Annotated in this window: 37 protein-coding genes and 1 pseudogene (1 of these 38 running past the window's edge); 17 read left to right on the top strand and 21 right to left on the bottom strand. The window is 72.5% G+C overall.

What is annotated here, in order from left to right; all coding sequences use genetic code 11:
• On the top strand, positions 1-485 hold the 3' portion of the coding sequence (locus tag AC067M_RS19685) for an isochorismatase family protein (protein ID WP_478698271.1). Its footprint begins 166 nt before the window's first position; 485 of the gene's 651 nt are visible here — the last part of the coding sequence; its start codon lies off the left edge, out of view; the stop codon is at positions 483-485.
• Between the two features lie 69 nt (positions 486-554).
• Here AC067M_RS19685 and AC067M_RS19690 read toward each other — a convergent pair whose 3' ends face one another.
• A complete protein-coding gene (locus tag AC067M_RS19690) occupies positions 555-1,376 on the bottom strand; it encodes a helix-turn-helix domain-containing protein (RefSeq protein WP_478698272.1) in 822 nt (273 codons plus the stop codon).
• A 612-nt stretch (positions 1,377-1,988) separates the two neighbouring features.
• Complete coding sequence (locus AC067M_RS19695; RefSeq protein ID WP_478698273.1) at positions 1,989-2,807, bottom strand: rhomboid family intramembrane serine protease; 819 nt, start codon at positions 2,805-2,807, stop codon at positions 1,989-1,991.
• A gap of 125 nt (positions 2,808-2,932) precedes the next feature.
• Between AC067M_RS19695 and AC067M_RS19700 the strand changes: the two genes are divergently transcribed.
• Complete coding sequence (locus tag AC067M_RS19700; protein WP_478698274.1) at positions 2,933-3,232, top strand: hypothetical protein; 300 nt, start codon at positions 2,933-2,935, stop codon at positions 3,230-3,232.
• Between the two features lie 105 nt (positions 3,233-3,337).
• Here AC067M_RS19700 and AC067M_RS19705 read toward each other — a convergent pair whose 3' ends face one another.
• Positions 3,338-4,750, bottom strand: coding sequence for an FAD-dependent oxidoreductase (locus AC067M_RS19705; RefSeq protein WP_478698275.1), 1,413 nt, complete (start codon positions 4,748-4,750; stop codon positions 3,338-3,340).
• A gap of 27 nt (positions 4,751-4,777) precedes the next feature.
• Complete coding sequence (locus AC067M_RS19710; RefSeq protein WP_478698276.1) at positions 4,778-5,797, bottom strand: DUF4349 domain-containing protein; 1,020 nt, start codon at positions 5,795-5,797, stop codon at positions 4,778-4,780.
• Positions 5,798-5,965: 168 nt separating this feature from the next.
• Between AC067M_RS19710 and hemG the strand changes: the two genes are divergently transcribed.
• Positions 5,966-7,420 (top strand): protoporphyrinogen oxidase, encoded by a 1,455-nt coding sequence (hemG, locus tag AC067M_RS19715; RefSeq protein WP_478698277.1) that lies wholly within the window; start codon positions 5,966-5,968, stop codon positions 7,418-7,420.
• A 5-nt stretch (positions 7,421-7,425) separates the two neighbouring features.
• A complete protein-coding gene (gene hemQ, locus AC067M_RS19720) occupies positions 7,426-8,157 on the top strand; it encodes a hydrogen peroxide-dependent heme synthase (RefSeq protein WP_478698278.1) in 732 nt (243 codons plus the stop codon).
• A 79-nt stretch (positions 8,158-8,236) separates the two neighbouring features.
• Here the strand turns inward: hemQ and AC067M_RS19725 are convergent, their stop codons facing one another.
• The 5 genes from AC067M_RS19725 to AC067M_RS19745 form a co-directional block, all read right to left on the bottom strand.
• Positions 8,237-9,847 carry an alpha/beta hydrolase gene (locus AC067M_RS19725; protein WP_478698279.1) on the bottom strand — a complete coding sequence of 537 codons (1,611 nt, stop codon included), beginning with the start codon at positions 9,845-9,847 and terminating at the stop codon, positions 8,237-8,239.
• Between the two features lie 123 nt (positions 9,848-9,970).
• Entirely contained in the window at positions 9,971-10,750 is a 780-nt protein-coding gene (locus tag AC067M_RS19730; protein WP_478698280.1) for a TIGR04222 domain-containing membrane protein, read from the bottom strand.
• A 91-nt stretch (positions 10,751-10,841) separates the two neighbouring features.
• Positions 10,842-11,633, bottom strand: a complete 792-nt coding sequence (locus tag AC067M_RS19735; RefSeq protein WP_478698281.1) for a DUF4142 domain-containing protein — start codon at positions 11,631-11,633, stop codon at positions 10,842-10,844.
• A 242-nt stretch (positions 11,634-11,875) separates the two neighbouring features.
• A complete protein-coding gene (locus tag AC067M_RS19740) occupies positions 11,876-13,540 on the bottom strand; it encodes an MbnB/TglH/ChrH family RiPP precursor modification enzyme (RefSeq protein ID WP_478698282.1) in 1,665 nt (554 codons plus the stop codon).
• A 157-nt stretch (positions 13,541-13,697) separates the two neighbouring features.
• Positions 13,698-14,492 carry an SAM-dependent methyltransferase gene (locus AC067M_RS19745; RefSeq protein WP_478698283.1) on the bottom strand — a complete coding sequence of 265 codons (795 nt, stop codon included), beginning with the start codon at positions 14,490-14,492 and terminating at the stop codon, positions 13,698-13,700.
• 263 nt (positions 14,493-14,755) lie between these two features.
• On the opposite strand from AC067M_RS19745, the gene AC067M_RS19750 reads away from it, so the two are divergent.
• Positions 14,756-15,718: a YihY/virulence factor BrkB family protein gene (locus AC067M_RS19750; RefSeq protein ID WP_478698413.1), complete on the top strand. Its 963-nt coding sequence runs from the start codon at positions 14,756-14,758 to the stop codon at positions 15,716-15,718.
• A gap of 18 nt (positions 15,719-15,736) precedes the next feature.
• Here the strand turns inward: AC067M_RS19750 and AC067M_RS19755 are convergent, their stop codons facing one another.
• Positions 15,737-16,432 (bottom strand): peptidyl-tRNA hydrolase, encoded by a 696-nt coding sequence (locus AC067M_RS19755; RefSeq protein ID WP_478698284.1) that lies wholly within the window; start codon positions 16,430-16,432, stop codon positions 15,737-15,739.
• A 114-nt stretch (positions 16,433-16,546) separates the two neighbouring features.
• Here AC067M_RS19755 and AC067M_RS19760 point away from each other — a divergent pair, with 114 nt between their 5' ends.
• A complete protein-coding gene (locus AC067M_RS19760; protein WP_478698285.1) occupies positions 16,547-17,425 on the top strand; it encodes an ABC transporter ATP-binding protein in 879 nt (292 codons plus the stop codon).
• The gene (locus tag AC067M_RS19765) at positions 17,422-18,093 is read left to right on the top strand and encodes an ABC transporter (protein ID WP_478698286.1); all 672 of its coding nucleotides are present in this window, start codon (positions 17,422-17,424) and stop codon (positions 18,091-18,093) included. Before AC067M_RS19760 ends, AC067M_RS19765 begins: the two co-directional genes overlap by 4 nt.
• On the opposite strand, the gene AC067M_RS19770 is transcribed toward AC067M_RS19765, so the two are convergent.
• From AC067M_RS19770 to zapE, 10 genes are all read right to left on the bottom strand, one after another.
• A complete protein-coding gene (locus AC067M_RS19770; protein ID WP_478698287.1) occupies positions 18,085-18,273 on the bottom strand; it encodes a hypothetical protein in 189 nt (62 codons plus the stop codon). The two genes, AC067M_RS19765 and AC067M_RS19770, sit on opposite strands and share 9 nt — an antisense overlap.
• A gap of 18 nt (positions 18,274-18,291) precedes the next feature.
• Positions 18,292-19,137: a polysaccharide deacetylase family protein gene (locus AC067M_RS19775; RefSeq protein ID WP_478698288.1), complete on the bottom strand. Its 846-nt coding sequence runs from the start codon at positions 19,135-19,137 to the stop codon at positions 18,292-18,294.
• Positions 19,138-19,235: 98 nt separating this feature from the next.
• The gene (locus tag AC067M_RS19780) at positions 19,236-20,756 is read right to left on the bottom strand and encodes an FAD-dependent oxidoreductase (RefSeq protein WP_478698289.1); all 1,521 of its coding nucleotides are present in this window, start codon (positions 20,754-20,756) and stop codon (positions 19,236-19,238) included.
• A 17-nt stretch (positions 20,757-20,773) separates the two neighbouring features.
• Positions 20,774-21,631 carry a PPK2 family polyphosphate kinase gene (locus AC067M_RS19785; protein ID WP_478698290.1) on the bottom strand — a complete coding sequence of 286 codons (858 nt, stop codon included), beginning with the start codon at positions 21,629-21,631 and terminating at the stop codon, positions 20,774-20,776.
• Positions 21,632-21,670: 39 nt separating this feature from the next.
• Positions 21,671-23,047: an alkaline phosphatase PhoX gene (locus AC067M_RS19790; protein ID WP_478698291.1), complete on the bottom strand. Its 1,377-nt coding sequence runs from the start codon at positions 23,045-23,047 to the stop codon at positions 21,671-21,673.
• 89 nt (positions 23,048-23,136) lie between these two features.
• Positions 23,137-24,006: a slipin family protein gene (locus AC067M_RS19795; protein WP_478698292.1), complete on the bottom strand. Its 870-nt coding sequence runs from the start codon at positions 24,004-24,006 to the stop codon at positions 23,137-23,139.
• Between the two features lie 106 nt (positions 24,007-24,112).
• Positions 24,113-25,603, bottom strand: coding sequence for a SulP family inorganic anion transporter (locus AC067M_RS19800; RefSeq protein ID WP_478698293.1), 1,491 nt, complete (start codon positions 25,601-25,603; stop codon positions 24,113-24,115).
• 8 nt (positions 25,604-25,611) lie between these two features.
• Positions 25,612-26,193 carry a carbonic anhydrase gene (locus AC067M_RS19805; protein ID WP_478698294.1) on the bottom strand — a complete coding sequence of 194 codons (582 nt, stop codon included), beginning with the start codon at positions 26,191-26,193 and terminating at the stop codon, positions 25,612-25,614.
• A gap of 76 nt (positions 26,194-26,269) precedes the next feature.
• Entirely contained in the window at positions 26,270-26,671 is a 402-nt protein-coding gene (locus tag AC067M_RS19810) for a hypothetical protein (RefSeq protein WP_478698295.1), read from the bottom strand.
• Positions 26,672-26,878: 207 nt separating this feature from the next.
• The gene (zapE, locus tag AC067M_RS19815; protein WP_478698296.1) at positions 26,879-27,994 is read right to left on the bottom strand and encodes a cell division protein ZapE; all 1,116 of its coding nucleotides are present in this window, start codon (positions 27,992-27,994) and stop codon (positions 26,879-26,881) included.
• Positions 27,995-28,213: 219 nt separating this feature from the next.
• Between zapE and AC067M_RS19820 the strand changes: the two genes are divergently transcribed.
• The 9 genes from AC067M_RS19820 (at position 28,214) to AC067M_RS19860 (ending at position 42,109) form a co-directional block, all read left to right on the top strand.
• The gene (locus tag AC067M_RS19820; RefSeq protein ID WP_478698414.1) at positions 28,214-29,104 is read left to right on the top strand and encodes a pyrimidine reductase family protein; all 891 of its coding nucleotides are present in this window, start codon (positions 28,214-28,216) and stop codon (positions 29,102-29,104) included.
• A gap of 98 nt (positions 29,105-29,202) precedes the next feature.
• Positions 29,203-29,676 (top strand): indole-3-glycerol phosphate synthase, encoded by a 474-nt coding sequence (locus AC067M_RS19825; protein ID WP_478698297.1) that lies wholly within the window; start codon positions 29,203-29,205, stop codon positions 29,674-29,676.
• A gap of 134 nt (positions 29,677-29,810) precedes the next feature.
• Positions 29,811-31,202, top strand: coding sequence for a UDP-N-acetylmuramate--L-alanine ligase (murC, locus tag AC067M_RS19830; protein WP_478698298.1), 1,392 nt, complete (start codon positions 29,811-29,813; stop codon positions 31,200-31,202).
• A 22-nt stretch (positions 31,203-31,224) separates the two neighbouring features.
• On the top strand, positions 31,225-31,632 hold the full coding sequence (gene msrB / locus AC067M_RS19835) for a peptide-methionine (R)-S-oxide reductase MsrB (RefSeq protein ID WP_478698299.1): 408 nt from the start codon (positions 31,225-31,227) through the stop codon (positions 31,630-31,632).
• Positions 31,633-31,717: 85 nt separating this feature from the next.
• A complete protein-coding gene (locus tag AC067M_RS19840; protein WP_478698300.1) occupies positions 31,718-32,947 on the top strand; it encodes a hypothetical protein in 1,230 nt (409 codons plus the stop codon).
• Complete coding sequence (locus tag AC067M_RS19845) at positions 32,944-34,992, top strand: VMAP-C domain-containing protein (protein WP_478698301.1); 2,049 nt, start codon at positions 32,944-32,946, stop codon at positions 34,990-34,992. Before AC067M_RS19840 ends, AC067M_RS19845 begins: the two co-directional genes overlap by 4 nt.
• A 20-nt stretch (positions 34,993-35,012) precedes the next feature.
• Positions 35,013-36,116 carry an AAA family ATPase gene (locus AC067M_RS19850; protein WP_478698302.1) on the top strand — a complete coding sequence of 368 codons (1,104 nt, stop codon included), beginning with the start codon at positions 35,013-35,015 and terminating at the stop codon, positions 36,114-36,116.
• 40 nt (positions 36,117-36,156) lie between these two features.
• Entirely contained in the window at positions 36,157-40,443 is a 4,287-nt protein-coding gene (locus AC067M_RS19855) for an SAV_2336 N-terminal domain-related protein (protein ID WP_478698303.1), read from the top strand.
• A gap of 73 nt (positions 40,444-40,516) precedes the next feature.
• Positions 40,517-42,109 carry a glycoside hydrolase family 3 N-terminal domain-containing protein gene (locus AC067M_RS19860; RefSeq protein ID WP_478698304.1) on the top strand — a complete coding sequence of 531 codons (1,593 nt, stop codon included), beginning with the start codon at positions 40,517-40,519 and terminating at the stop codon, positions 42,107-42,109.
• Positions 42,110-42,112: 3 nt separating this feature from the next.
• Here AC067M_RS19860 and AC067M_RS19865 read toward each other — a convergent pair.
• Positions 42,113-43,413, bottom strand: a pseudogene (locus tag AC067M_RS19865) (glycoside hydrolase 5 family protein).
• Between the two features lie 8 nt (positions 43,414-43,421).
• Here AC067M_RS19865 and AC067M_RS19870 point away from each other — a divergent pair.
• Positions 43,422-44,570 (top strand): N-acetylglucosamine kinase, encoded by a 1,149-nt coding sequence (locus AC067M_RS19870; RefSeq protein WP_478698305.1) that lies wholly within the window; start codon positions 43,422-43,424, stop codon positions 44,568-44,570.
• Positions 44,571-45,049 lie beyond the last annotated feature (479 nt).

Below are 45,049 nucleotides of genomic sequence, written 5' to 3' on the forward strand. Positions count from 1 at the left end.
TGGTGCGCAACATCGACGCGTTGCGCCGGGCGGCGGCCGGACAAGGCGTACCGGTGGCCTACACGGCGCAGCCGGGCGGCATGACACCGGTCGAGCGGGGGCTCCTACGGGACTTCTGGGGCCCGGGGATGGACACGGAGCCCGAGCGGCGGCGCATCGTCGCTCCGCTCGCGCCGGGGCCGGACGACATCGTGCTGACGAAGTGGCGCTACAGCGCGTTCGCCCGCACCGAGTTGCACGAGCTGATGACCGCGCGCGGCCGTGACCAGCTGGTGGTCTGCGGGATCTACGCGCACATCGGCTGCCTGATGACCGCCTGCGACGCCTTCACCCGGGACGTGCAGCCGTTCATGGTGGCCGACGCGGTCGCCGACTTCAGTCTGGAGGACCACCTGATGGCGCTGGACTGGGCGGCCGGGAAGTGCGCGGTGACCCTCTCCACCGGCGCGGCGGTCGCGGCCCTCCTCGGGCGGCGGCCGGACTGAACCGGGTCCGACACGAGCCGGCCGGCGGGCGTCGCCGGTCGGCTCGTGTCGCGCGGTGGGTGCTGCCCGTCAGATCCGCCCGGCCGTCCCGCTGCGCCCCGCACCCTCCGGGGCGGTGCGCTGCTCACTGGCCAGCGTGGCGAGCTCGACCCGGGAGGCGATGCCCAGCTTCCGGAAGATCCGCCGCAGGTAGTAGTTGACGGTGTGCGGTGACAGGAAGACCCGAGTGGCTATCTGCCGGTTCGTCAGACCGTCGCTCACCAGCAGGGCGATGCTGCGCTCGACACCGCTGAGGCCGCTCCAGCCCGACCGGTCCTGATCCGGTTCGGCCCGGTCCGGCAGGGCGGACGCCTCCGCGGACGTACGGGCCACCTCTTCGAGCACGGCGGAACGGACCGACTCGGGAACCGTCTGTTCGACCACACCGCGCACGAGGGAGCTCTGGAAGGCCAGTTCCTCCTCTCCGGTGACCAGCAGGCAGGCGGCGACAGCCTCTTCGAGCACCGGCAGGATGGCGACCGTGCTCTCCCGCAGGGCGGCCGCCAGCCGCGACGGACACAGCCCCGAGCCGTCGTCCACCAGAGCCGCGACCTGGAGCAACTGCCGGCAGGGCGCGGAGAGCCGGCTGAGCCGGTTGCGTACCAGCGCCTCCACCCGCCGGGGCACACCCCGCTCCGAGTCCGACAGACAGGCCAGCCCCCCGGTGGCCCGCAGTCGGCCCTCCTCGCGCAGACCGGTGATCAACTCCCGGATCAGCAGAGGGTTGCCCCTGGCGCGGGAGACCAACGCGGTCAGCTCCGCGCCGGGCGGCGCGCCGACGAGGTCGGTGACCATGTCGCGTACCGCGTCCTGCCCGATCCGGTCGAGCTCTATCGTGGTGTGCGCGTCCAATCCGGCGGAATTCGCGCACAGCCAGTCCGCTGTTTTCCCATCCGCCCCCGGGCGTCCCGCGAACACCCAGACAATGCGTTGAATCCGGCTGCCCCGCGCTGAATTCATAATGAATTCCAGGCGTTCCCGCGCGGCGTGATGGGCGTCGTCGACCGCCATCAGCCGCCAGGAAGCGGAGGCGCTTTTCGACGTGCCGTCCGTGAGAAGATCGCGTAAACCGGCCGCCTTGAGCGGGCATCCTGTGCCGTCCGACAGGCTCCTGCCGTCGATCGAAGACCCCAGGTGGAACCCCATGCGCTGGGCCATGGTCACGGTTTCTCGCAACAAGTGGGTCTTGCCGACGCCTTCCGCTCCGATGATGACGACGGCGCAACGCCCTCCGTGCGGGGAGGCATGTATCGTTGATGCAATCATTGACGCGATGCGCGCCAATTCACGCTCGCGCCCATGTAGACGCGACCGGCTTGGCAGTTGTGGATTCATTTTTACCCCCGTTGTGTCCAACTGTCAGATATGGTACGCGGGCGCGGGCTCTCCGTGTCAATCCTCAAGAGGGGCGAGCAAGCCCTTTCGCGGGGGGTAAACCGCGACTGGCACATGGATTTATGCAATTCACCAGCCCGGTCGGGCCCGCCTGCCGAACAGCAGGCCGCCCGGTTCCGGCGGCGGGGGAGTGCCCGGGCGCAGCGGCCAGGCGAGCAGCATGCCGGCCAGGAACCCGACGATGTGTGCCGCGTACGCCACGGTGCCGGCGGCGGAGACACCCTCACCGGAGGAGTACACCGCCTGGAGCACGAACCAGAAGCCCAGCACCAGCCAGGCCGGCAGCCGTAGCGGCAGGAAGATCAGGAACGGCACCAGCACCCACACCCTGGCCTTCGGGTACAGCACGAGGTAGGCACCCAGCACCCCGGCGATCGCCCCGGACGCGCCGATCAGCGGGGCCGTCGAGTCGTCGTTGAAGAGCGCGAAGCCGTACGTCGCCGCGTAGCCGCAGGCGCCGTAGAACAGCGCGAAGCGGATGTGCCCCATGCGGTCCTCGATGTTGTTGCCGAAGATCAGCAGGAACAGCATGTTGCCCAGCAGGTGCGGCCAGCCGCCGTGCAGGAACATCGCCGTCAGGACGCTCAGCGGCGGCGACTTGGCATAGTCCGGCGCGCCGACCACGCAGCCGGGGCCGTGTGAGCCGACCGCCACTTCGCCCGTGGGCACCGCCCTCGGCACCTGGTGGTGGATCAGCTCCTGTGGCACCGCCGCGTAGTGGTCCAGGAACGCCTGGAGGTGGCACAGCTGGGCCAGGCTGCTGTCGCCCGCCGTGGAACCGGCGAGGCCGGGCATGGTCAGGAAGACCAGCACGTTCGCGGCGATCAGTGCGTACGTCACCCAGGGGGTGCGCCGCACCGGGTTCACGTCATGGACGGGGATGACCACAAGGAACTTGTGCCCGGGATGCGCGGGCCGAATCGGTGAACGCGGCTGTCCGGGCGTGCGTATGAGTCGGCAACCGCCTGCGACGCGGGGAAGGCGTGTCGCGGGGACGACGTGAGGAACAGGCGATGAACGACCGAGTTACTCCTCCGATGCACGCCCTGCCGGACGGTGAGGCGGAGCTCTCGCTGGTGGTGCGGCTGCCCTGGGAGGATGTCGCGCGGCTCGGCCAGGAGGCGGGGCGGCTTGCCTCGCAGATGCAGCGGCCGGTGACGTTGGATGAGGCTGTGAGTCACCGGCTGCGGTCGGCTCGGGCTGCGGCGGCGCATGCGCGGCCGTCCGGGGGGTCGGGTGAGCAGCCTGCCGCCGCGCCGGCTGCCAGCAGTCCGTCGGTGACTTCTTTGCCGAGGCTCACCGGGACGGCTTAGATCCGTTGCGGGGTGCGGGTTCGCTGTGGCTTGTCGCGCCCACGCGGCGGAGCCGCACCATGTCACAGCCCCGCGCCCCTTCAGGTCGGTTGCCCAGCCGCCCGCTTACATGGCACGTACCTTCGCGGCCGCCTTTCTTGCGGCCACCAGGACCGGGTCCCACACCGGGGAGAACGGTGGGGCGTAGCCGAGGTCCAGGGCCGTCATCTGCTCCACCGTCATCCCTGCCGTCAGGGCCACCGCCGCGATGTCGACGCGCTTGCCCGCGCCCTCCCTGCCGACGATCTGGACACCGAGGAGGCGGCCTGTTCGGCGTTCGGCGAGCATCTTCACGGTCATGGGGGAGGCGTTGGGGTAGTAGCCGGCGCGGCTGGTGGACTCGATGGTGACTGATTCGAACTGGAGGCCGACGCGGCGGGCGTCCTTCTCGCGGAGGCCGGTGCGGGCGATCTCGAGGTCGCAGACCTTGCTCACGGCGGTGCCGACGACGCCGGGGAAGGTGGCGTAGCCGCCGCCGACGTTGGTGCCGATCACCTGGCCGTGCTTGTTGGCGTGGGTGCCGAGGGGGATGTGGCGCTCCTGGCCGGAGACCAGGTCGAGGACCTCGACGCAGTCGCCGCCGGCCCAGATGTTCTCGTGTCCGCGCACCCGCATCGACAGGTCGGTGAGGAGACCGCCGTGTGAGCCGAGGGGCAGGCCCGCGGCCTTCGCGAGCGTGGTCTCGGGGCGGACGCCGATGCCGAGCACCACGACGTCCGCCGGGTACTCGGCGTCCTCGGTGGCCACGGCCCGCACCCGGCCGTCCTCGCCGGTGAGCAGCTTGGTGACCGCGGAGTCGTCGACCATGGTGATGCCCAGGCCCTCCATGGCCTGGTGAACCAGGCGGCCCATGTCCGGGTCGAGGGTGGACATCGGCTCGCTGCCCCGGTTGACGACCGTCACCTCGTAGCCGCGGTTGATCAGTGCCTCGGCCATCTCCACGCCGATATAGCCCGCGCCCACGACGACCGCCCGTCGGCCACGCGCGTGTGTCAGCGTGTCGAGCAGCGCCTGCCCGTCGTCCAGGGTCTGCACTCCGTGCACACCGGCCGCGTCCATGCCCGGCAGGTCCGGGCGGATCGGGCGGGCGCCCGTCGCGATGACGAGTTTGTCGTACGACGTCCAGGACTCGGCCCCGGAATCGAGGTCACGCGCGCGTACGCGCCGCCCGGCCGCGTCGATCTCCACGACCTCCGTGCGCATGCGCAGGTCGATGTCGCGCGCCCGGTGCTCCTCGGGGGTGCGCGCGATCAGGCGGTCCCGTTCGGGGACATCGCCGCCCACCCAGTACGGGATGCCGCACGCGGAGAACGAGGAGAAGTGACCGCGTTCGAAGGCCACGATCTCCAGCTCGTCGGGGCCCTTCATCCGGCGGGCCTGCGACGCCGCGGACATGCCCGCGGCGTCACCGCCGATCACGACCAGTCGTTCCACCCCGGCGTCCTCACGGTTCATCCGGCTCATGCGACTCATGCTCATGCGAACACGCTACGGGGCTGGGGCATTTCAGTCCCGCTCGCCTCCCCCCTCCTCCGCGCGCGTGGGCTGCGGCGCGGGCCTGGCCTGGGGCAGCGGGCCCAGGGTGCTCGCCGCGGGCGCGGCGGCCGGGCGCGGGGAGCGCCGGGGCCGTACCCAGCGCAGCCAGACCACGAGGATCAGAGCCGCCAGCGCGGCGAACGGCAGGACCGCGCCGAGCGTCATCGCGATCCAGCGCAGCATCGTGACGAACGCGTCCCAGCCGCCCGCCAGCGCGTCCACGAACCCCGGGTCGTCGTCCTCGGCGGCCTTCTCCATCGGCTTCTCCGACAGGGAGAGCGTGATGGTGGCCATGCTCGTGCGGTCCTTCAGGGAGGCCTGCTGGGCGAGCAGCGCCTCCAGATCGGACTGACGACGGCTCAACTCGCCCTCCAGCTCGACGACGTCGCTGAGCCGGGTGGCCCGGTCCATCAGCTCGCGCACCCGGGCCACGCTGGCCCGCTGCGAGGTGATGCGGCTCTCCACATCGACGACCTGGTCGGTGACGTCCTGCGCCTTCGCGGTGCGGTCGAGGAGCTTGCCCGCGCCCTGGAGATCGGCGAGGACCTCGTCGTACTTGTCGGTGGGCACGCGCAGGACCACGCGCGTGTGCTCGGCGCCCTCCTCGTCGCGGGTGGTGGTCTCGTCGCCGATGTAGCCGCCCGCGTCCTCGGTGGTGGTGCGGGCCCGGTCGAGGGCCTTGGGCACGTCCTTGACCTGCACGGTCAGCGAGGCGGTGCGGATGATCCGGTTGGCGGTGAGCTTGGGCGGTGTGGTGGCGCTGCCGGGCTTCGTGCCGTCGGCCCGTCCGTCCGCCGCCTTCTCACCGCCCGCGGCGGCGGCCCCGGCACCCTGCGGAGCGGCGGGCTCGGCGGCGGCCCCCCGGTCGTCGGCGGCGGTGCTGGAGGAACCGGAGTCGTCCGCTCCGCTGCACCCCGTGAGCGCGAGAGTGGCGGCGAGCAGAAGCCCGGCCAGGGCCTGGCCGGGTCGTACGGAACGTCGTGTGCGCATCTGGCATACCCCCGAGGGTCGTGACGACTGACGCTCCTACGACGCCGGGGAGGCCGGGGACGTTGGGGGGAAACGGTCCCGATGCGGTCACGGTCGGGACTCGTCCGGGACTCGTGCGGACGTCAGGGGCGCCAAAAGGCTGTCAGTGGGTTCTGAGAGAGTGGGGGCATGAGCGCAACGGGTACGAGCACGGGGCATGTCGTCGTCATCGGAGCCGGTGTCGCGGGCCTGGCCGCCGCCCACCGCCTGCTGGGGCACGGCACGCGCGTGACCGTCCTGGAGGCGTCCGACCGGGTCGGCGGCAAGCTGCTGCCCGGCGAGATCGCGGGGGTCCGCGTGGACCTGGGCGCCGAGTCGATGCTGGCCCGCCGTCCCGAGGCCGTCGCCCTCGCGCGGGAGGTGGGCCTCGACGCCGCCCTCCAGCCGCCGGCCACCGCCACCGCCTCGATCTGGACCCGCGGCGCCCTGCGCCCCATGCCCAAGGGCCACGTCATGGGTGTCCCCGGCACCGCCTCCGCCCTGACCGGCGTCCTGTCCGATGAGGGCCTCGCCCGCATCGAACGCGACGCCGACCTGCCCCGCACTCAGGTCGGCGACGACGTGGCGGTGGGGGAGTACGTGGCGGCGCGCCTGGGCCGCGAGGTCGTCGACCGTCTCGTGGAGCCCCTGCTCGGCGGTGTCTACGCGGGCGACGCCTACCGCATCTCGATGCGCTCGGCCGTCCCCCAGCTCTACCAGGCCGCCCGCACCCACACCTCCCTCACGGAGGCGGTCCGCGAGATCCAGGCCAAGGCGGCCGCCAACCAGCAGACCGGTCCCGTCTTCATGGGCATCGAGGGAGGCGTGGGCCGGCTGCCGCTCGCGGTGGCGGAGTCGGTCCGCGCGCGCGGCGGCGAGATCCTCACCGGCACCCCCGTGACCGAGCTGCGCCGGGAGCCCTCCGCGGGCTGGCGGGTCGTCACAGGGGACCGCGTCCTGCACGCCGACGCCGTCGTGGTCGCCGTACCCGCCCCGGCCGCCGCCGCACTCCTGCGCGCCGAGGCCCCGGCCGCCGCGGCCGAGCTGTCCGCCATCGAGTACGCCTCGATGGCCCTGGTCACCCTCGCCTACCGGCGCGCCGACGTCTCTCTGCCCGAAGGCAGCGGCTTCCTCGTCCCGCCCGTCGACGGGCGCACCATCAAGGCGTCGACCTTCGCCTCCCAGAAGTGGGGCTGGATCGCCGACGAGAACCCGGACGTGCTGGTCCTGCGCACCTCCGTCGGGCGCTACGCCGAGACGGAGATCCTCCAGCGCGAGGACGCCGACCTCGTCGCCGTCTCCCGCCACGACCTGCGCGAGGCGACCGGCCTGGACGCCGCACCGCTGGAGACCCGCGTCGTCCGCTGGACCGACGGCCTGCCCCAGTACCCCGTCGGCCACCACGCGCGCGTGGCCCGCGTCCGCGAGCACATCGCCAAGCTCCCGGGCCTGGCCCTGTGCGGCGCGCAGTACGACGGCGTCGGCATCCCGGGATGCATCGCGAGTGCCTACGCGGCCGTGGACCAGATCCACGGTGACCTGGGCGGTGTGGAGGAGCTCACCGCCAACCCGGTGCAAAGCCTGCACGGCGGAGCGGGAGAATGAGAACCATGAGCGACGACGCCCCCACCACCGAGCCCGGCAGGATCCCGAACAAGGGCAAGCTGGCCAAGGACCTCAACGAGGTCATCCGCTACACGCTGTGGTCCGTCTTCAAGCTGAAGGACGCCCTGCCCGAGGACCGCGCCGGTTACGCCGACGAGGTCCAGGAGCTGTTCGACCAGCTCGCCGCCAAGGACGTGACGATCCGCGGCACCTACGACGTGTCCGGTCTGCGCGCCGACGCCGACCTCATGATCTGGTGGCACGCCGAGACCAGCGACCAGCTCCAGGAGGCGTACAACCTCTTCCGCCGCACCAAGCTGGGCCGCGCGCTCACGCCCGTCTGGTCCAACATGGCGCTGCACCGCCCCGCCGAGTTCAACCGCTCGCACATCCCGGCGTTCCTTGCCGACGAGACGCCCCGCAACTACGTCAGCGTCTACCCCTTCGTGCGCTCCTACGACTGGTACCTCCTCCCCGACGAGGACCGCCGCCGCATGCTCGCCGACCACGGCAAGATGGCCCGCGGCTACCCCGACGTGCGCGCCAACACCGTCGCCTCCTTCTCCCTCGGCGACTACGAGTGGATCCTCGCCTTCGAGGCCGACGAGCTCTACCGCATCGTCGACCTCATGCGCCACCTCCGCGCCTCCGAGGCCCGCATGCACGTCCGCGAGGAGGTCCCGTTCTACACGGGCCGCCGCAAGGACGTCGCGGAGCTGGTGGCGGGCCTGGCGTAGCGCGCCCCGAGGGGCGCGGGGCTGTGTCGATGTGCGGCTGCCGCCGCGTGGGCACGACCAGCCACAGACGGCCCACGGTTCAGTGACCGCCTGATTGCGAAGTACTCGGCTCCGGACGCGGCGCGCACGCAGCGTGCCGCCCCGGAAGCCGCCCCTCCAGCAGGTACGCCTCGAGGTGACCGTTGACGCACACATTCGGCCCACCCGCGACCCCGTGCGTCCCCGCATCCCGCTCCGTCACCAGCACCGCCCCCGACAGCCGCCGCTGCAACTCCACCGCCCCGGCGTACGGCGTCGCCGCATCCCGTTCCGCCGCCAGAATCAGCGTGGGCGGCACCTCACCCGGCCCGGTCCGCACATCGAGCGGCTCCTGCCGGGGCGCCGGCCAGTACGCGCACGGCAGGTTGGTCCACGCGTTGTCCCACGTCTCGAAGGGCGCCACCCGGGCGAGCCGCGTGTTGTCGCGGTCCCAGACCGTGAAGTCCGTCGGCCAGGGGGCGTCGTTGCACTCCACGGCCGTGTAGACCGCGCTCGCGTTCTCCGCCTCGGCCGCCGCCTCCGTGACCGGCCCGGCCTGCTCGACCAACGGCCTCGGGTCGCCCTTCAGATACGCGGACAGTGCCTGCGCGCGGTGCGGCCAGTAGTCGTCGTAGTACCCGGCCTGCAGGAACGCGCCCTGCAACTGCCGGGGCCCGACCTTCCCGCCCGCCGGCTTCTCGGCGAGCCGCGTCCGCGCCCGCTCGTAGCTGAGCTGCACCTCCTCGGGGGTGTCGCCCAGCCCGTACACGGCGTCGTGCCGCGCGACCCACTCCCGGAAGTCCGCCCAGCGGTCCTCGAACGCGGCCGACTGGTCGAGGTTGTTGCCGTACCAGATCCGCGCGGGGTCCGGGTTCACCGCCGAGTCGAACACCATCCGCCGCACGTGTGAGGGGAACAGCGACGCGTACAGCGCCCCGAAGTAGGTGCCGTACGACGCCCCCATGAACGTCAGCCGGTTCTCCCCGAGCGCGGCGCGCAGCACGTCGAGATCCCGGGCGTTGTTGAGGGAGTTGTAGTGCCGCAGCGCGCCGCCCGCCCGCTCCGCGCAGCCGCGCGCGTACGCCTTCGCCTGCTCGACGCGCTCCCGTTTGTACGCCTCCGAGGGGAACGTGGGTGCCGGTGCGGGGCCCTTGAAGAAGTGCTCGGGGTCCTGGCAGGACAGGGGCGCGGAGCGGCCCACCCCGCGCGGGGCGTAGCCGACCAGGTCGTACGCGGCCGCGACGCGCTTCCACTGCGGCAGCAGGCCGATCAGCGGGAAGTACATGCCGGAGGCGCCGGGCCCGCCCGGGTTGTACACGAGGGCGCCCTGACGGGGCACGCGGCGTTTGCTGTTGCGCGGGTCGCGGTGGGTTGCCGCGACCCGGCTGACGGTGAGCTGGATCTGACGGCCGTCCGGGCGCGCGTAGTCGAGCGGGACGGTCACCGTGCCGCACTCCATGGTGCCCGGCGCGTCCTGCTCCTCGGCGTCCTCGGCGCACTTCCCGAAGCCGATCCCCGCCTTCTCGGCGCGCGCGGCGGCCACCGCGGTGCCGCGCCGCTCGGCCGCCGCCTGCGGAACGCCGGGGACGCCGGGGACGCCGCCCGCCGGGGCGACGGTAAGGGCGGTCAGGAGCAAGGACCCGGCGGCCGAGTAGAGGGCGGCAGCTCTCATCGCGTATCCCTTCGATGCACGGCGGCGACAGAAGGGATGTTTGGTTCGACCGATGGGGAAGGCAAGCACCGCCCGGGGGTGTCGGCGCCAATGCCTCCGTGCGCCCCCGGGGCACGCGGGGCGTCAGTCGCGCGGCTCGTGGTACTCGCGGTGCGCGAAGGCCGCCCGCAGGTTCGGCTCACCGATCGCGCGGACACCTTGTACGGCGACGGAGGTCAGAAACGTACGGTCGTCCCCGCCGCCCCTGGCACGCCGCGTCAGCGCGCCCAGCAACCGCTGCCCGGCCGGTGAGGCCCAGCGCGAGTACGGGTGGACCTCGACCCGCGCGATCGCCAGGCAGCTCAGGGTGAGCGCGAGGGGCAAAGCGAACCAGAGCGCGACCAGGCTGCGCGGCATCTCCGAGGGAACGGGCGCCAGCAGCGCGGCCACACCGAGCGCGAGGACGACCACCGCCGCGAGCCGCACCTGACGCACCCCGGCCGCGACCGTCGTACGTGCCCCGTCGGGCACGGCGAGGCCCGCGCTGACGAGCCGGTCGGCGATGCCGCGCACGGCGTCGGCGGCGGCCGCGGTGGCCCGTACCAGGGCGATGCGGGACTGCCCCTCCGGGCCGATGGCCCCGATGACGGACCGCTCCATGTCGTCCCGCCCGCGCGGGTCCACGACGGTCGCCCACCCGGTGTGGGCGAGCAGCAGCCTGCGCTGCCGCGCCATGGACACCAGCGTCAGGTCGGCGACCCGGCCGGGGCCGCCGGACAGGAACGCCGCCTCGTACAGCGTCAGATCGTGTGCCCGGTCCGTGTCCTCGTCGACGGCCGCCGCCCGTACGGCGGCCAGGCACAGCCGGGTGCACGCCGCCCCGGCGACGGCCCAGGACAACAGCAGAAGAAGGACCCAGAACATGCCGTGTTTCTATGCCAACGGCCCACGCGACGCCATGCCTTGTTCACAATCCGGACGGAGTGTTGTCGGTATGTGACGTTCCGCATGACGGTCAGCTCAGCGACGGGCCCGTCGCGGCAGGCGGAAGCGTGTACGTGGGCGGCGCGGACCCGGCCGGTGCCGGCGTGACCGGAACCACCTCGCCGGGGTTCGGGCCGAAGTCGAGACCGGTCGGGGTGGGGGAGTCGGTGGCCGTCGGCGCGCTCGTCGCCGCCAGGTCCCGGGCCAGGGCGTCGAAGTCGACGTACCCGGTGGCCTCGAGGACCTTGATGTGGTCCAGCACGGTCGTGTTGGCGTCGTCGGCGAGGTCGCGCACCAGCGAGTTCTGGGTACCGGCCCGGACCTGGGCGACGAGGGAGAACACCCGGCCGTGGGCCAGCCGCAGGATGTTGGCGAACCTGCGGTCGTAGTCCGCGCCCTGCGCCGCGTCGAGCTCCCTCAGCCAGCCCTGCTGCTGCTCGTTGGGCTCGTCGGGCAGCGTCAGCCCGAGCCGGGAGGCGACGTTGCGCACCCGCTCGTCCAGGAAGGTGTGCCCTTCGACGAGATGCTGTCCCGCGGTGCGTACGGCCTCCGTCGTGCCCTTCTGCTGCGCCTGCTGACCGGCGGGCAGCTCCCACAGTCCCGCCAGCCGGACCTTGGTGATGAAGTCCTGGTCCAGCGCGGACAGCGGCCCGTACTGCGTCGCCACGGTCTCCGCGTTCAGTACGCCGACATCGGTGCCCGGGCGGTCGCTGTACGACCACAGGGGGAACGCCAGCGCGGCGACGGTCGCCGCCATCCCGGCGATGATGAGTCCGGTGCCACTGAATATGCCTCGGCCTTTGACGGGGGGTCGGGGTCGCATGGTGCCTCCTGCTTGCGGCACCGCACGCTAGTGCGCTTCGGGTGCGGGGTTGGCATATTACTGCGGGGTTTACGCCAACTTCCGTACGGGGGCGAAGCATTGCTTCGAGGGGCATTCGGGGCGAACGGGGGAGCGTGCGCCGGTGGCAAACGGGGGCCAATGCGGCCGAACCGGGTGCTGTTCCGGCCTGAAGTGGCCGTCGTGTTAACCCGAGCACACAGGACAGGCGCGGCCGCGACCTGTCACCTCCGCAGCAGGACCCGCCGGGTGGCCCGGGCGAAGCGGGCCGCAGGTCGCGGTGAGTGCGGCGCCGGCCCCGACCGCTCCAGCCACCACTCCCGCAGCTCCCGCAGCGCCCTCCCCTCCGGCAGCCGCCCGTCGCGAAACGTCCGCTCGGCGAAGTCCAGGGCGTCCTGCCGGTAGCCGCCGGTCATCGCGTGCCGGTGGGCGTACGCCAGGAAAGTCGGCCGATACCGGTCCCCCAGAATCTCCGGCAACTCCGGCGCCACCTTCGCCACCACATCCGCCCGCTTCCCCGCGAGCGCCCGCGCCTGCACCCCCACCCGCACCCGGTCGAACCCCTCCGGCACGGGCGTCCCGGCGACGAGAGCGGACAACAGCGAGGCCTGAGCGAGAGCGAGCCGCTGGCGGGCGGGGTCGGTGGGATGCGCCGCCCCCTGCGAAGCCGACCGGTCGTCGGGCTCCTGGTGTTCCCGGCGTGGGCGGTCGTCGTGCTCCCCGCGTCCCTCGCTCAAGCGCCCGTCGCGCTGCTGAGGCGTCCGCGCGGTCCGGTCGTCGCCCTCCGCCCGCTCCCGGCCCACCTCCGCCGAGGCGTCGTCCGGCTCCGTGCGCGCCGCGCCGGTCGGGGCTCCGGGCTCCGGGCGGGCGTCGCCCGAGGTGCCATCGGGCCGCTGCGCCGTCCGGTTCGGTCGTACGGCGGCTTCCCCGTGCTTGTGGTCCGTCTCCGCCGAGGCGTCGTCCGGCTCCGTGCGGGGCGCGTCGGTCGGGGCGCCGGGCTCCCGGAGCCGGGCCGGCTCGACCTCCGACGCGGGCGCGGTCGCCCTCTCCCTCTCGGCCTCCTGCCGGCCCTCGGCCACCGCCCCCCGAATGGCTGTCAGCTCGCGCTCGAGTTCTGACGGCTCGGGGAAGTTCTCGTCGCGTTCCAGGAGGACTCCCGGTGGGGAGACGCGGGAGGCGAGGTCGGTGAGGATGTCGAGGACGGGCTGGGGGACGGGGTGGGCGTGGCTGTCGTGCCAGACGCCGTCGCGTTCGAAGCCGCCGGCGACATGGACGTAGGCGATGGCCTCCAGAGGAAGCTCGGCCAGCGCCTTGGCGGGGTCCTCCGCGCGGTTGACGTGGTTGGTGTGGAGGTTCGCCACGTCGATCAGCAGCCGCACCCCCGTGCGGTCCGCCAGCTCGTACAGGAACTGCCCCTCGGTCATCTCCTCGCCCGGCCAGGAGATCAACGCCGCGATGTTCTCGACGGCGAGCGGCACGGGCAACGCGTCCTGCGCGATCCGGACGTTCTCGCACAGCACGTCGAGGGCGTCCCGGGTGCGCGGCACGGGCAGCAGGTGGCCGGCCTCCAGCCGCGGGGAGGCGGTCAGCGGGCCGCCCGCCCGGACGAACGCGATGTGCTCGGTGACCAGCGGCGAACCCAGCGCCTCCACCCGCTCCGCGAGCGCGGTCAGCCGACCCGCCTCGGGCCGCTCCGCACCGCCGAGGCCGAGCGCGACACCGTGCGGAACCACGGTCACCCCGCGCTCGCGCAGCCGCGACAGCGAGTCGGGGAGGTGGCCCGGGCACACGTTCTCCGCGACGACCTCGACCCAGTCGATGCCCGGCATCCGTTCCACGGCGTCCGCGATCTCCGGCCGCCAGCCGATTCCCGTCCCCAGTCGCTTCATGGTCCCCTCCCTTTGTGACGGGGGTATGGCCCCGCCGACCGGGACCGAACCGCCGCCCCGGAACCTTCAGAGCAACATTTGAGGTTCGGCCGACGGCGTCAGCAGCTGCCCGCAGATACGCAAGGCAGGCCCCCGGTGTTCAAAGGGAACACAAATGTCAGGCCTTGCGGGCGACCCCGCCGAAGCTGTCCACGTCCCGACGCGCGCCCGCGGCGACCGGCTCGGCACGCCACTCGGCGACCGGGACCAGCCCCGGCTCCAGCAGCTCGAAACCGTCGAAGAACCTGGTCAGTTGCTCGGGGGTGCGGTTGACGCGCGGGTTGTCGCTCGCCTCGTTCCAGCGCTCCACCATCGCCCGCATCTCCGCCGGGTGGAACACCTCCGTGCTGTCGCAGAACACGAGGTAACTTCCCGCGGGCAGGGCGTCCTTGAGGCGTCCGACGGCCGCGTACGCGATCTCGTCGGGCACATGGGCGGCGATGCCGAGCAGCATGAGCGCGACAGGCTGGTCGAAGTCCAGCGTGTCCTCGGCGCCGCTCAGGATCGTCTCCGGTTCGCGCAGGTCGGCGTCGATGTAGGCGGTGGCGCCCTCGGACGTGCTGGTGAGCAGGGTGTGCGCGTGCTGCAGCACCACCGGGTCGTGATCCACGTACACGATCCGCGTCTTCGGGGCGATGCCCTGCGCGACCTCGTGCGTGTTGTCGAGCGTCGGCAGCCCCGTGCCGACGTCGAGGAACTGCCGGATCCCGGCCTGTGCCGCCAGATGCGTGACCGCACGCTTGAGGAACGCCCGCTGGGCGCGCGCGATGTCGACGATCTCCGGGTTCAACTCCCGGATCTGATCGCCGACCTGACGGTCGATCTCGTAGCAGTCCTTCCCGCCCAGCCAGTAGTTCCAGATGCGCGCGGAGTGCGGCACATGGCTGTTGATCAGTGGTCGGTCCAGTGACATGACGACTCCCGAGAAGCGGAACGGCCCTGCGTGGTCAGTGCGTTGCCGCCCTCACCGTAGCCTCATGATCCCCGAGCCCGCCCCGCGACCCCCACCGCTGAGACGCAGCAGACACGGCGGGGCCAGGCGGGTGGTGGCGGTACGGCGCGCCGGAAGCCTGATTCGTGTGCGGCCGGGGACACGGTATGCCGGGACCCGCGACCGGCGGATGCCCCCGGCGGGCGCGCTCGCTGCCGGCCTGACACGCGGGAGAGACGCAGACCCTGGGGACGGCCGTACACGTTCCGCAGACGCGGGACATGATCGGGGACGAACTCTCCGGCGACGAAGCCCTCACCGCGCTGCGGCGCTACGGAGGAGTGCGGCTGCTGGTCGACGCGTTCTCGCGGTTCCGCTACGCGGACGGCTTCACCAACGCGCGCGCCCTCGGCTTCCAGATCGTGCTGGGCATGGTGCCGTTCACCATCGCCCTCGTCGGAGTCGCCACCGCCGCGCACACCGAGAGCGTCGGGCGGATCATCGAGCTGACCCTGGGCAGGATCGTGCCGGGCGCCAGCTCGGCCGTGGTCGAGGAGGCGCTGCGCGGCACGCGGCGCACCGCCCACTCCGACGTCTGGAGCACCGTCGCGCTGTGGCTCGGCCTCGCCTTCTCGGTCCTCAACCTGGCTTCGGCCATGGGCCAGGTGGAACGGGGCGCCAACCGGATCTACGGCATCGAACGCGACCGGCCCTTCCCGCGGAAGTACGGCCGTGCCCTGCTCCTCGCGTTCGCCGCGGGCGTCCCCATGGTCCTGGGGTTCCTCGTCCTCGTCGCGGGCGAGGCCGTCGGCCGCTCGACCGCCGAGGCCTTCGGCTGGGCCGACGTCCCGGCGTGGTGGGGCGCCCTGCGGGTCCCGGTGGGCGCGGCCCTCGCCTGGGTCGCCTCCGCCGTCATCTTCCGCTGGTCGCCGCGCCGGGACCAACCCGGCTACACCTGGCTCGCGTTCGGCTCCGCCGTCCACCTGGTGCTGTGGGTCGGCACCACCTGGCTGCTCACGCTCTACGTCGCCAAGAGCGGATCCTTCGGAGCCGTGTACGGGCCCCTCACCGCCTTCGTCGCCCTCCTGCTGTGGGCCAACCTCACGGGCGTGGCGCTCTTCCTCGGCATCGCCTTCGCCGCGCAACTGGAGGCGGCCCGGGCGGGCCTGACCTCCGCGGTCGAGCCGGACCCCGGGCCGGGTCCCTGAGGCGGCCGTACAACCGCCCTACCGCAGCGCCGGATGGTCCGCGACCACCGTGCAACTGCCCGGCGCGATCTCGGTGAAGCCCGCGTCCCGCACCAACGGCAGTCCACTGCTGGTGAGTTCACCCCATCGACCCGGATCGGCGGTCCGCACCGCGAGCGGGAACCCCGCCTCCCGCCAGGCCGCCCGCTCGGTCTCCGACAGCTCCCACCACGCCAGTTGGGCCCCGTGCCCCGCCTGCGCCATCGCCTTCCCGGCCGACATGCCGAGGTCCGGGCTCATCCACAGCACCGGTGCGCTCGGGTCCGCGTCGACCGGAGGCTCCGGGTCGTCGAGGTCGGTGCCGGACACCTGGAGCCGCGCCAGGTCCTTCGGCCAGCCGTCCAGCGGAACGGGCGGGAACACCCGCACCTGCGCCGCCTTCCCGGTCACCGTGATCCCGGGCAGCACCTCGGCCCGCCGCCACTCGGCCCCACGAGCCCGCCGCACGACCTTCCTGATCCGAGCGTCCTGCCAGTCCCGCACGGCCTGCGCCCACGCGCCGTCACCGAGCGACCGCTCGTCACTGAGCATGACGAGTACGGCACGGGCCGCGGTCTCCAGCGCGTCGGTACGGGCCGGAGGGGCATCCCGCTCTATCCGGACCACCAGGGGCATGACGAACTGCGGCGCTTGGTCACGGGCGCCGGCTTCGGACTGGAAGGGACTCTCACTCACGGGCGCAGAGTACTTGACCCACCAAGGGGCGCGGGCTGTGCCGATGTGCGGCTGCCGCCGCGTGGGCGCGACCTCCACAACACAACCCGCGCGCGCCACGAGATGATGACCCTCATGCATCGCGATCTCCGGCTGGACAACGTGGGCCGCCGATATGCCCTCCGCGGCCCCTGGGTGTTACGCGGCATCGACCTGACCATCACCCCGGGCACCCTCACCCGCGTGGAAGGCACGAACGGCTCCGGCAAATCCACCCTCCTCCGCCTGCTCGCCCGCATCGACGCCCCCACGGAGGGCCGTATCACCGGCCGCCGCCGGACCGCGTACGTCCCGGAGCGCTTCCCCTCCGCCCTCCCCTTCACCCCCCTCGGCTACCTCACCCACCTGGGCGCGGTCCACGGCCTCGCCCGCACCACCGCCGAACGCATCGCAGGCGACTGGCTGGAGCGCTTCGGCGCGACCGCGTACGCCCGCACCCCCATGGCCCAGCTCTCGAAGGGCAGCAGCCAGAAGGTCGCGGTGGCCCAGGCCCTGCTCGCCGAACCGGAGCTGCTGGTCCTCGACGAGGCCTGGACCGGCCTGGACGACGACGCGCGCGCCGAGTTCGAACGGGCGGTCGCCGAGCGCACCGCGGCCGGGGGCGCCGTCGTCTTCGTCGACCACGATCCGCGCCGACTCGCGGGCGCCCCCGACGCCACGTACACCGTGCGCGAGGGCACCCTCGCCCGCCGTACGGAAGCGGAACGCGACACCGCGCCGACCGGCCCCCAGGTGCACGTCGAGGTGCGGGCGCCGGCCGGTGGACCGCCGCCCGCCGAGGCCGCCCGGTGGATCACCGCCGCCGAGGAGACAGCGCCCGGCACCCACCGTCTCACCGTCCCCGCGTCCCACTCGGACGTCGTGCTCCGCGCCCTGCTGACCGCCCGCCCGCCGTGGCACGTGGCGAGCGTCGGGCCGGCACCCGCCACCGCCACCGACGGGAGCGACCGATGACCGCACTCCTGCGCTACCAGGCTTCCCTGCTCGTCCGCTCGCAGCGCTGGCTGCCGCCGTTCATCCTGTACGCGGCGTTCCTGGGCATCGGTGTACAGAGCGGGCAGCCGGTGCTGGACTCGCTGGGCTACACGGCCGCCGCCCTCCTGCCCGTCGCGGCCTGGCTGGTGCGGATCTGTGTGACGAGTGAGCCGCCCGCCGCCCGCGCCCTGGTCGCCGCGGCGGTCGGACCGGCGCGGGCGCACCTGGCGAGCCTGCTGACGGCGGCGGCCGCGTCGGCGGCGCTGGGCGTGGCCGCGACGCTCGTGGTGACGTGGATCAGCGATCCGGTCAGCGCCGACCACCAGCGGCGCGTACCACCCCTCGAAGCAGGCGGTGCCGGTCTGCTGGCCGTCCTGACCTGCGCGCTGCTCGGCACGGCGGTCGGCGCGCTCACCGCGTGGCCCGTGCTGCGCTCGCCCGGCCGGGCGGTCCCGACGCTGCTGCTCGCGGCCCTGCTGACGCTGGTGGTGACGGGTTCCCCGGCGCAGGCCGCCGTCAGCGGCCTGGTCACCGGCTCGCGCTCCGGCACGGTACCGCTGCCCCTGCTGCCGACGGGCGCGGCCGCCGTCCTAGCGGCGGCGGCCTGCGCCGCGGCCTGCGCGCTCACCTCCCGCAGGTCAGCCTGAACAGGCCGTGCGCTGCGCCTCCAGCCACTCACACGCGGGGCACATCGTGATCCCCTTGTACGACTCCGGGTACTCCGTCGGCTCCCGGCACAGCACGCACTCCGCGTACGGAGGCCCATCGGCCGTCGGCGGCCTGGTGGCGTCGATCAAGCAGTAGGCGTTGTCGCTGTCGTCGCTCATGTCTCCAGCGTACGAGCCTCAGTGCCGCCCGCCCGCCGCCCTGATCAGCTCGGACACCTTGACGAACCGAAAGCCCCGCGTGCGCAGCTCGGGCACGATCGTGCGCACGGCCCGCTCGGTCGTCGGGGCGGCGCTGCGGGTGCAGTGCAGGACGACGACGGACCCCGGCCGCACCCCGTCCAGCACCTGCTGGGCCACCGCGTCCGCGTCCGTGGCGAAGGCGTCACCGCCGACCACGTCCCACTGCACCGCCGTCACACCCGTACCGGTCAGCGCCCGCAGTGCCCGTTGGTCGTAACACCCGCCCGGGAAGCGGAAGTACGGCATCGCGCTCGGCACGCCCGCCGCGCGGAAGGCGGTGTACGCCCGCTCCACGTCCGTCCGCATCTTCTCCTCGGAGACGGTGGGCAGGCCGTAGCAGTCGCCGGTGAAGGCGTAGTGGCTGTAGGAGTGGTTGGCGACCTCGAAGAGCGGGTCCCGGCCGATGGAGCGGGCCTCGACGGGGTACTGCTCCGCCCACCGGCCCGTCATGAACACGGTGGCCGGCACCCTCAGTTCCCGTAGCGCGGCGATCAGGCCCGGGTTGTCGAAATGCTCGCCCGCCGCCGCCCTGGGCCCCTGATCGGCGGTCATGTCGGCGTCGAAGGTGAGGGCGACGGTCTTGTCCGTGGTCCGGGGCGCGTTGCTGAAGACGGGGAGCAGACCGGCGGGCCCGGGGGCGAGAGTGGGAGGCCGGGTGACGGTGGCCGTGGGGGCGGGGCGCGGGGCGCGGGGTGCCTCGGGGGCGCTGACCGTGCCGCAGGAGGTGAGAACGGCGGCGCCGAGCGCGCAGAGGACGGTGATACGTCGTACAAGAGGGATCACCGTACGAAAGTAGGGCGATGTTTCTTATATGACCGGCACCCGTGGCCGCCAGGTCACCCGCTCGGAGTCACCCGCGAACAGCGACCAACAGCTCCCGCTCACAGCTCCCGCCCCTCCAGCGGCCGCGTCGCAGGCCCCTGCACCACCTTGCCGTCCGTGTCGAAGCGGGAGCCGTGGCAGGGGCACTCCCAGGCGCGTTCGGCGGAGTTGAAAGCGACGAGACAGCCCAGGTGTGTGCAGCGGGCGGACAGGGCGCGCACCTCGCCCTCCTCGTCGCGGTAGACGGCGACGTGCTTGCCGTGGACGCGGACGACGGCGCCCTCCCCGGGCGGGACGGCGTCCACCTCCGGTGTCGGCCGCAGCCGGTCGCCGACGAAGTGGCCGGCCACCTTCGCCTGCGTCTTGAGGAACGTCGGCGCCTCCCGCACGGCGGAGAGGATGCGGCGCGGGTCGTACAACTCGCTCCACTCGCACCTCTCGCCAGTGATCAGCGCGGTGAGCAGACGGCCCGCCATCACCCCGCCGCTCATCCCCCAGCCGCCGAAGCCGGTGGCGACGTACGCGTGCCGGGCGCCCGGGTGCAGCGGACCGACCATCGGCACCGTGTCGGTGGCGTCGTTGTCCTGCGTGGCCCAGGCGTGGGTGAGGTCGACGCCGGGGAAGCGCTCGGCGGCCCAGTCCGCGAGCCGTTCGAAGCGGGCCGGGGTGTCGCCCGTGCCGGGCGTGAAGTGCTCCCCGGTGACGACGAGCAGCCGCCGCCCGTCCTCGCCGTAGGGGGCCGTCCGGACCGAGCGGGTGCCCTGCTCGGGCGTGATGTACATGCCGTCCGGGTCGTACTCCGTGTCCAGGGCGCCGGCGACGACCAGCTCGCGACGCGGGGAGAGCCGGGTGAACAGCAGGGCACGGTCGAAGATGGGGTAGTGCGTGGCCACGACCACGTCCCGGGCGGCCACCGTCGCCCCGCTGTCCGTCGCCAGGCGGCACGGCTCCCCCTCGTCCAGCCCCACGACGGTGGTGTCCTCGTACAGCCGGCCACCCCGCGCGGCCAGGTCGTCGGCCAGGGCCAGCAGGTACTTGCGCGGATGGAACTGCGCCTGACCGGTCACCCGCACCGCGCCCGCCACCGGGAACGGCAGCCCGGTCTCCGTCACGAACGACGCCGGCAGCCCCGCCTCCCGCGCGGCCTCGGCCTCCGCCCGCACCTCCGTGACCCGGCTCGGGTCGTGCACGTACGTGTAGGCGCTCCTGCGCTCCCACTCGCAGTCGACGCCCAGCTCGTCCGCGATCTCGGCGACGTGCTCGACGGCCTCCGTCTGGGAGCGGGCGTACAGCCGCGCCCCCTCCGTGCCGCGCGTGCGCCGCAGCCTGTCGTAGATCAGTGTGTGCAGCGCGGTGAGCTTGGCGGTCGTGTGTCCGGTGACCCCGGCGGCGATCCGCCCGGCCTCCAGCACGGCCACGGACCGCCCCGCCCGCGCCAGCTCCCACGCCGTGCTCAGCCCCGCGATCCCGGCGCCGATCACGGCCACGTCCACGCGCAGGTCCTCCGCCAGGGGAGGGCGCGACGGCCCCGGAGCCGTCTCCAACCAGTACGAGCCCTTGACGTGCCGGTAGTCGGTCATGCGGGCCGAGTACCCCCTCAGCCGCTCTTCAGCAGCTGTTCCCGGCAGTCGGCCACGTCGAAATCCGGCTCCGGATAGCGCGGGTCCAGCTCCTGAAGGTGTTCGAGGAGAAGCGTGCCGACCGCCCAGTCGCGGTACCACTTGTGGTCGGCCGGGACCAGGTACCAGGGGGCGGTGGGGGTCGAGCAACGCTCCACGGCGATCTCGTACGCCTCCTGGTACGCGGGCCAGCGGGCGCGTTCGGCGATGTCGCCCGGGTCGAACTTCCAGCGCTTGCGGGGGTTGTCGAGGCGCTTGAGGAGGCGGCGCTTCTGCTCGTCGTAGGAGATGTGCAGGAAGCACTTGATCAGGGTGACGCCCTCGTCGGCGAGGGACTGCTCGAAGTGGTTGATCTCGCCGTAGCGGTGACCGAGCTCGCCGGGCGGGGCCAGGCCGTGGACGCGGGCGATGAGGACGTCCTCGTAGTGCGAGCGGTCGAAGATGCCGATCTCGCCCGCCTGCGGGAGCGCCCTGCGGATGCGCCACAGGAACGGGTGCTCCCGCTCCTCGGGTGTCGGCGCCTTGAACGCCTTGATCCGGCAGCCGGCCGGGTTGAGCATGCCGATGACGTGCTTGAGCGTGCCGCCCTTGCCGCTGGTGTCCATGCCCTGGAGCACCAGCAGGACCCGGCGCCGGTCACCGGCCGAGCCCGCCGCCCACAGGCGTTCCTGCAGTTCGGCCAGGCGGTCCCCGGTGCGGGCGGTGGCCTCGCGGGCCGCCGCCTTGTCCGCCGGGCCGCCGGGGTGCGCGGCGGCGTCGTAGGCGGACAGGTCGACCGGCTCGCCCACGGGCAGGCGCAACAGCTCCCGGAGCCCTTCCGCCGGCTGTTCGGTCACCGCGCACCCCTTCCGGTGCTGCTCCTGAGGCTTGTCAGGTCAGCGCCATGGTCCCGTCACCGCGAACGTCGTCCCCGGTGTGTAGCAGTTGACGTACATCGTCTCTCCGCCAGGGGCGAAGGTGACACCTGCGAACTCGCCCCATTCCGGTTCCTGCGGGGTACCGATGTTCTGGCGGCCGCGGGCCATCGCGTACACCTCGCCGCGGCGGGTCACGCCGAAGACGTGCTGGGCGCCGTCGCCGTCCTCGCAGACCATGAGGCCGCCGCCGGGGGCGAGGCAGATGTTGTCGGGGGACTCGCCGGGGAGCTGGACGTCGGTGTCCGGGCCGAAGACGACCACCAGCGTCAGCCGGCGGCGCGCCGGGTCGTAGCGCCACACCTGACCGCAGTGGTCGGCGGCCGAGCCCTCCTCGGCGATGGCGAACGACGACACGAAGTACACACAGCTGCCGCCCCAGTAGCACCCCTCCAACTTCTGCGCGTGGGTGATGCCCCCTCGGCCGTAGTCCTGCAGCCGCGTGGGCGTCCCGGCGGCCAGCGGGTCCGGTACGTCGACCCACTCGATGCCGTCGAAGGTGGCTCCCGTCTCCTGGATCGACGACAGGTCGGGTACGCCCGGTACACGCATCGCCTGGAGTCTGCCGCCCGCGCGCAGCGAACCGACGCCGCCGAGCGGCTTGTTCGGCAGGAAGCGGTAGAAGAGGCCGAAGGGCCGGTCGAACGCGTCCTCCGTCTCGTACACGATGCCCCGGTACGGATCGATCGCGACCGCCTCGTGCTGGAAGCGGCCCATCGCGGTCAGCGGTACGGCACCGGTGCGCCGGGGGTGCGTCGGGTCGACCTCGAAGATGAAGCCGTGGTCCTTGGTGTACCCGTTGGTGCCGGCCTTGTCCTCGGTCTCCTCGCAGGTCAGCCAGGTGCCCCAGGGGCTCGGCCCGCCCGCGCAGTTGACGGCCGTACCGGCGATCGCGACCCGTTCGGAGAGCACGTCGCCGTCGGCGTCCAGCGTCAGGGCCGTACAGCCGCCCTTGCCGGCCGGGTCGTAGGTCAGGCCCTCGACGGTCGGGACGGAGAACGTCGCCGTCGGGCGGTTCTCGTGGTTGCGGACCAGATGGACGCGACCGTGCCGGCCGGGCAGCGCGGTCATGCCGTCGGGGTGGGACGGGACCGGGCCCTCGCCGGAGCGCAGCGGGTCGCCCTCGCGGGACAGCACCCGATAGCGGAATCCTTTCGGCAGGTCGAGCAGACCGTCGGGGTCGGGCACGAGGGGGCCGTAGCCCGTGTGACCCAGGGGCTGCGCGGCGGCGGTGTTCGCGAAGAGGTCGGAGAGGTTTCCGGCGAAGGCGATCGAGACGCCCAACGCCCCGGTGCGGGCGAGCAACTGACGTCGTGTGGAACCACTGCGGATGGACATGGGGCAACCTTCCTGCTGGCGGACAGGACTGTGACCCCGCTGTGTGTATCACGCGCAGTCGATCACCGGAACCACGCCTGTAGCACGTGTCACGGGTCGAGGCTCTGCCGCCCGGGCGTCTGCGGCGGCTCCACCTGAGGCGTCTGCGGCGAGGACTGGTGCGGCGTCTGCGGCTGTGTCTGTGTCTGCTGTGTCTGTGTCAGCGGCGCCCGCTCCAGGAACCGCAGCAGCTCCACCGGGAACGGCAGCACCAGCGTCGAGTTCTTCTCGGCGGCCACCGCCACCACCGTCTGCAGCAGCCGCAGCTGGAGCGCGGCGGGCTCTTCGGACATCGCGTGCGCCGCCTCGGCCAGCTTCTTCGACGCCTGGAGTTCGGCGTCGGCGTTGATGATCCGGGCCCGCCGTTCGCGGTCGGCCTCGGCCTGCCGGGCCATGGACCGCTTCATCGATTCCGGCAGCGACACGTCCTTGATCTCGACGCGGTCGATCTGCACACCCCACCCGACGGCCGGGCTGTCGATCATCAGCTCCAGGCCCTCGTTGAGCTTCTCCCGGTTCGACAGCAGGTCGTCCAGCTCGCTCTTGCCGATGATGGAACGCAGCGAGGTCTGCGCCATCTGCGAGACGGCGAAGCGGTAGTCCTCGACGTTGATGATCGCGGCGGCCGCGTCCACGACCCGGAAGTACACGACGGCGTCGACCCGCACGGTCACGTTGTCGCGGGTGATGCCCTCCTGGGCGGGAATGGGCATCGTCACGATCTGCAGGTTGACCTTGTGCAGCCGGTCCACGGCCGGAACGACGAGGGTGAACCCCGGCGCGCGCACCTGACCGCGCGCCCGTCCCAGCCGGAAGACCACCCCGCGCTCGTACTGCTTCACGACACGCGCGGCGGCCCCCAGATACACGACGCCCGCGGCACCGACCGCCGCGGCCGCCCCCAGCAGCTCAGGGAGCATGGCGACCTCCTCGTAGAGAGGCCCTGTATGTCTGCTCCTGCAACGATATGCCCGGCCCGAGACCCTGGTCGAGCCCAGGGATCTCGGGCCGGGCTCCGGCGTTCGCCTAGGCCGGCTCCGTCACCTTCACCGGTTCCGTGCCGACCGCGCTGTGCCGCTCGGCCCAGTTCTCCAGCGCCGTACGGCAGGCGTGGTCCAGGTGGTGCAGGCCGGACAGGTCCAGCTCCACCGGCCGGTCCTGGGGCAGCGACTCCAGGCTGTCGAGGATCTTCGGCAGCTTGAGGAAGGTCGCGTTGCCCGACAGGTACGCCTGGATCGGGCCCGCGCCCTTGTCGACGACCTCCAGCCGGACGTGCGAGGCCTCCCAGGCCGTCTTGACGACGGCCAGCGCGAGACCGATGAGCACGCCCTCGAACATGCTGACCGCGACGATCGACACGGCCGTGACGACGAGTATCAGCGCCTCACCGCGGTGCTCACGCCACAGACCGACGATCTGCTGTACGGGGATGAGCTTGGCGCCGGCGTGCACCAGGATGCCCGCCAGGGCCGGGATCGGGATGTACGCCAGCACGTCGGGCAGCAGCGCCGCGAACAGCAGCAGCCACACGCCGTGCATCACCCGCGACGCCTTCGTCCGCGCGCCCGCCCGGACGTTGGCCGAGCTGCGCACGATCACCGCGGTCATGGGCAGCGCGCCGAGCACACCGCACACCGCGTTGCCCGCGCCCTGCGCCACCAGTTCCTTGTCGTACTCGGTGCGCGGACCGTCGTGCAGCCGGTCCACCGCCGCCGCGCTGAACAGCGACTCGGCGGACGCGATCAGCGTGAAGGCGACGACGGTGCCGATCAGCCCGACGTTCGCGAGCTCGCCGAACCCGCCCAGTGACGGCGGCTGGACGGAGCCCAGCAGGCCCTGTACCTCGACGGTGGCCACCGGCAGGCTGAACACCAGGACGGCCAGCGTCGCGAGGCCCACCGCGGCGAGCGGACCGGGGACCGTACGCAGCTGCTTCGGCATGCGCGGCCACAGCACCAGCACGGCTATGGTGCCCGCGCCGACCGCCAGCGAGATGAGCGCCTCGGTGTTGCCGAGGGCGCCGAACAGCGCCTCCGGCAGACCGGCGATCTTCGCCAGACCGGACTCCGGGGCCTTGTCGCCGATCACCGAGTACAGCTGTCCGGCGATCAGCACGAGGCCGATTCCGGCCAGCATGCCCTCGACGACGGAGACCGAGATGGCCCGGAAGTAGCGCCCCAGCTTCAGGACGCCCATGAGGATCTGCAGGGCTCCGGTCAGGAGCACGATCACACCGAGGACGGGCAGCCCGAACTCCTGCACCGCCTCGAAGACCAGCACGGTCAGACCCGCGGCCGGCCCGGACACCTGCAGGCTGCTGCCGCGCATGAGCCCGGTGACGATGCCGCCCACGATGCCCGTGATGAGCCCGAGTTCGGCCGGCACACCGGAGGCGACGGCCACGCCGACGCACAGCGGCAGCGCGACCAGGAACACCACGAGGGAGGCCGCGAAATCCTCCTTGAGGTGGGGGAACTTGCTCTGCTTAGTTGCTTGCTGAATCGTCTGCTCGCTCATGGGGGCCCTCACAGAGCCTCGAAGGAGTCGGTTTCCGCGCGGTGTTCGCGGACGGCACCGGTGTGCACCTCGTAGTACCAGCCGCGCACCCGCAGCTGGTCGTTGGCCAGCCGCTTCTCCACGCACGGGTAGGAACGCAGGCGCAGCAGCTGGGCGAGCACGTGGTTCTGCACGGCTGAGGCGACGGTCGGGTCGGCGGTGTCCACCGCTCCCGGCTCGTCGGCGGCGTGCGCGAGCCAGTCGCGGACGGCGGGCACGGCCTCGAGGTCGTCACCGCGGACCAGGGCGCCGACGGCACCGCAGTGCGAGTGACCGCAGACGACGATGTCCTGGACGCCGAGGACCTCCACGGCGTACTCGATGGTGGCGGCCTCGCCGGTGGGGCGGTCGGAGCCGTAGGGGGGAACGATGTTGCCCGCTGTGCGCAGTTCGAAGAGCTCTCCGGGACGGGCGCCCGTGATCAGGGCGGGGACGACCCGGGAGTCGGAGCAGGTGATGAACAGCACCTGTGGGGACTGGCCTTGGGCGAGTTTGGCGAACTCCTCAGGGCGCTGTCCGAACGTACGGGCGTTGTCGATGAGGGGCTGCATGACGTGGTGACTCCTCCTGGCGCGCCGTGGGGGCGCGTCGGACGTGCAGGACAGGGTGGGGGGAACCGCGCTGCTGTCAGCAGCGGAAGACCTGGAGCGCTGCCGGAGTATGGGCGGTCGAGGATCTCGACAGCCGTTGGTCCGTGGGACCGGGCACGGTCTGCCTGCGGTCGGGCGCGGGGTCCTGAGCCCGCAGGGGGCGCTCGGGCGCCTGGGACGCCGAGTCGGCCGTGGCCCGGAAACGGTCGCGGGTGCGCGCCGGGCTGGTCGTGCCGCCCGTGTGGGGGCAGTTGCTGTTTGTCACCCGCTCGTCGCGCAGCGCGCTGCCCTTGGGTTTGTTTCCGGGCTGAGCCTTGGCCTCGACCTGACGGGATGTGTGCGCGTGTGCGAAGGACGGCGTGGTGGTGAAGAAGGGGAGCGCGAGCAGGACGGCGGCGAGGATCGAAACCAGGGTCCGGGCCGTCGTACCTCGGAACATGCGCCTCCCTTCCGACATTCACGCCTCTAGTCCAGACCAACGATTGGTCAACGACTGGTCAAGAAACACGGTAACCCTGCGAAGTTGTTTGCAGGGTTAACTCGACGTTTCGAGTTCAAGAGAGCGTGAAAAGCGCGGGTTCTCTGGCTTGATCTTGCCCTTGACTCGGGGCGCGCGCTCGGTTATTGACTTCGGGCAGGCGTTCGATCAGGCGTGCTCGACGAGCCGCTTGGCGTCCCGCGCCAGCGCGGTGAGCCGGGAGATCGCCCGGAAGTACTTCTTGCGGTAGCCGCCGTTCAGCATCTCCTCGCTGAACAGCTGGTCGAAGGGCAGCCCCGCGGCCAGCACCGGCACCTCACGGTCGTAGAGCCGGTCGGCGAGGACGACGAGTCGGAGGGCCGTCGACTGGTCGGGCACCGGCTGGACGTCGGTGAGACAGACGGCCTTCAGGCCGTCCGTCAACGCGCCGTACCGGCTGGGGTGGACGCGGGCGAGGTGCTCGAGAAGGTGCGGGAAGTCGTCGAGGGAGGCGCCCTCGGTGGCGTACGCCGCCTTGGTCACCTCCTCGTCCGAGTACGGCGCCGGAGCCTCGGGCAGGCCGCGGTGGCGGTAGTCCTCGCCGTCGATGCGCAGCGCGCGGAAGTGCGCCGACAAGCCCTGGATCTCGCGCAGGAAGTCGGCGGCCGCGAACCGGCCCTCGCCGAGCTTGCCCGGCAGGGTGTTGGAGGTGGCGGCGAGCGCGACACCCGCGTCCACGAGCTTGCCCAGCAGCGTCGAGACCAGGACGGTGTCCCCGGGGTCGTCCAGCTCGAACTCATCGATGCACAGCAGCCGGTGGCCGGAGAGGGTCTGCACCGTCTGCTGGAAGCCGAGCGCGCCGACGAGGTTGGTGAGCTCGACGAACGTGCCGAACGCCTTCAGTTCCGGCTCGGCGGGGGTGGCGTGCCACAGGGAGGCCAGCAGGTGGGTCTTGCCGACGCCGTAGCCGCCGTCCAGATAGACACCGCGCGGCCCGGCGGGCGCCTTGGGCGCCTTGGCCTTCCCGAAGCCGAACAACCCGCGCCTTCCGGCACCGCTCGCGTGCGCCCCGCCGAGCCCGCCCGCGAAGCCCTCCAGGACCCGGACGGCCTCGGTCTGGCTGGGCTGCTTCGGGTCCGGGATGTACGTGCTGAAGCGCACCGAGTCGAACCGCGGGGGCGGCACCATCTCGGCGACCAGCCGGTCGGCGGGGACGTACGGCTCACGGGTGCACAGGGACACGGGGGCCGCGTCGGCTATCGGGCTGAGACCGGAGGACGCCTGGGCGGAGGTGGAGGAGGACACGGTTACCCATGCTAGAGGGCGTGCCACACTGCACAGATGCGACGCCTGTTCCCTGTGACCGACCAGACAGCGACGAAGGCCTCCGATGAAGGTGGCGTGGGGGAGGTGCCGGGGGCGCCCGTCGGGGCCTCGGGGGCCGGTGGCGGCAGTGCCGGGGCCGCCGGGGGCGAATCCGGTGCCGGCGATTCCGGGGCTCTGGAGACCGGTGGGGTCGGTGGGGTGTTCGGGGCCGGGAGCTTCGGGGAGGCATCCGGGGCCGGGACCGCCGGGGAGGCCTCCGGTGCGGGGAGCCCCGGTGCGGCCACTGGGGGCGGTGGCGCCGGTGAGGCCCCTGCGGTCGATTCCGGCCATGGTGGCTTTCCCGGGGGCGATCTCGTCGACCGGGAGTGGAGCCTCGACGAGCTCGCCGCCGCGTACGCCTATCCGCAGGCCGGGCCCGGCGGGCGGGAGCCGTGGCTGCGGGCCAACATGGTGTCCACGCTCGACGGCGCCGCCCAGCACGACGGCCGCTCGCAGCCCATCTCCAACGCGACCGACATGCGCATCTTCGGCACCCTGCGCGGACTCGCGGACGTGGTGGTCGTCGGCGCGGAAACGGTGCGCCAGGAGGGCTACCGTCCGGCACGTGTGCGCGCGGAGTTCGCCCGGCTGCGGGAGGCCGCGGGGCAGAGCCCGGCCCCGGCGATCGCGGTGGTCAGCGCGAGCCTGGAGCTGGACTTCACCCTCCCCCTGTTCACCTCGCCGGTGACCCCCACCCTGGTCCTGACGGGCGCCGCGGCGTCCCCGGACCGGGTCGCGACCGCGGAGAAGGCCGGCGCCCGCGTGGTGATCGCCGGTGACGGCGTCGGCGTGGAACCCGACCGCGCCGTACGGGCCCTCGCCGACCTCGGCCACACCCGGCAGCTCACCGAGGGCGGCCCGCGGCTGCTGGGGCAGTTCGTGGCGGCCGGAGTGCTCGACGAACTCTGCCTGACCATCTCCCCGCTGCTCAGCGCCGGTGACGCGCAGCGCATCGCGGGCGGGCCGTCGGTGGCGGTGCCGCGACACTTCGAGCTGGTGTCCCTGCTGGAGGAGGCCGGGTTCCTGTTCAGCCGCTACCGTCGGTCCTGAATGCGGTGGAATGTTCCATTCCGGTTGCCGCGAGCATGCCTGGCACGGCCCACGCAGGGAAGAGGGTCCACGGGAACCTCGTAGGAAAAGGGGCGCTGGTGTTCACAAGCGTTTTGATGATCGAGAAGGCCCTGACGTCCGCCGACGTGGAGTTCGTCACCACCTTGCACGGGGACGAGCAGGTGTACTTCCACGTGCTGCTCCAGCCGCGCGGCGACCAGGCGGACCGGCTGCTGAGAGCCATCGACGACGTCGCGCTCGGCGAGCTCGACGAGGCGGCGCGGGAGCGGGAGACACCGGAGGGCGAGGAGGCGAAGGGCTTCGGGGAACGAGCCCTCGATGTGTCCCTGCACGCTCTGCACGCAGCCGGCAGTGAGGCACAGGGGCGGCTGGTCGAGGACCATCCGCTGGATGCGCTGAAGTCCCTGGTGGGGGAGGTCGGGGCGGACGAGGTGATCGTGCTGACCGATCCCCACTACGTGGAGGAGTTCTTCCATCGGGACTGGGCTTCCCGGGCTCGGCACAAGGTGGGGGTGCCGGTGTTGAAGCTGTTCTCGCACAGCAAGGCATAGGGCTCTGCCGGTCGGCGGGTGCGCGCTGGTGGAGGATTGCTCGCGCAGTTCCCCGCGCCCCTCGGTCGGCCACAGCGGGCCCGCGCAATAAGGTGGGACTTTCACTGTCGTACCGCACCTTGGGAGACACACACATGGCACCCGGCCTTCCTACCGCCATGGAACGACCGCACTTCATCGGCATCGGTGGGGCCGGGATGTCCGGGATCGCCAAGATCCTGGCGCAGCGTGGGGCCAAGGTGGCCGGGAGTGACGCCAAGGAGTCGGAGACTGCCGCGGCGCTGCGGGCGCTGGGCGCCACCGTGCACATCGGGCACGCGGCCGAGCATCTCGCCGACGACGCCACCTGCGTGGTCGTCTCGTCGGCGATCCGCGCCGACAACCCCGAGCTGGCCCGCGCGGCCGAGCTGGGCATCCCGGTGGTGCACCGGTCGGACGCGCTCGCGCGGCTGATGGACGGGCTGAGGCCGATCGCGGTCGCCGGTACGCACGGCAAGACCACCACGACGTCCATGCTGGCGGTGTCGCTGTCCGAGCTGGGGCTGAACCCGTCGTACGCGATCGGTGGCGACCTGGACGCGCCCGGCTCCAACGCGCTGCACGGCGAGGGGGAGATCTTCGTCGCGGAGGCGGACGAATCGGACCGCAGCTTCCACAAGTACGCGCCCGAGGTCGCGATCGTCCTCAACGTCGAGCTGGACCACCATGCCAACTACGCCTCGATGGACGAGATCTACGAGTCCTTCGAGACCTTCGCGGGCCGGATCGTGCCCGGCGGCACGCTGGTGATCTCGGCGGACCACGAGGGCGCGCGGGAGCTGACGCGGCGGCTGGCCGGTTCGGTGCGGACGGTGACGTACGGAGAGGCGCAGGACGCCGACGTGCGGGTCCTGTCGGTGGTCGCGCAGGGGCTGAAGAGCGAGGTCACCGTCCTGCTGGACGGGCGGGAGCTCACCTTCGCGGTCTCCGTGCCGGGCCGTCACTACGCGCACAACGCGGTGGCCGCGCTGGCCGCCGGCGCGGCGCTGGGTGTCCCCGCCGAGGAGCTGGCGCCCGCGGTGGCCGCGTACACGGGCGTCAAGCGGCGCCTTCAGCTCAAGGGCGAGGCCGCGGGCGTCCAGGTCATCGACTCCTACGCCCACCACCCGACCGAGATGACGGCCGACCTGGAGGCGATGCGGGCGGCGGCCGGCGAGGCACGCATCCTGGTCGTCTTCCAGCCTCACCTCTTCTCCCGCACCCAGGAACTGGGCAAGGAGATGGGCCAGTCGCTGGCCCTGGCGGACGCGTCGGTCGTCCTGGACATCTACCCGGCCCGTGAGGACCCGGTCCCCGGTGTGACCAGCGAGCTGATCATCGAGGCGGCGCGGGCGGCGGGCGCGGACGTGACGGCGGTGCACGACAAGGACGAGGTGCCGGCGGTGATCGCGGGAATGGCGCGGGCGGGTGATCTCGTTCTCACCATGGGCGCGGGCGATGTCACCGACCTCGGTCCGCGGATCCTGGACCGTCTCGCAGCGAAGTAACACACGTAAGGGGTTGGCCTTCATGTCGTACGACGTCGACAAGCCTGACGAGCAGTGGCGGGCGGAGCTGACCCCGGCCGAGTACGCGGTGCTGCGGCAGGCCGGCACGGAGCCCGCCTTCACCGGTGAGTACACCGACACCAAGACGCGGGGCGTGTACGCCTGCCGGGCCTGCGGCGCCGAGCTGTTCACCTCGGACACCAAGTTCGAGTCCCACTGCGGCTGGCCCTCCTTCTTCGACCCGAAGGACAGCGACGCGGTCGAACTCATCGAGGACCGCACCTACGGCATGGTCCGCACGGAGGTGCGGTGCGCCCGCTGCGGCTCCCATCTCGGCCACGTGTTCGAGGGTGAGGGGTATCCGACGCCGACGGACCAGCGGTACTGCATCAACAGCATCTCGCTGCGGCTGACGGCGGACGAGGGCTGACGCGGGCTCCCGCACTTTCCGGGCGGTTCGGGCGCGCGCGCACTATCGTCCAGTGCGGACGGCACGACGAGGGGGGGGCCGAGCGATGCGTTTTCTGTTCGTCCACGGCACGGGGGTGCGCAGCGAACGGCACGACAAGCTGTTCGGGCGGGTCCGGGACCGTCTCCTCGAGCGGTTCACCGAGGCCACGGTGACCTCCTGCTTCTGGGGGGAGGCGTTCGGGGTGCCCGTGGGCACGGGGAGCTCTTCGGTCCCCGGGAACCGTGGGACCCGCGCCGTGGGCGACGAGGCGGTGGCTCCGCCGGACCAGGAGGCGGCCGAGTGGGCGCTGCTCCTGGCCGACCCGCTGTGCGAACTGCGGGTGCTCGCCGACATCGGGGGCGCCTCCTCGGACGACGGACTCGGCCTCCCGGGGGTGCGTGCGGCGGGCTCCGAGGTGCTGGACCTGTTGGCGAAGTTCCCGGCAGACCCCGAGGAGTCGGACGAACTCGGCGGGCTGCTGCGGAGCACCGACCTGGCCCGCCACTACCCTCGCGCCGTGCAGACCGTCCTGACCTCGGACGAGGCGGGCCGTGCCGCTGCGCACGCCCTTGAGGAGCCAGAGGCCCGGGAGCTGGCCGCCGCGGTCGCCCGAGCCCTCGTGGCGGACGCCCTGGCCCGGGCCGGCGCCGACGCGGAGTGCACGGGTGCGGAGCGGGACCGGATGGTCGAGGTGATCCGGGCCAGGCTCGGAGGCGACGCGCGGTATCCCGGTGGCCGGGCGGCGGCGGTGCTCGGGAATCTCGCCCTGCGCGTCACGACCCAGCCCGCCCTCAATCTGTGGCGTGGGTCGATCACGGGGAAGGCCACCCCGTTCGTCGGGGACATCCTCCGCTACCAGGCCAGAGGGCAGGCCCTGCGCGACCACCTGCACCGCACGATCACCGCCGACGAGCCGACCGTGCTGATCGGACACAGCCTGGGCGGAGTCGCGCTCGTCGACCTGCTCGCGCAGAGCGCCGCGCGGGGCGAGCCCCTCCGGGGCCCGCGGCTTCTGGTGACCGTCGGCTCCCAGGCCCCGTTCCTGCACGCGCTGGGCGCGCTCACCGGTCTGGAGCCGGGCGAGCCACTGCCGTCCGGTTTCCCTCGCTGGCTCAACATCTACGACCGGCAGGACCTGCTGGCTTTTCTCGCCGAACCGGTCTTCCCCGACGACCCCAGGGTCACCGACCACGAGGTGAGCAGCCGACAGCCGTTTCCTCCGAGCCACGGCGCGTACTGGAAGCTCGGTGGCGTCTACGAGGGGATCGCGCGAGCCGTGGCGGAGACCGGGTGACCGACCGGAACGGCATCGTCCCCTCCACCTTCGGCCCGGAACGGACGTTCGCGCTCGTTGTCGGCGTCGAGCAGTACGCGCTCACTCCGCGCTGGAACCTGCGCGGCCCGGCACGCGACGCGCTGCGGTTCACCCAGTGGCTCACCGGCCCCGGACAGGTGCCGCCGGACAACGTCCGGCTGCTGCTGTCACCGCTGCACCCGGAAAGCCTGGACTGGTCGGCCACCGCGCAGCTCGCCGCCCTGGAGGACCGGTGGCGGCCCGCGACCGAGGACAACGTGCGCAACGCACTGTTCCGTGAACTCCCCGAGTGCGACGGCGACATGCTGTGGATCTACTGGGCCGGGCACGGCTTCCAGGGGAAGCGCGGCCTGATGCTGCCGTGCGCCGACGCCTACAAAGGGGAGATCCGGCACCTCAACCTGGACTCCGCGCTGGGCTGGTGGCGCACCGACCTGGTGAGGAGCGGCTGCTTCACCCGCCAGGCGGCTCTGCTCGACGCATGCCGCGTCGAGGTGCCACGAGGCAGCGCGCTGAACTTCGGCAGTTTCGACTACGGCGGCGGCACCGTCCGCACCCGACGGCACCAGTTCGAGCTGTACGCCTCCCGCGAGGGCGAGGCCGCGAAGAACGACGCGGAACGCGCGGCGGGCCAGTTCACCGATGTCCTGCTCGCCGAACTCGCCGAACGGACTTTGCACGACTGCATAGCCGACCTCCCGGAGATCGGCCGCCAGGTCTACCGGCGCTTCGAGGAACTGCGCCGGAACAACGAGGCATGGCAGCTCCCGCAGTTCATCAGGGACCGCGACTGGGACGGGTGCTCTTTCCTCGACGACGGCCCCCAGTCGCCCCCGTCGGCCGCCACCCGGCTCGACCAGCCCGCCTGGGACGGCCTCGGACCGCTGTTCGCGGACCGTTCCCTGCCCCGGCACACCTTCGACGCCTACACCTGGGCGTTCACCATCACGGGTTGCGCGACTCCCGTCCACGCCGGGCTTCCCGGCAAGAGCCTGATCGACATCGCCCTCGACCTCGACGATCGGCAGGGCCGCCGGGAGGGCACCCCGCTGACCCTGCCGTTCGTGCGCTTCCTGGCCGACCGCGCCCGGGCCACCGACCCCGACTGGGCGACCCGGCTGAACGACTGGGTGGAGGACACCCGGCGACGGCTGGACGCGCCGCCCCTGCCGCCGCCTCCGTCCCCGGCCCGCAGCACCGTGCTGCACCTGCGGCTGGAGCCCGCCCCCGACGGCGACGACCTCTACCTGGCCCGCATGTGGCTGCGCCGGGACACCACCACCGCGATCTGGGAGTCGGAGGACCACCCGCTCACCCTCGACCAGGTGCGGGAGGAGCTGTGCCGTCAACTGAAGCGCGCGGCACAGGCGTTCGGCGTCGCCTCGGCCCTGGAGGCGAACGCCGTCGAACGCGTCGAGTTCCACGTGCCGTTCGAGCTGCTGGACGTCCCCTTCGACCAGTGGGCCATGCCGGGCCGGCGCGGCCGGACACGCCCCCTCGGTGTGCAGCACCAGGTCGTCGTCCGCTGCCCGGAGGAACGGGACGACGCGCGCGCCGCCTGGGTGCGCAAGTGGAGCTGGCTGGAGGCACAGGGCGGTACGTTCCCGGACGCCGTACACGTGGTGGCGGACCATCAGGTGACCGACACCCTCGGTGTGGACCTCGGCATCGCGGAGGCACCCGCCTGCGTGGTGGCCTCGGGAAGCCGGACGCAGGACGTGCTCGACGCGGTGCTGGAGGGCGGCGTACCGGTGACGGTGTGGTGGCGCGACGGCGGGCAGTCGACGGGCGGGGCCGAGGCGGCGGAGCTGGCCGCGCTGCTCACACCCGCCGACGACGGCACACCGACGACGAACGTGCTGACCCTGCCCCGGCAGGTTCACGCCCTGCGCCGTGAGCGGGCCGCGGCCCCGGCGGCAGGCGCTGCCGGCAGCCGACTGGCGCTGCTGTGGGACGATCCCGACCACCCGATGGACGTCCGGTCCCTGCACGGCCCGGAAGCGGCGGACCCATCCCGACCATGAAGGAACCAGGGGGTGCCCCGATGGCGGGGACGGAGCAGGACTGGTGGCTCTACCAGGGAGCCGGCACCACCGAGGAGCGCCGCGAGCGGCTGAAGGCCACGCCCGCGCCGCCATGGCGCGAGTTCTCCGACACGCCCGATCCGTCCTGCCCGCCGCCGGCCTGCGAGGGCGAGGCATGGGAGCGGACCCTGAAGCGAGGTGAGGGATACGTCCCTGACGACGAGGAGACCGATGTCGTCAACACCGCCCTGTACCTGCGCAGGCCGCTCCTCGTCACCGGCAAGCCGGGCGTCGGCAAGTCGACCCTGGCCCACAGCATCGCGGCGGACCTGGGGCTCGGACCCGTGCTGCACTGGCCCATCACCAGCCGCATGGTCCGGCGCGACGGCCTCTATCTCTACGACGCCATCGGCCGTCTCCAGGAGGCCAACCTGCACCGGGCGCTCACGACAACGGCCGACCCGGCGGGCCCACTGTCTGCCGCCGGGGAAGAAGCCGGCGGGGAGACGGCGGACGAGGAAGGGCAGAAGCTCTCGTCGATCGCGCGGTTCCTGCGGCTGGGCCCGCTCGGCACCGCGCTGCTGCCCCAGGAACAGCCCAGGGTGCTGCTGATCGACGAGATCGACAAGAGCGACATCGACCTCCCCGGAGATCTGCTCACCCTGTTCGAGGACGGCGGATTCGAGATCCCCGAACTGGCGCGCGTGGCAGGCGAACAGCCCGAGGTGGCCATCGCCACAGACGACGCGCAGGACAGATACGTGACGATCCGGCGCGGCCGTGTGCAGTGCCGTTACTTCCCCGTCGTGGTGCTGACGAGCAACGGCGAGCGGGAATTCCCCCCGGCCTTCCTGCGCCGCTGCGTACGCCTCGACCTCAAGGCACCGGACAAGAAGAAGCTGGCCCGCATCGTGCGCCGACGGCTCGGCGTCGACGTGGAGGAGTCGACCGAATACCAGCAGCTGCTCAAGGACTTCCTCGACCGCAGCGCCGACGGGGACCTGGCGACGGACCAGCTCCTCAACGCCATCCAGCTCCGGCTCAGCAGGACCTGGACGAACCCCGCGGACCACGAACGGTTCCTCGCCACCGTGATGCGGCACCTGACGGGGCCCACGGCGTGAGCGGCCCACGGCGTCCCCTCCGTCGCAACCGAGTCGACACGTGATCGAGGAGCTGCTCGCCGCGTTCGCCGAGGACGGCACGGACGTCGGCGTGGACGAGGTCGCCGACATCCTGTGGCTGGCGGCCCGGGTGGGCGCCGCCCGCACCCCGCGCACCGAGCCGCCCGCCCCCGAGCCGCCGCTCCCGGAAACCGGCCCGCGACGGCCACCCGCGCCCGCCCGCGAGGCGGAGGCGAAGCTCTTCACCAGGAAGTCCGCGACGACAGCACAGGAGCCCGAACGGGACGGTGCGCGCTGGGGCGTGCCGCTGCGCGTACCGCGTGCCGCCTCAGTGCGCGACCCGCTCGGCCTCATGCGTTCACTGCGGCCCCTGGGGCGGCGGGCCATCGGCGGCCCGGGCGACCGGCTGGACGAACAGGCGACCGTGGAGCGCAGCGTCGAGCAGCAGCTCCCGTGCCCGGTGCTGCTCCCCGCCGAGAGCAGATGGCTGGACCTGGCACTTGTCGTCGACACGCACCACTCGATGTTCCTGTGGGCCGACCTGGTCGACGAACTGCGCAGCGTCCTGACCAGCAGTGGCGTCTTCCGCGACGTCCGGACGTGGTACCTGTCCGGCACGGCCGACACCGGGAGGCCCGGGGTGGCCCACGGGCGCGGCGCCCCGCCGCGGAACCCGGCGGAGATCGCCGACCCGTCGGGGCACCGGCTGATCCTGGTGGTCACGGACACCGTGGCCGACGGCTGGGGGCAGGGAGCGCTGCACGACGTGCTGCGTCACTGGAGCGGACACAACTCGGTGGCCGTCCTCAACGTCCTGCCGGAACGGCTGTGGTCCCGCGCCGCCGTCCGCCCGGTGTCGCTGTCACTGCGCGCCGACCGCCCGGCCGGGCCCACCCGGTCCTGGCAGCGTGCCGCCGCACCACGTCGCACCCGTGCACGGCGCCGCCGCGGCCCCGCGCCGACGGCCGCGACACCGCCCGTGGTGCCCGTGGTCTCCGCGTCCCCGCGGAGCCTCACGCGACTCGCCCGTCTCGTCTCCGGCGACACCGGCTGGCACCGCCTGGCCTGCCTGAGCCTGGACGCGCGACAGGCCGACGGCACCGGTACGGAGCCGTCGGTTGTACGCCCCACCATGGACGGCGACACCGGCGAGGGGCCGTCGGTTGTACGCCCCACCATGGACGGCGACATCGGCACGGAGCCCTCGGTCACGCCCCCCACCACTGACGGCACCTACGACCCGCTGGTGGTCGTGGAACGCTTTCGGGCGGGCGCTTCCCCCACAGCCCAGCGACTCGCCGCCTACCTGGCGGCGGTGCCGCTGACCCTGCCCGTCATGTCCCTCGTACGTCACTCCCTCCTGCCCGGTTCCGAGCACGGCCACCTCGCCGAGGTGGCCCTCGGCGGGCTGTTCGAGCCATGGGGTACGACCGGTGTCGACATGCCGCCCGACGACCTGACGTTCGACTTCCTGCCAGGTGTGCGCGACGCGCTGCTCGGCTCCCAGCTCCGCGGTGACGTGGCCGCCGTGCGGGAGCTGGTCCGGCAGAGCGTCTGGGACCACCTCGACCGGGGCCAGGGCACCGGCAGGGAATTCACGGCGACCCGGGTCGGCCGGGGCACGACCGGTCGGCGCCGGGTCGGCGCGGAGCAGGAGGCCTTCGCCGAGTGGCGGCCGAGCGGGACGGTGCCGGAAGCCGGGCCTGGGGAGACGGACCACCCGGTCGGCCCACCGCCGACCGGCCTCGCCAGCCGGTTGGTCCGTATCGCACCCCTGTTCTCCACCGGCGGCGACGGCGCTGTCGGTCTCCTCCTGTCACCGAACCTGGTGCTCACCTGCCTGCTGGCCCGGGCGGGCGGAGACCCGGGGTACGTCGTGAGTGTCGACGGCCGGAGCACCCACGCCTGGGCCGTCTGGAACGAGGGCCGTACGCCCGGTGCCGCCCTGCTCCTCACCCAGGAGGACATCCTCGACGAGGACACGTGGGCGCGACGCGCCCCGGAGCGGCTCCGCTGGACGTCACACGGGGCCTCCGCACCGGTGCCGGTGGACATCGACGCCTTCTCCGAGGCCGGAGATCCGGTCCGGCTGGGCGCAGAGACGCACCCGGCGGGAAATGTGCTGAAGGTCGACATCACCGCACCCCACCCCACGACGGGGTGGCCGCAGCTCGCGGGGGCACCCCTGTCCAGGGACGGCGAGTTCAGCGGCCTGATCGTGGGGAGGGACCGGACGGGGGAGAGGCTGGTCGCGCTGTCCGCGAGCCGGTTGCTCGATGACGAGGCCTTTCGGGACGTGCTCGACCGGGCCGGTCATCCTCCGTACGGACCGGCGGCGGGCCCGCTGCGCGTGGCCGTTGAAATCAAGCTGTGGGAGAGGCGATCCGGCTTCAACAACAACGGGGAACGGGCCGAGCATGAAGTGGCTGACCTGCTCGTCGAGTTGATGGCCGACGCGGAGGTCGACGGCACGGTCGCACGGCAGGGCGGGCCGGGCAGGCCCGATCTGCTCGTTCACCTGGACGCTCCGTCCGCCCTGCCCGGCCTCGGCCGCCTCCTTGCCGCATTGCCCGACAGGCTTGCCGAGTACAGCGACCGGACAGGTGCCGGGATGACCCTCGTCATGGCGGTCGCGCAGGAGTCAGAGGGCCGGGATGCCGCTGCGTTGCTCAGGCACCCGGGCTTCCGCGACCGGCATGCCGGGATGATGTCGAGGCTGGGCGAAGGCCCGCTGCTGCTCGCCGTGTCCCCCCTGGTGCACTTGCGCTTGATCGAGGCCCTGCATCCGGAACTCGAATTCGGGTTGTTCATCCCGATCGGCGGCTTGGGGCCCGGTGCCCCCATCGGCTGGTTCCGGACCAGCGACTGCGTACGCTTCGGACGCGCCCTCGCGGTGCTTACGGAGGCGGGCGCCCTTCGGACTCGCTGCGGCTTCGGAGCGGACGGCACCGACGGCGGGGGCTGCGTCGGGCGGGCGTTGCCGGGTTACGAGGCCTGCCTGGAGCATGTGTCGGTCGAGGAGCGTAGGCGCTACCTGGCCACCCTGCCCTCCGGGGCGTCGGTCGACTTCTCCGGCACGACCTTCTCGGAGGCTCTGTTGGCGGAGCTCCTGGGGGCGCTCGCGGATCCGGACCTCACGCTCCACCCCGTCCTGGGGCGAGCGGTCTTCGACCGGGCCCACTTCAGCGACGGCTGCGATTTCCGGGGAGTCGAGTTCTTCGAGGCGCGGTTCGACCGGGCCGTGTTCACGGGGCATGCCCGTTTTTCCGGGGCCCTCTTCCAGGGCACCGTCTCGTTCGATCGTGCCGTGTTCAGCGACCGAGCCGACTTCGACACGGCCGCATTCAGGGCCGATGCCTCCGTGTGCCATGCGCTCTTCGAAGGTCGGGCGAGCTTCACCGAGGCCCGGTTCAGCAGCACGGCCTCCTTCGACTACAGCCGTTTTCGTGATGCGGCACTGTGGACGCGGACACATTTCGGAGGGGAGGCCTCCTTCGCTCACACCGTGTTCGAAGACTTGGTCGACTTCAGGTCAGCGGAGTTCGACGGGTCGGTCGACACCGCGGACATGCGCGTTGCAGACGGCTCCGTGACCGGCCTCCTCGCCGCCGGAGACACTGACGAGTCGGCCTACCTGCGCAGGCTGATCGGCTCGGCGCGGGCCGTGGTGGTCGGCTTCGACGGGACCCTCTGCCGGTTCTTCGCCGGGCGCGGTCCCGTGCACATGGCCCGCGAACTCGCCGAATGGCTCCGCGCGAGTGGCCTGAGCGCGCTGCTCCCGGCCGGTGACGCGGTCGACCCCTATGCCCTGCTGAGCGACATCTCCCGCAGGCTTCCAGGCAGTGATCTGGTCATGGAACTGGAGGAGCGTCTGACGGAGCAGGAGCTGCGAGCCGTGACCACGGCCCATCCGATCGCATACGCGGATCCCCTGCTCCGGTCGTTGCCGGAAATGGGGACGCCGGTGGCCGTCGTGACCCACTGCTCCACGAGGGCAGTGCAGGCCTACCTGGACAGCCGGGCGCTGGCCTCCGCGGTCGGGCACGTCTGTGGCCGCTCCTCGAGCAGCGAAACCCTTCTCTCGCCGAGCATGCTTCGGGCCGTGAGCGCCCTGCGTATCGACCCGGACCAGGCCCTCATGATCGGCGCCACGCTCGCCGACTACCGGGCGAGCCGGCAGGCCGGCATCCGGTTCCTCGGGCTCGCGCGTGACGACAGGGAGGCCGAGCGGCTGCGCGCGGAGGGAGCGGACGCGGTCGTCCGTTCCTTGGAACCTGTCCTGGCCGCGATCCGGGACATCGCCACCGGCCGGCCCTCGTCCGACTGACCCTGCCTGGTGTGGTGAATCGGTAAGCCATGACCTGGTTGACTTTCGGCTAGGTCAACCAGAGGATCCGGGGGTGACCCACACCGCGCACGACACCGTCGGTCCTTGCCTTCCCTCCGCTCTGGACGAGGCGGCGCACCGCTGCCTGGTCGCGGGGTTCGAGGGCACCACGACCGTCCCCGACACGCTGAAGCGGCTCATCGACCGCGGGCTGGGCGGGGTCATTCTGTTCACCCGGAACGTGCGGGACGCGCGGCAGGTCCGCGAACTCACCGACACGTTGCGGGCGTTGCGTCCGGATCTGCTCGTAGCGATCGACAACGAGGGCGGCGGGATCGGGCACCTGGTGGGCGCGGGCGCGCCCGAGGTGCCCGGCTCGTGGGCGCTCGGCGTCGTCGACGACCCCGCCCTCACCGCCCGCTGCGCCGACGCGCTCGCCGGACACCTCGCCTCGCTCGGCATCACCGCCTCCTACGCCCCCGTCGCCGACGTCCAGCGCCGGCCGGAGAACCCGATCGTGCGCACCCGCTCCTTCGGCGCCGACCCCGAGCTGGTCTCCCGGCATCTGCGTGCCTGGATCGCCGCGACCGAGGCACGTGGCGTCGCCTCGTGCGCCAAGCACTTCCCCGGCCACGGCGGCACCGTCACCGACAGCCACCACGAGACGGCGGTCGATCCACGTTCGTACGACGCGCTCGACCTCGCTCCCTTCCGGGCGGCGGTCGACGCGGGGGTGCCGATGCTGATGAGCGCGCACGTCGTCTTTCCGGCGCTCGACCCCGATCGTCCCGCCACCCTCAGCCCCGGCATCCTGGGCGGGCTGCTGCGGGACGAGATCGGCTTCGACGGGGTGCTGGTCAGCGACGCGCTGGAGATGAAGGCCATCGCCGAGCGCTACGGCGAGGCGGCGGGCGCGCGGCTCGCGCTCGGTGCCGGGGCGGACCAGGTCATCGTCGCCGTACCGGATCTGGCCACCACGCTGGCCTGCCGGGACGAGGTGCTCGACGCGCTGTACGCCGGGGAGCTTTCGGCGGAGCGGGTGGAGGAGGCCGCGGGGCGGGTACGGCGGCTGGCGGAGCGGTACGCGGTCCGGGCCGGGGCCGGTGTGGTGGCCGGCGGGCCGGCGGGTGCGGGCGCCGTGAGTGTCGGGGCGACCGGGCTCGGGGTGTTGGGCGTGGGGTCCGTGGGCGGGGAGTCGGGTGCCGCGGTCTCCTGGGACGTCAGCGCCGGGATGACGGCGGCGCGGCGGGCTGTGCGCCGTCGGGAGCCGCTCCCGGCGGCCGTGCCCGGCGCCCATGTCGTCGACCTCTTCCCGCCGCCCCACCCCGCCCTCAACTGGGGCGGCGAGGACCTGCTCACCGAGCTGCGCGCCCTCGACCCGACCGCCACGGGGACGGCCGTAGCCGGGGAGCCGGAGAGCGCCGAGGCCGTCGTGGACACGGCGCTGCGTGCCGCCGAGGGGCGTCCGCTGGTGGTGGCCGTGTGCGATGCCGGGCTGCACCCCTGGCAGCGCCGCCTACGCGCCGCGCTCCTGGTGGCCCGGCCGGACGCGGTGCGGGTGTCGACCGGGTTGCCGGAGGCGGCGGACGGTGCGGGGGTCGTCTGCTCGTACGGGCGGGGGCGGGCGAATCTGCGGGCGGTGGCGGAGGTGTTGGCGGGCGTGTGACCGTCACTCCGGGCGCAGCAACTCCTTGATTCCGCGTGCCGCGAGGTGGTCCGGGTCGTCCGCCTGCTCGGCCAGTACCACCGCCGGGCGGGCACCCTCGGTGCGCAGACGCATCCAGGTGTCGAAGAAGGTGCCGCCCGGGCCGGACACCGAGCGGGTGGAGCGGGTGCAGTCCAGGACGAGGGCCGCGTCCCGGGGTGCGGGCGGGGCGGCATCGGTGCGCAGGACGGTGATCGTGTCGGCCAGGGCCTCGGCGATCGGTTTGGGGCGGCCGGCGGAGTCGAAGAGGCCGAGGGTGTACTCGAGTTCGGGGTAGTCGGCCAGGGCGCGGTCCACGTCGTGGGAGCACCACCAGGTCATGCCCCACAGGTCCGTGCAGTCGGCCGCGTTCCGCAGGGTCGCGCGGGCGAAGTCCGGGGCGTCGGCCGCCGGGATGTGCGGTTCGGGCGCGCCGGTCTCCTGGACCCAGACCGGGCGGGTTGGATCGGTGGCGTAGGCCTTGGCGAGCTCCACGCCGTACTCGGCGAGGTGCCGCACCTGCGGGGAGCGGGGACCGTACCGGCGGGCGCAGTCGCCGGAGAACACCCAGGGGTGGACGGTGGTCAGGTCGCCCTTGCGGGCGGAGGCCTCCGGGGTGAAGGGGTGGTCGTCGCCGTACCAGGCGGCGTCGTACGCGGAGTGCGTGACCAGGCCGCCGTCCCTGCCCAGGCCGTCGCGTGCGGCCGTGAGCAGCGTGTCGAGGTAGTGGTCGACCTCGTCCGGGCTGACCGGGTTGTGCTCGACCAGGTTGTTCAGCTCGTTGCCGAGCTGGAGCCCGAGGACGTTCGGGCGGCCGGCGAGGGCGCGGCCGAGCGTGCGCAGGAGGCCGGCCTGGGCCTCGATCGCCTCTGGATCGCTGAAGACGTTGCGGTGGTGCCAGGTGCGGGTCCACTCCGGGTAGAAGTCGAAGCTCGACAGATGGCCCTGGACGCCGTCCACGAGGACGTCGAGGTTGAACTCCGCCGCCAGGTCGACGAGTTGCGTGATCTGGTCAACGGCGGCGGGGCGGATGAGAGTACGGTTCGGCTGGAGGAGCGGCCACAGGTGGAAGACCCGGACGTGGTCCAGGCCGAGTCCGGCGATCTGCGCCAGATCTTCACGCGCGTGTGCCGAATCGAAATCGTGCCAGGAGTGGAACCAGCCCCGTCGAGGCGTGTAATTGACGCCAAACCGGAGCGGCGGTGCGGGCGCGGTGGACGCGTGGGGAGCGGCGATGGGGTCCTCCTCCGGTCAGGCTTGTCTCTGCCGAATGTATCAACCACCATGGGCGCCAATGAATAATGATTTGAACCAGGATTTCGCCGCCGGTGCGCACGCCGATGTATACGTCGTGGGTGTCGACGCCGGTGGCACCCGGACCCGCGCGGTCCTGGCCGCCGTGGAGGGCGGCGGGCCGCTGGGTGAGGGCAGCGGGGGGCCGGGGAACGCGCTGACCGTGCCGGTGCCGCAGCTCACCGAGCATCTCGTGGAGGCGGTGGGGCGGGCGGTGCCGGAACGGCTGCGGGGGCGTGTGGTCGCCGTGGCGGGCGGCTTCGCGGGCGCCGCGCGCACGGCGGACGAGCCGGGCCGGGGCAGGGCGGAGGCCGCCCTCTCCGCGGCCTTGGCGCGGCTGGGCATCACCACGACCGCGATCGAGATCCACAGCGACATCGAGGCCGCGTTCGCCTCCGCGCCCGGGCATCCCGCCGACGGGATCGCGCTCGTGGGTGGGACCGGGGCGGTCGCGGCCCGGATCGAGAACCGGGTGTGCGGGGCGACGGCGGGCGGTGACGGGTGGCTCCTCGGCGACGACGGCAGCGGCTTCTGGATCGGCCGGGAGGCAGCCCGGGCCGCCCTCCGCATGGCGGACGGCCGCGGCAGCCCTACGGCGCTGGCCGGTCCCGTTGGGCGGGAGCTGGGAGTGCCGGGGGAGGTGTTGCCGGACGAGGCCGGATCGGGGGACGGTTCGCGGGACTGGCTGGCCGGCGGTGTGTTGCCGGGAGAGGTCTCGCTGGGGGACGCGCTGGCGGGGGAGGCCCCCAGGGGGCACGGACTGCCGTGCGGCCGTGAAGGCGCCCCGCGCTGGACCCGGGCGCAGCGCGCGGCCTACCGCATGCATGTGCTGCCCGCCGTGATGGACCGTCCGCCGGTCCAGCTCGCCCGCCTCGCCCCGCTGGTGACGCTGGCCGCCCAGGACAAGGACCCCGTCGCCGAGGCGATCCTCCAGGAGGCGGCCGACCATCTCGCCGACACCGTCGAGGCGTTGGCACCCCGCCCCGGTGAGCGGCTCGTCGTCACGGGCGGCCTGCTCGGCCCCGACGGCCCCCTCCTGACCCCCCTCACCCACCGCCTCCGCCCCCTCGGCCTCACGATCGACCGCGTCACCGACGGCTCCCAGGGCGCGCTGGCCCTGGCCCGCCTCACTCTCTCCGCCAAGGACTGACACCCCCACGCAAAGGACCACCGCCATGCCCACCCCACCCCACCCGCCCGACCCGGCCGAGCCGCCACCTGTGACGGCGGGTACGGCTGAGGTGTCGGGTTCGGCAGCGGGCCCGGCTGAGGCCTCACCCTCGGCGGTGGATGTGGCTGAGGTGCTGGGTTCGGTAGCGGGCCGCGCCGAGGCCTCACCTTCGGCGGCGGACTCGGCTGACGCGTCGGGTTCGGCGGTCGGGTTGCCCGGTGTTCTGCGCCGGGCGGCTCGCCGGCCGGCGGCTTCGGGTCCGGCCGGGGGCTCGGTTGAGGTGTCGGGTTCGGCGGCTGGCGTGGCTGACGCTCTGCACCCCGCGGGCGACCGGGCGGAGGCGTCACCTCGTGCGTCGGGTGCGGTTGAGGTGTCGGGTTCGGCGGCTGGCGTGGCTGACGCTCTGCACCCCGCGGGCGACCGGGCGGAGGCGTCACCTCGTGCGTCGGGTGCGGTTG

It is taken from the genome of Streptomyces sp. NPDC043427 (assembly GCF_056436655.1).

Excerpts from the sequence above, each read along its gene's own strand:
- AC067M_RS19795 (WP_478698292.1), bottom strand. The coding sequence starts at position 24,006 with ATGCTCCCTGAGCTGCTGGGGGCGGCCGCGGCGGTCGGTGCCGCGGGC.
- AC067M_RS19740 (WP_478698282.1), bottom strand. The coding sequence starts at position 13,540 with ATGAAGCGACTGGGGACGGGAATCGGCTGGCGGCCGGAGATCGCGGAC.
- AC067M_RS19730 (WP_478698280.1), bottom strand. The coding sequence starts at position 10,750 with ATGTTCTGGGTCCTTCTTCTGCTGTTGTCCTGGGCCGTCGCCGGGGCG.
- murC (WP_478698298.1), top strand. The coding sequence starts at position 29,811 with ATGGCACCCGGCCTTCCTACCGCCATGGAACGACCGCACTTCATCGGC.
- AC067M_RS19760 (WP_478698285.1), top strand. The coding sequence starts at position 16,547 with ATGCATCGCGATCTCCGGCTGGACAACGTGGGCCGCCGATATGCCCTC.
- AC067M_RS19700 (WP_478698274.1), top strand. The coding sequence starts at position 2,933 with ATGAACGACCGAGTTACTCCTCCGATGCACGCCCTGCCGGACGGTGAG.
- AC067M_RS19780 (WP_478698289.1), bottom strand. The coding sequence starts at position 20,756 with ATGACCGACTACCGGCACGTCAAGGGCTCGTACTGGTTGGAGACGGCT.
- AC067M_RS19765 (WP_478698286.1), top strand. The coding sequence starts at position 17,422 with ATGACCGCACTCCTGCGCTACCAGGCTTCCCTGCTCGTCCGCTCGCAG.
- hemQ (WP_478698278.1), top strand. The coding sequence starts at position 7,426 with ATGAGCGACGACGCCCCCACCACCGAGCCCGGCAGGATCCCGAACAAG.
- AC067M_RS19710 (WP_478698276.1), bottom strand. The coding sequence starts at position 5,797 with ATGCGCACACGACGTTCCGTACGACCCGGCCAGGCCCTGGCCGGGCTT.
- AC067M_RS19810 (WP_478698295.1), bottom strand. The coding sequence starts at position 26,671 with ATGTTCCGAGGTACGACGGCCCGGACCCTGGTTTCGATCCTCGCCGCC.
- AC067M_RS19725 (WP_478698279.1), bottom strand. The coding sequence starts at position 9,847 with ATGAGAGCTGCCGCCCTCTACTCGGCCGCCGGGTCCTTGCTCCTGACC.
- AC067M_RS19840 (WP_478698300.1), top strand. The coding sequence starts at position 31,718 with ATGCGTTTTCTGTTCGTCCACGGCACGGGGGTGCGCAGCGAACGGCAC.
- AC067M_RS19805 (WP_478698294.1), bottom strand. The coding sequence starts at position 26,193 with ATGCAGCCCCTCATCGACAACGCCCGTACGTTCGGACAGCGCCCTGAG.
- AC067M_RS19850 (WP_478698302.1), top strand. The coding sequence starts at position 35,013 with ATGGCGGGGACGGAGCAGGACTGGTGGCTCTACCAGGGAGCCGGCACC.
- AC067M_RS19770 (WP_478698287.1), bottom strand. The coding sequence starts at position 18,273 with ATGAGCGACGACAGCGACAACGCCTACTGCTTGATCGACGCCACCAGG.
- AC067M_RS19735 (WP_478698281.1), bottom strand. The coding sequence starts at position 11,633 with ATGCGACCCCGACCCCCCGTCAAAGGCCGAGGCATATTCAGTGGCACC.
- AC067M_RS19745 (WP_478698283.1), bottom strand. The coding sequence starts at position 14,492 with ATGTCACTGGACCGACCACTGATCAACAGCCATGTGCCGCACTCCGCG.
- AC067M_RS19800 (WP_478698293.1), bottom strand. The coding sequence starts at position 25,603 with ATGAGCGAGCAGACGATTCAGCAAGCAACTAAGCAGAGCAAGTTCCCC.
- AC067M_RS19870 (WP_478698305.1), top strand. The coding sequence starts at position 43,422 with ATGAATAATGATTTGAACCAGGATTTCGCCGCCGGTGCGCACGCCGAT.
- AC067M_RS19790 (WP_478698291.1), bottom strand. The coding sequence starts at position 23,047 with ATGTCCATCCGCAGTGGTTCCACACGACGTCAGTTGCTCGCCCGCACC.
- hemG (WP_478698277.1), top strand. The coding sequence starts at position 5,966 with ATGAGCGCAACGGGTACGAGCACGGGGCATGTCGTCGTCATCGGAGCC.
- msrB (WP_478698299.1), top strand. The coding sequence starts at position 31,225 with ATGTCGTACGACGTCGACAAGCCTGACGAGCAGTGGCGGGCGGAGCTG.
- AC067M_RS19705 (WP_478698275.1), bottom strand. The coding sequence starts at position 4,750 with ATGAGCATGAGTCGCATGAGCCGGATGAACCGTGAGGACGCCGGGGTG.